Annotated in this window: 52 protein-coding genes, 3 tRNA genes, 1 other RNA gene and 1 pseudogene (2 of these 57 cut by a window edge); 36 read left to right on the top strand and 21 right to left on the bottom strand. The window is 25.4% G+C overall.

The window, feature by feature from the left end:
* Together secB and cysE are read left to right on the top strand one after the other, a co-directional pair.
* Window positions 1-435 carry the 3' portion of a protein-export chaperone SecB gene (secB, locus tag D9V68_RS00265; protein ID WP_158357215.1) on the top strand. Its footprint begins 9 nt before the window's first position, so the window shows 435 of its 444 coding nt (coding positions 10-444); its start codon lies beyond the left edge, outside the window; its stop codon occupies window positions 433-435.
* Between the two features lie 44 nt (window positions 436-479).
* A complete protein-coding gene (gene cysE, locus D9V68_RS00270; RefSeq protein WP_158357217.1) occupies window positions 480-1304 on the top strand; it encodes a serine O-acetyltransferase in 825 nt (274 codons plus the stop codon).
* A gap of 114 nt (window positions 1305-1418) precedes the next feature.
* Here cysE and rpoD read toward each other — a convergent pair whose 3' ends face one another.
* The 3 genes from rpoD to rpsU all read right to left on the bottom strand — a co-directional run bounded on the left by rpoD (window position 1419) and on the right by rpsU (window position 5406).
* Window positions 1419-3257, bottom strand: coding sequence for an RNA polymerase sigma factor RpoD (gene rpoD / locus D9V68_RS00275; RefSeq protein WP_158357219.1), 1839 nt, complete (start codon window positions 3255-3257; stop codon window positions 1419-1421).
* A 103-nt stretch (window positions 3258-3360) separates the two neighbouring features.
* On the bottom strand, window positions 3361-5118 hold the full coding sequence (gene dnaG / locus D9V68_RS00280; RefSeq protein ID WP_158357222.1) for a DNA primase: 1758 nt from the start codon (window positions 5116-5118) through the stop codon (window positions 3361-3363).
* Between the two features lie 72 nt (window positions 5119-5190).
* Window positions 5191-5406 carry a 30S ribosomal protein S21 gene (gene rpsU, locus D9V68_RS00285; RefSeq protein ID WP_158357224.1) on the bottom strand — a complete coding sequence of 72 codons (216 nt, stop codon included), beginning with the start codon at window positions 5404-5406 and terminating at the stop codon, window positions 5191-5193.
* A gap of 203 nt (window positions 5407-5609) precedes the next feature.
* On the opposite strand from rpsU, the gene tsaD reads away from it, so the two are divergent.
* Entirely contained in the window at window positions 5610-6632 is a 1023-nt protein-coding gene (gene tsaD, locus D9V68_RS00290) for a tRNA (adenosine(37)-N6)-threonylcarbamoyltransferase complex transferase subunit TsaD (RefSeq protein WP_158357226.1), read from the top strand.
* A 20-nt stretch (window positions 6633-6652) separates the two neighbouring features.
* Here tsaD and ribB read toward each other — a convergent pair whose 3' ends face one another.
* Together ribB and rfaE1 are read right to left on the bottom strand one after the other, a co-directional pair.
* Entirely contained in the window at window positions 6653-7291 is a 639-nt protein-coding gene (gene ribB, locus D9V68_RS00295; RefSeq protein WP_158358234.1) for a 3,4-dihydroxy-2-butanone-4-phosphate synthase, read from the bottom strand.
* A 222-nt stretch (window positions 7292-7513) separates the two neighbouring features.
* Entirely contained in the window at window positions 7514-8461 is a 948-nt protein-coding gene (gene rfaE1 / locus D9V68_RS00300) for a D-glycero-beta-D-manno-heptose-7-phosphate kinase (protein ID WP_158357228.1), read from the bottom strand.
* A 213-nt stretch (window positions 8462-8674) separates the two neighbouring features.
* On the opposite strand from rfaE1, the gene D9V68_RS00305 reads away from it, so the two are divergent.
* Window positions 8675-9898 (top strand): tRNA CCA-pyrophosphorylase, encoded by a 1224-nt coding sequence (locus tag D9V68_RS00305; RefSeq protein ID WP_158357230.1) that lies wholly within the window; start codon window positions 8675-8677, stop codon window positions 9896-9898.
* A gap of 8 nt (window positions 9899-9906) precedes the next feature.
* Here the strand turns inward: D9V68_RS00305 and D9V68_RS00310 are convergent, their stop codons facing one another.
* The 5 genes from D9V68_RS00310 to cysK form a co-directional block, all read right to left on the bottom strand.
* On the bottom strand, window positions 9907-10701 hold the full coding sequence (locus D9V68_RS00310) for an undecaprenyl-diphosphate phosphatase (RefSeq protein WP_158357232.1): 795 nt from the start codon (window positions 10699-10701) through the stop codon (window positions 9907-9909).
* A gap of 83 nt (window positions 10702-10784) precedes the next feature.
* Window positions 10785-11288 carry a PTS glucose transporter subunit IIA gene (gene crr, locus D9V68_RS00315; RefSeq protein ID WP_158357234.1) on the bottom strand — a complete coding sequence of 168 codons (504 nt, stop codon included), beginning with the start codon at window positions 11286-11288 and terminating at the stop codon, window positions 10785-10787.
* A 47-nt stretch (window positions 11289-11335) separates the two neighbouring features.
* Entirely contained in the window at window positions 11336-13051 is a 1716-nt protein-coding gene (gene ptsI / locus D9V68_RS00320; protein WP_158357236.1) for a phosphoenolpyruvate-protein phosphotransferase PtsI, read from the bottom strand.
* A gap of 151 nt (window positions 13052-13202) precedes the next feature.
* On the bottom strand, window positions 13203-13460 hold the full coding sequence (locus D9V68_RS00325; protein WP_158357238.1) for an HPr family phosphocarrier protein: 258 nt from the start codon (window positions 13458-13460) through the stop codon (window positions 13203-13205).
* Between the two features lie 120 nt (window positions 13461-13580).
* Window positions 13581-14549: a cysteine synthase A gene (cysK, locus tag D9V68_RS00330; protein WP_158357240.1), complete on the bottom strand. Its 969-nt coding sequence runs from the start codon at window positions 14547-14549 to the stop codon at window positions 13581-13583.
* A 173-nt stretch (window positions 14550-14722) separates the two neighbouring features.
* Here cysK and ligA point away from each other — a divergent pair, with 173 nt between their 5' ends.
* Window positions 14723-16738, top strand: coding sequence for an NAD-dependent DNA ligase LigA (gene ligA / locus D9V68_RS00335; RefSeq protein WP_158357242.1), 2016 nt, complete (start codon window positions 14723-14725; stop codon window positions 16736-16738).
* Between the two features lie 16 nt (window positions 16739-16754).
* Here the strand turns inward: ligA and D9V68_RS00340 are convergent.
* A tRNA-Lys gene (locus D9V68_RS00340) sits at window positions 16755-16827 on the bottom strand.
* Window positions 16828-16841: 14 nt separating this feature from the next.
* Window positions 16842-16917 (bottom strand) — tRNA-Val (locus D9V68_RS00345).
* A gap of 208 nt (window positions 16918-17125) precedes the next feature.
* On the opposite strand from D9V68_RS00345, the gene gltX reads away from it, so the two are divergent.
* Window positions 17126-18541 carry a glutamate--tRNA ligase gene (gene gltX / locus D9V68_RS00350; protein WP_158357244.1) on the top strand — a complete coding sequence of 472 codons (1416 nt, stop codon included), beginning with the start codon at window positions 17126-17128 and terminating at the stop codon, window positions 18539-18541.
* A gap of 134 nt (window positions 18542-18675) precedes the next feature.
* A tRNA-Ala gene (locus tag D9V68_RS00355) sits at window positions 18676-18748 on the top strand.
* Between the two features lie 130 nt (window positions 18749-18878).
* On the opposite strand, the gene fliE is transcribed toward D9V68_RS00355, so the two are convergent.
* Window positions 18879-19184 (bottom strand): flagellar hook-basal body complex protein FliE, encoded by a 306-nt coding sequence (gene fliE / locus D9V68_RS00360; RefSeq protein WP_158357246.1) that lies wholly within the window; start codon window positions 19182-19184, stop codon window positions 18879-18881.
* A 216-nt stretch (window positions 19185-19400) separates the two neighbouring features.
* Here fliE and fliF point away from each other — a divergent pair, with 216 nt between their 5' ends.
* The 11 genes from fliF (at window position 19401) to fliR (ending at window position 29454) form a co-directional block, all read left to right on the top strand.
* On the top strand, window positions 19401-21101 hold the full coding sequence (gene fliF / locus D9V68_RS00365; protein WP_158357248.1) for a flagellar basal-body MS-ring/collar protein FliF: 1701 nt from the start codon (window positions 19401-19403) through the stop codon (window positions 21099-21101).
* Entirely contained in the window at window positions 21098-22093 is a 996-nt protein-coding gene (gene fliG / locus D9V68_RS00370; protein ID WP_158357250.1) for a flagellar motor switch protein FliG, read from the top strand. The genes fliF and fliG overlap by 4 nt, the downstream gene beginning before the upstream one ends.
* A complete protein-coding gene (locus tag D9V68_RS00375; RefSeq protein ID WP_158357252.1) occupies window positions 22086-22757 on the top strand; it encodes a flagellar assembly protein FliH in 672 nt (223 codons plus the stop codon). The genes fliG and D9V68_RS00375 overlap by 8 nt, the downstream gene beginning before the upstream one ends.
* Window positions 22712-24124 carry a FliI/YscN family ATPase gene (locus D9V68_RS00380; protein ID WP_158357254.1) on the top strand — a complete coding sequence of 471 codons (1413 nt, stop codon included), beginning with the start codon at window positions 22712-22714 and terminating at the stop codon, window positions 24122-24124. The genes D9V68_RS00375 and D9V68_RS00380 overlap by 46 nt, the downstream gene beginning before the upstream one ends.
* Window positions 24125-24155: 31 nt before the next feature.
* A complete protein-coding gene (locus D9V68_RS00385) occupies window positions 24156-24626 on the top strand; it encodes a flagellar export protein FliJ (RefSeq protein WP_158357256.1) in 471 nt (156 codons plus the stop codon).
* The gene (locus D9V68_RS00390) at window positions 24607-25755 is read left to right on the top strand and encodes a flagellar hook-length control protein FliK (protein WP_158357258.1); all 1149 of its coding nucleotides are present in this window, start codon (window positions 24607-24609) and stop codon (window positions 25753-25755) included. Before D9V68_RS00385 ends, D9V68_RS00390 begins: the two co-directional genes overlap by 20 nt.
* 105 nt (window positions 25756-25860) lie before the next feature.
* Window positions 25861-26814 (top strand): FliM/FliN family flagellar motor switch protein, encoded by a 954-nt coding sequence (locus D9V68_RS00395; protein ID WP_158357260.1) that lies wholly within the window; start codon window positions 25861-25863, stop codon window positions 26812-26814.
* Window positions 26807-27187 carry a flagellar motor switch protein FliN gene (gene fliN, locus D9V68_RS00400; RefSeq protein WP_158357262.1) on the top strand — a complete coding sequence of 127 codons (381 nt, stop codon included), beginning with the start codon at window positions 26807-26809 and terminating at the stop codon, window positions 27185-27187. The genes D9V68_RS00395 and fliN overlap by 8 nt, the downstream gene beginning before the upstream one ends.
* 11 nt (window positions 27188-27198) lie before the next feature.
* Window positions 27199-28338: a flagellar type III secretion system pore protein FliP gene (gene fliP / locus D9V68_RS00405; protein ID WP_158357265.1), complete on the top strand. Its 1140-nt coding sequence runs from the start codon at window positions 27199-27201 to the stop codon at window positions 28336-28338.
* 70 nt (window positions 28339-28408) lie between these two features.
* Window positions 28409-28678, top strand: a complete 270-nt coding sequence (gene fliQ, locus D9V68_RS00410) for a flagellar biosynthesis protein FliQ (protein WP_158357267.1) — start codon at window positions 28409-28411, stop codon at window positions 28676-28678.
* Complete coding sequence (gene fliR / locus D9V68_RS00415; RefSeq protein WP_158357269.1) at window positions 28678-29454, top strand: flagellar biosynthetic protein FliR; 777 nt, start codon at window positions 28678-28680, stop codon at window positions 29452-29454. Before fliQ ends, fliR begins: the two co-directional genes overlap by 1 nt.
* 163 nt (window positions 29455-29617) lie before the next feature.
* Here the strand turns inward: fliR and rpmG are convergent, their stop codons facing one another.
* Window positions 29618-29785, bottom strand: a complete 168-nt coding sequence (gene rpmG / locus D9V68_RS00420; RefSeq protein WP_158357271.1) for a 50S ribosomal protein L33 — start codon at window positions 29783-29785, stop codon at window positions 29618-29620.
* A 10-nt stretch (window positions 29786-29795) separates the two neighbouring features.
* The gene (gene rpmB, locus D9V68_RS00425; RefSeq protein ID WP_158357273.1) at window positions 29796-30023 is read right to left on the bottom strand and encodes a 50S ribosomal protein L28; all 228 of its coding nucleotides are present in this window, start codon (window positions 30021-30023) and stop codon (window positions 29796-29798) included.
* Window positions 30024-30287: 264 nt separating this feature from the next.
* Here rpmB and D9V68_RS00430 point away from each other — a divergent pair, with 264 nt between their 5' ends.
* Window positions 30288-33188, top strand: a complete 2901-nt coding sequence (locus tag D9V68_RS00430) for a translocation/assembly module TamB (RefSeq protein ID WP_158357275.1) — start codon at window positions 30288-30290, stop codon at window positions 33186-33188.
* A 44-nt stretch (window positions 33189-33232) separates the two neighbouring features.
* Here the strand turns inward: D9V68_RS00430 and ppa are convergent, their stop codons facing one another.
* Window positions 33233-33760, bottom strand: coding sequence for an inorganic diphosphatase (gene ppa / locus D9V68_RS00435; RefSeq protein ID WP_158357277.1), 528 nt, complete (start codon window positions 33758-33760; stop codon window positions 33233-33235).
* A gap of 192 nt (window positions 33761-33952) precedes the next feature.
* Between ppa and pmbA the strand changes: the two genes are divergently transcribed.
* Window positions 33953-35299 carry a metalloprotease PmbA gene (gene pmbA, locus D9V68_RS00440; RefSeq protein ID WP_158357279.1) on the top strand — a complete coding sequence of 449 codons (1347 nt, stop codon included), beginning with the start codon at window positions 33953-33955 and terminating at the stop codon, window positions 35297-35299.
* Between the two features lie 61 nt (window positions 35300-35360).
* Here the strand turns inward: pmbA and rnpB are convergent.
* Together rnpB and rsmI are read right to left on the bottom strand one after the other, a co-directional pair.
* Window positions 35361-35733, bottom strand: an RNA gene (gene rnpB, locus D9V68_RS00445) — RNase P RNA component class A.
* Between the two features lie 20 nt (window positions 35734-35753).
* Window positions 35754-36614 carry a 16S rRNA (cytidine(1402)-2'-O)-methyltransferase gene (gene rsmI, locus D9V68_RS00450; protein ID WP_158357281.1) on the bottom strand — a complete coding sequence of 287 codons (861 nt, stop codon included), beginning with the start codon at window positions 36612-36614 and terminating at the stop codon, window positions 35754-35756.
* Between the two features lie 121 nt (window positions 36615-36735).
* On the opposite strand from rsmI, the pseudogene D9V68_RS00455 reads away from it, so the two are divergent.
* From D9V68_RS00455 to dapE, 4 genes and pseudogenes are all read left to right on the top strand, one after another.
* Window positions 36736-37958: pseudogene (locus tag D9V68_RS00455) on the top strand (beta-ketoacyl synthase N-terminal-like domain-containing protein).
* A 227-nt stretch (window positions 37959-38185) separates the two neighbouring features.
* Window positions 38186-39136, top strand: a complete 951-nt coding sequence (gene tal / locus D9V68_RS00460) for a transaldolase (protein WP_158357283.1) — start codon at window positions 38186-38188, stop codon at window positions 39134-39136.
* A gap of 58 nt (window positions 39137-39194) precedes the next feature.
* Complete coding sequence (tkt, locus tag D9V68_RS00465) at window positions 39195-41192, top strand: transketolase (RefSeq protein ID WP_158357285.1); 1998 nt, start codon at window positions 39195-39197, stop codon at window positions 41190-41192.
* 106 nt (window positions 41193-41298) lie between these two features.
* On the top strand, window positions 41299-42426 hold the full coding sequence (gene dapE, locus D9V68_RS00470; RefSeq protein WP_158357287.1) for a succinyl-diaminopimelate desuccinylase: 1128 nt from the start codon (window positions 41299-41301) through the stop codon (window positions 42424-42426).
* A 138-nt stretch (window positions 42427-42564) separates the two neighbouring features.
* Here the strand turns inward: dapE and D9V68_RS00475 are convergent, their stop codons facing one another.
* From D9V68_RS00475 to aroC, 3 genes are all read right to left on the bottom strand, one after another.
* Window positions 42565-42819 carry a hypothetical protein gene (locus tag D9V68_RS00475; protein WP_158357289.1) on the bottom strand — a complete coding sequence of 85 codons (255 nt, stop codon included), beginning with the start codon at window positions 42817-42819 and terminating at the stop codon, window positions 42565-42567.
* Window positions 42797-43681, bottom strand: coding sequence for a 4-hydroxy-tetrahydrodipicolinate synthase (gene dapA, locus D9V68_RS00480; protein ID WP_158357291.1), 885 nt, complete (start codon window positions 43679-43681; stop codon window positions 42797-42799). The genes D9V68_RS00475 and dapA overlap by 23 nt, the downstream gene beginning before the upstream one ends.
* 405 nt (window positions 43682-44086) lie before the next feature.
* Window positions 44087-45145: a chorismate synthase gene (gene aroC, locus D9V68_RS00485; protein ID WP_158357293.1), complete on the bottom strand. Its 1059-nt coding sequence runs from the start codon at window positions 45143-45145 to the stop codon at window positions 44087-44089.
* Between the two features lie 232 nt (window positions 45146-45377).
* On the opposite strand from aroC, the gene smrB reads away from it, so the two are divergent.
* The 12 genes from smrB to metG form a co-directional block, all read left to right on the top strand.
* Complete coding sequence (gene smrB, locus D9V68_RS00490) at window positions 45378-45911, top strand: endonuclease SmrB (protein ID WP_158357295.1); 534 nt, start codon at window positions 45378-45380, stop codon at window positions 45909-45911.
* Window positions 45912-46348: 437 nt separating this feature from the next.
* Complete coding sequence (hisG, locus tag D9V68_RS00495) at window positions 46349-47248, top strand: ATP phosphoribosyltransferase (RefSeq protein ID WP_158357297.1); 900 nt, start codon at window positions 46349-46351, stop codon at window positions 47246-47248.
* Window positions 47249-47256: 8 nt separating this feature from the next.
* Window positions 47257-48564 (top strand): histidinol dehydrogenase, encoded by a 1308-nt coding sequence (gene hisD / locus D9V68_RS00500; RefSeq protein WP_158357299.1) that lies wholly within the window; start codon window positions 47257-47259, stop codon window positions 48562-48564.
* Window positions 48561-49646 carry a histidinol-phosphate transaminase gene (gene hisC, locus D9V68_RS00505; protein WP_158357301.1) on the top strand — a complete coding sequence of 362 codons (1086 nt, stop codon included), beginning with the start codon at window positions 48561-48563 and terminating at the stop codon, window positions 49644-49646. Before hisD ends, hisC begins: the two co-directional genes overlap by 4 nt.
* 10 nt (window positions 49647-49656) lie before the next feature.
* Window positions 49657-50718 carry a bifunctional histidinol-phosphatase/imidazoleglycerol-phosphate dehydratase HisB gene (hisB, locus tag D9V68_RS00510; RefSeq protein WP_158357303.1) on the top strand — a complete coding sequence of 354 codons (1062 nt, stop codon included), beginning with the start codon at window positions 49657-49659 and terminating at the stop codon, window positions 50716-50718.
* Window positions 50718-51308, top strand: coding sequence for an imidazole glycerol phosphate synthase subunit HisH (hisH, locus tag D9V68_RS00515; RefSeq protein WP_158357305.1), 591 nt, complete (start codon window positions 50718-50720; stop codon window positions 51306-51308). The genes hisB and hisH overlap by 1 nt, the downstream gene beginning before the upstream one ends.
* Window positions 51309-51312: 4 nt before the next feature.
* Window positions 51313-52047 carry a 1-(5-phosphoribosyl)-5-[(5-phosphoribosylamino)methylideneamino]imidazole-4-carboxamide isomerase gene (gene hisA, locus D9V68_RS00520; protein WP_158357307.1) on the top strand — a complete coding sequence of 245 codons (735 nt, stop codon included), beginning with the start codon at window positions 51313-51315 and terminating at the stop codon, window positions 52045-52047.
* Complete coding sequence (gene hisF / locus D9V68_RS00525; RefSeq protein WP_158357309.1) at window positions 52029-52805, top strand: imidazole glycerol phosphate synthase subunit HisF; 777 nt, start codon at window positions 52029-52031, stop codon at window positions 52803-52805. The genes hisA and hisF overlap by 19 nt, the downstream gene beginning before the upstream one ends.
* Window positions 52799-53431 (top strand): bifunctional phosphoribosyl-AMP cyclohydrolase/phosphoribosyl-ATP diphosphatase HisIE, encoded by a 633-nt coding sequence (gene hisIE, locus D9V68_RS00530; RefSeq protein WP_158357311.1) that lies wholly within the window; start codon window positions 52799-52801, stop codon window positions 53429-53431. Before hisF ends, hisIE begins: the two co-directional genes overlap by 7 nt.
* Window positions 53432-53835: 404 nt before the next feature.
* Window positions 53836-55251, top strand: a complete 1416-nt coding sequence (gene gndA, locus D9V68_RS00535; protein WP_158357313.1) for an NADP-dependent phosphogluconate dehydrogenase — start codon at window positions 53836-53838, stop codon at window positions 55249-55251.
* A 216-nt stretch (window positions 55252-55467) separates the two neighbouring features.
* A complete protein-coding gene (dcd, locus tag D9V68_RS00540; protein ID WP_158357315.1) occupies window positions 55468-56049 on the top strand; it encodes a dCTP deaminase in 582 nt (193 codons plus the stop codon).
* 122 nt (window positions 56050-56171) lie between these two features.
* Window positions 56172-57671 carry the 5' portion of a methionine--tRNA ligase gene (gene metG / locus D9V68_RS00545; protein ID WP_158357317.1) on the top strand. Its footprint extends 147 nt past the window's final position, so only the first 1500 of its 1647 coding nucleotides appear in the window; its start codon is at window positions 56172-56174; its stop codon lies beyond the right edge, outside the window.

A 57671-nucleotide genomic window follows, 5' to 3' on the forward strand; every position in this document is an offset into this window, starting at 1 on the left:
GAAAAAATCAAAAAAAAATCCTTTGAAATTCAACGTATTTATATAAAAGACGCTTCTTTTGAAGCACCTAATACACCAAATATTTTTCATGTAAGTTGGAAACCGGTTGTACAATTGAATTTAAATACGACGTCTAAAAAAATAGAAGATAATATTTTTGAAATTGTTTTACAAGTGAGAGTTATTGTTAAAATTAAAGAAGATTTAGTGTTTTTGTGTGAAGTAGATCAAGCGGGTATTTTTTTTATTGCCAATTTGAACGAAAAAAAACTAAAACATTGTTTATACTCTTATTGTCCAAATATTTTATTTCCTTATGCTCGTACATGTATATCTAATTTAATATCTTATGGCAGTTTTCCACAGATGAATCTTGAACCTATCAACTTTGATGCGATTTATTACAATCATATAAAATTTGAAAAAAAAGTATAAATGATAATTATAAAACACTATAAACATTTATTGAGGAGAAAATTATGTATTTTTTAGAAATATCAAAAATATGGGAAAAAATAATTTTCGAAGTTTCTATTTTATTGAAAAAAGAACCAATTTTATCAGATTTTTATTATAATAGTATATTAAAGCATAAAAATTTAAATAGTTCTTTAAGTTATATATTAGCAAATAAATTATCTACATCTATTGTTTCTGAAAAAAAAATACAAAATATATTTGATAACATTTATTTAAATAATTCTTTTATGTTAAAGTTTATAGTACAAGATATTCAAGCTATATTACAGCGAGATCCAGCAGTTAAAGATTATTTAACACCTTTATTATATTTAAAAGGTTTTCATGCACTAGAAGCTTATAGATTAAGCCATTATCTTTGGGGGATTAAAAATACTTCATTATCTAAATATTTACAAAATAGAATATCTTCGGAATTTTCAGTTGATATTCATCCGGCTGCTTGTATTGGATCTGGTGTCATGCTAGATCATGCGACGGGCATTGTTATTGGGGAGGGTGTGATTATAGAAGATAATGTTTCAATTTTTCATTCAGTAACATTAGGAGGAACAGGAAAGAATTTTAGTAAAAATAGACATCCTACTATTCGAAAAGGAGTTATTATCGGTGCTGGGGCAAAAATTTTAGGAAATATTGAAGTAGGTTTAGAAGCAAAAATAGGTGCGGGTTCAATAGTTCTAAAAAATGTTCCTCCATATGTAACAGTTGTTGGAGTTCCGGCAAAAATTGTTAATCCATTAGATAGTCAAAAGTATTCTTCTCAAGAAGCATTAAATGATTTTTCATATATTAATAGATTTCAATATGGAGATGGTATTTAATTTAAATTTTCATCTATATAAAATAAAAACTTCTGTTTTTATTGAAGAAAGGTAATATAAATATATTACTAATATTAAGTACAGAAGTTTTATTTTATATTAAACAATGTTATTTTAATCATCTAAAAAACTACGCAATACTTCTGATCTACTTGGATGACGTAGTTTTCTAAGTGCTTTTGCTTCTATTTGACGAATTCTTTCTCGAGTTACATCAAATTGTTTTCCAACTTCTTCTAAAGTATGATCAGTATTCATATCTATTCCAAAACGCATACGTAGCACTTTGGCTTCACGAGCTGTTAAACCTGATAAAACGTCATGTGTTGCTGATCTTAAACTTTCAGATGTAGCAGAATCTAGTGGTAGTTCTAAAGTGGTATCTTCGATAAAATCACCTAAATGTGAATCATCATCATCTCCAATAGGAGTTTCCATAGATATTGGTTCTTTGGCTATTTTTAATACTTTCCTAATTTTATCTTCAGGGATAAGCATTTTTTCAGATAATTCTTCTGGAGTAGGTTCGCGACCTATTTCTTGTAACATTTGTCTAGAGATACGATTGAGTTTATTGATTGTTTCAATCATATGAACTGGTATTCGAATAGTACGAGCTTGATCGGCAATGGAACGAGTAATTGCTTGTCTAATCCACCAAGTAGCATAAGTTGAAAATTTATAACCACGACGATATTCAAATTTGTCTACTGCTTTCATTAAACCAATATTTCCCTCTTGAATCAAATCTAAAAATTGCAATCCTCTATTTGTGTATTTTTTTGCAATAGAAATAACTAATCTTAAATTAGCTTCTACCATTTCTTTTTTTGCTCTTCGAGCTTTTGCTTCTCCTATAGACATTCTTTTGTTAATATCTTTTACCTGTTCAATTGTTAAACCAGTTTCTTTTTCTATTTTAATTAATTTTTTAATACTAATAGAAACGTCTTCTTGAACCTTTTTTAAATCTTCAGACCATGGTTGATTTTTATTTTGTTCTTTTATTAACCAATTATTATTAATTTTTTTCCCTGGAAAAATTTTAATAAAATTTTTTTTTGGCATTTTACATTTTTCAACGCATAATTTCATGATAATTCTTTCTTGTCTTCGTACTCTTTCCATCATATAGCGCATATTATTAACTAAATGATCGAATTGTTTAGGAACGAGTCTGAATTGTTTAAAAACTTCTGAAAGATTATAAATTTCTAATAATGAATCTTTATGTGTTCTATTTTTAGTTTTTATTGTATTATTTGTATTGTTATACTGTATTCTTAATTCAGAAAATTTTTCATTAGCTAATTCTGGATCTATACTGTTATCATCTTCATCTTCCTGAGCATTTGGTTCTTCATCGTCTTCAGTGTTTTGTTCTTCATCTAAAAGGTCAGAACCTATATGAATTGCTGTAGGAGAAAATATTTCTTCTGCATTAGGATCTACAAAACCTGTTATTATATCAGACAATCTTATTTGACCAGTTTTAATACGATCGTATTGTTCAAGAAGATAAGTAATAGCTTCAGGATATTCAGAAACTGAACATTGAACTTGATTAATTCCTTCCTCGATACGTTTGGCTATATCAATTTCTCCTTCTCGTGTTAATAATTCTACACTTCCCATTTCCCTCATATACATGCGAACAGGATCAGTAGTACGGCCCAATTCTGATTCTACACTAGATAATACTTGTGTTGCTGCTTCGACTGCATCTTCATCTGTATCTGTGTTTATTTCATTTAAGATTAAATCATCAGCATCCGGTGCTTCTTCAACTACTGGAATTCCCATATCATTAATCATCTGAATGATATCATCGATTTGTTCAGAATCAATAATATCTTCTGGTAGATGATCATTAACTTCTGCATAGGTTAAATACCCTTGCTCCTTACCATGTGTAACAAGTAGCTTAAGTTGCGACTGTGGGTTTTGATCCATAAGATGATATCCAGATTCGGTTAATTTAATGAATATTAATTGACTATTCCGTCAATAATGAATAATAAAATTATCTTAAATTTTTAATACATATAATCAGTGTCTAATGTTTTAAAACACTTAATTTTACTTTTTTTGATAATTTTTTATTAATAAACCAAATTTCTTTTTTTTCATTCATTGTTAATCCCTTGACTCTTTCTTGTGCAATCAAGTATTCTTGTCTTTCTTCAAGAATTTTATCATATATATTTGTTAATAAATCTAAAAACATATTTTGAATTTCTTTTTTAACTATCATAAGATCCCATCTTGCTAAAATCTTTAAAATATTAATTATTTCAGTATCTCTATAGAATTCTAATAATTGACCTGTATTAATATTGGGATTATCAAGACATGTTTTTAAGATTTCCAAAAAAATAGGGAGTCCTTTTACTTTTAAATTTTTTAATTTTATCGTTGTAGGTACTATTTTTGATAGACTAGGATTTTGTACAAGTAGTCCTATAAGAGTTCGCATTGGTGTTCTTTTGATTTGAAAGTATGATTTTTGACTTTTTTTTATTTCTTGTTCGTATAAAAATTTTTCAAATTGATTATCGTCTAAAATCCCTATCATTCTAGCTAATATTTGACGTAAGTAAATTCGTATTGTATCACTAGAAATAATATTAATTAAAGGTAACGCGCGTACACTTAAATGAAATTTGTCTTCATTAGAAGATAAATCAATATTTTTTAATATATGTTGAAAAAAAAACTTTGGCATGGTAATTGCATTATCGATACGCATTTGAAATTTTTTTCTGCCTTCTTTTCTAATAATAGAATCAGGATCTTCGTTTTTAGGTAACAAAATAAATTTTAATGTTTTTTTATCTGATATATATGGTAATGCTTTTTTTAAAGTTCTCCAGGCTGCATCTTTTCCTGCATCATCACCATCATAACAATATATAACTGTGTCCGTATTTTTAAATAGAATTTGAATATGTTCACTTGTTGTTGCAGTACCCAAAGAAGAAACTACATAATTAATATTATATTGTGTGAGTGTTATAACATCAATATACCCTTCAACAACTAATAAATACATTGGTTTAGTATGATTTTTTTTAACTTGATAAAGTCCGTAAATTTGTTTTCTTTTATGAAAAATATTTGTTTCAGGTGAATTAAGATATTTTGGTAAAATATTGTTTAATGAACGACCTCCAAAACCTACAACTCTACCATGATGGTCTTGTATAGGAAATATTATACGCCCTTGAAATCGATCATATTTATATCCTTTTTTACTAATAGAAATTATGTTATTATTTAATAATTCTTTTTCAAATTCTTTGCTTATATAACAGTTTTTGTAAAAAATATTCCATTCGAGACTAGAGAATCCAATTAAAAAAGAATCAATCATCTTTTTATCGATCCCTCTTTTAGCTAAATATTGATAAGCTAAACTAGTTTTAGTTATATTTTTTTGATATAGTTTGCACATTTTTTCCATTAGTAAATATAATTTTTGTTGTTTAATATAAATATTATTTTCTAATGTTCTTTTAAAAGGTATTTTAATGCCATGAATTATTGAAAGTTCTTCAATACTTTCTAGAAAGCTTAAATGTTCGTACTGTATTAAAAAATCAATTGCATTTCCATATATATTACATCCAAAGCAATAGTAAAATTGTTTTTCATGACTGACAGTAAAAGATGGAGTTTTATCATGATGAAAAGGACAGTTTGTTCGGTAGTTTTTACCATTTTTTTGTAATGTGAGACGTGTGCTAATTAGTTCTACAATATTAGTTCGAGAGAGTAGTTCACTGATGAAATATTTAGGTATTTTCCTAGACATATATTTTTGTAATTATAATTATATTTCCGTTCTTGAAGAAGAACGGTTTTTTTTGATTGTTTGAAAATATATTTAGTACATACGAATACGTCTTGCATTTTCTCTCGTAAGTTTTTTAGCAAGACGTTTAACAGCTGAAGCTTTTGCTCGCTTGCGTTCAGTAGTGGGTTTTTCATAAAATTCTCTTCGACGAATTTCAGCCAAAATTCCAGCTTTTTCACAAGATCGTTTAAAGCGACGCAGTGCTACATCAAATGGTTCATTTTCACGTACTTTTATTACTGGCATCCAATATCGACCTCAATGGTTTATTAGAACAGATTCTAGGAGATTTTTTAATATAATAGATCCTATATCAATAAGTGTTATATTGTAAAGTATCATTTTTATATTTAATTTTATTTTAAATAAATTTTTATAATATAATTTTGAGAATACTATTAGCATAATATATTTTTATTTTTGATTTTTTAATAGTTAGGTGTGAACTTATGAAAGTTTTAGGTATCGAAACTTCTTGTGATGATACAGGTATTGCAATCTATGATAGTGAAGAGGGACTCTTGATAAATGAAATATACAATCAAAAAAAATTACATAATATGTATGGAGGTATTATTCCTGAATTAGCATCTCGAGAGCATATGAAAGCGATGATTTTTTTGTTAAAAAAAATATTTTATAAAAAAAAGATTTTTCAAGGTATTGATCTTATTTCATATACTGCTGGTCCTGGTTTAGTTGGTTCTTTATTAGTAGGCGCCACGTTTGCATGTTCTTTAGGGTTATCTTTGAATATCCCAGTTATTCCAGTTAATCATATGGAAGGGCATCTGTTATCACCAATGTTAGATTGCACGTTAATCGAATTTCCATTTATTGGATTATTAGTCTCTGGAAAACATACACAAATTATTGCTGCTTATAGATTAGGTGAATATGAAATATTAGGAAATTGTTTAGATGATGCAGCAGGTGAAGCATTTGATAAAACAGCAAAACTATTAGGATTAAAATATCCAGGTGGTCCTGAATTATCTAAACTAGCTCGAAGTGGAATTAAAAAATCTTTTTACTTTCCTCGACCTATGATACATGATCCAAGTTTGAATTTTAGTTTTTCGGGTTTAAAAACTTATGCTGCTCAAGTAATCAAAAAATCTAATCAAAGTATACAAGAAAAAGCCAATATTGCCAGGGCTTTTGAAGATGCAGTAATTGATATATTATTAATTAAAACCAAAAAGGCATTAACTAAAAAAAAATGGAAACGTTTAATTATAGCTGGTGGTGTTAGTGCAAACTATATTTTACGAAAAAAGGCCGAAAAAATGGTTAAAGAGTATTTTAATGGTCAAGTTTTTTTTTCTAGTTTAGATTTTTGTACAGATAATGCCGCAATGATTGCATATCTTGGTTTATTACGTTATAAAGAAGCTGAATATCCTCAATTAGAAATATTAGTAAAACCAAAATGGTCTATAAGTAATATGTGTTATAAAAAATTTTCTTAAAATGTTTTTCAATTATATATCTATGTATTTTTAATATACCAAATTAAGTCTTGAATAGTTACTATTGGCATTTTTTTATTTTTAGAAAATGCTATTATTTCGGGTGTACGAGCCATAGTACCATCTCTATTTGTTAATTCACAGATCACTCCGGCGGGTTTAAAACCTGCTAGAGAGATAATTTCAATAGCAGCTTCTGTGTGTCCTGCTCTAGCTAAAACTCCACCACTATTGGCTCTTAAGGGAAATACATGTCCGGGCCTATTTAAGTCACTTGGTTGAGCATTGTCAGCCATTGCTGTTTGTATAGTAGTTAATCTGTCTTGGGCTGATACACCAGTAGAAATGTTTTTTGAAGCTTCTATTGTTACTGTAAATCCGGTTCGATATGCACTAGTATTTTTTGCGACCATCATAGGTAAATTAAGTTGTTTACATTTAGATTCGGTAATACAAAGACATACAATACCACTGCCATACCGAATGCTTAAAGCCATTTGCTCTACCGTCATGTTTTCGCATGAAAATACAAGATCTCCTTCATTTTCACGTTTTTCGTCATCTAATATAATAATTCCTTGACCAGATTTTAACGCAAGTATAGCTTTTTGGATTCTTTCTTTAGCTGTTCCAAATTCAGATAGGAGTCTTCGGTTCATCATAAAAACCCTAATAAAATTAACTGATTAAAAAAATAATCTATATTAATAAAGTTTTATCTGATTTTTAAAAATTTTTATAAAAATAAGAATTATCTATATTATATATTGAATTAAATCTAAGAGCAACGTAGAAATTTGAAGTTTGAATAATATTTTTAGGTAAGTGTTATAAGTAATATTTACTCGTATTGTTTTTTTAAACAAAATAAATATTATTTTTTAGTGATAATTTAATACTCCATTTAACTCATTAATTGTAAGTGTTTCAGTGCCAATTTTTTTTATAACTATACTCGCACCAACGTTTGCATAAAAACATGCTTCTTCTAAAGAATATCCTTTTGCTAAAGAAGTTGCAATTATAGCAATTACTGTATCTCCTGCACCAGTAACATCAGATGCTATTTTTTCTATTGCGGGAAAATGTATTGGTTTTTTATGAGATTGAAATAAAGTCATTCCATGTTTAGAGCGAGTTACTAATAATGCCGATAAATTGAGTTCAGATAATAATTTCATTCCTCTTTGTAAAATTTCATTTTCTTTATAACATTTTCCAACTATTTTTTCAAATTCAGCAAGATTTGGTGTTAATAAACTAGCACCAGAATATTTTTTAAAATCTATTCCTTTCGGATCTATAAGAATCGGGATTGACATTTTTTTTGCTAAATTAATTATTTTTTTTATATGTACTAAAGTTCCTTTTGCATAATCTGATAATACTAAAATTTTAAAATATGATAATGAATTAACAATTTTTTTATACAATACGTCAATTTTTTTAGAAATATATTTTTCTTGAAAATCTACTCGCATTAATTGTTTTTCTTCTGATAAAATCCTAATTTTAGTAATTGTTTTATTTTTTTTTATAGCAATAAAATCACAATAAATCCTAATATGAGTCATCAGTTTTTTTAATATCAAACCTTCATGATCCATACCTATAAATCCAATAATTTTAGAACTACCTCCAATTTCTGCAATGTTTTTAGCTACATTAGCAGCGCCTCCTGGTTGTTTTTTAACTTGATTAATTAATAGAATTGGTGTTAATTGTTCAGATAATAAGTAATTACTTTTGCTAGACCAATAGCAATCTAATATAATATCTCCAACAACTAGTACGAATGTGTTCGTAAAATCGATTAGTTTTTTCTTCATAATATTATCTCTATAAATATAAATGATTTAATAAATAATTAAATATTTAATAAATTTCTTAGAAATATAAATTTTTATCAATTTTCAAAAGACAATATAATTTTTATATATGATCCATAAGATTATTACAAGAGTTAAATTAAAAATAATAAATAATCTATTTAAGATATTTTATCTTAAAAAAAATTTTATTTTTTAGTATGAGAAATTATTATGAAAATATATTTAGTTGGAGGTGCTGTTCGTGATTCTTTACTGAATTTACCTGTTAAAGATAAAGATTGGGTAATTGTTGGTGGTTCAAAAAAAATATTATTGGAAAAAAATTTTCAACAAGTAGGCAAGGATTTTCCAGTTTTTTTACATCCAGAAACACATGAAGAATACGCTTTAGCAAGAAAAGAAAGAAAATCTGGTACAGGTTATACAGGTTTTGAGACTGATTATAGCTCAAATGTTACTTTAGAAGAAGATTTAATAAGAAGAGACTTGACAATTAATGCTATTGCTCAAGATGAGCACGGTAATTATATTGATCCTTTTCAAGGGAAAAAAGATATTAAATGTGGTTTAATAAGACATATTTCAGAATCTTTTACAGAAGATCCATTACGTATTTTGCGTACAGCAAGATTTGCTGCTACTTTAGTTCATTTGGGATTTACAATCGCAAAAGAAACTATGTCATTAATGTGTATTTTAGTGAAAAAAAAAGAACTATTATATTTAACTTCGCATAGAATATGGAATGAAACTGAAAAGGCTTTTAAAACTTTAAATCCCCATGTATATTTTCAAGTTTTATATACTTGTAAAGCTTTGCAATTATTTTTTCCAGAAATGTATCCTTTATATGAAAAAAGAATATTTTTTAATATTGATTTTTTGAAAAAAATACTTAATAAAAATTTTATATTAATGGGATTGGCTAAAATATCACTTGTTAATAAAGATGTTGATATTCGTTTTTCATATCTTTGTCAATTTTTATCTATTAATCAAATTCATTCATATTCTTCAGAAACATTTTTTAATGAATGTTCTGCTTATATTATTAATAATTTATGTAAACGTTTTAATATTCCATCCTATATCAGAGATTTAGCTGTTTTAAATGCTGGTTTTTGTTTTTTTTTAAGTACTGTTTATTATCAATCATCTAAAAATATTATAAAATTATTTTTAAAAATTGATGCCTGGAGAAAGCCTGAACGTGTTAAAAAATTACAATTATTAAGTAATTTTAATTTTTTAAATCAATCTAAATCTAGTTATTTTTTAGAAAAGTGTTTTTCTGTTGTACAAAATATTTCAATTACATTAATTTTGAAAAAAGGGTTTAAGGGATATCAAATAAAAGATGAATTGATGCGATTAAGAATTAAAAAACTTGAATTATGGCGTCTTAAAAACATTGGATTTTTTGTTGAGATGTAAAAATATTTTTAGTGAATAAAGTAAATTAATACAACTATTATAAAGCGATATATTCCAAAAAATATTAACGATGTTTTGTTGATAATTTTTAATAATTTCTTAATGAATAGAAGAGATACTATAAAAGAAACTATAAATCCAATAAAAAATATTGGAATATTTAATATTTTTATATTATTAAAATTATTAATTAAATCAAAAAAAGATGCTCCCATTAACAATGGGATAGATATTATGAAGGAAAATTCTATTCCAGTAGATCGTTTAATTCCTAATAGTATTGCAGTTCCTATAGTTACTCCAGATCTTGAAAAACCGGGATATAAAGAAAAAGTTTGAAAAAAGCCAATTATTATTGATTGAAATAAATTGATATCATTAATATTATTTGTATTAGATATTTTTGGTTTAAATATTTCAGATATTAATAAGAAACATCCACCTAATATTGATGAATAAATAATATTATTTATATTATATAACAATTTAATTTGTTTGTAATATATTAGTCCCACAAATATTGTAGGTAAATTAGCAATGAGAACATGAATATGTTTTTTTTTATTTAAATTATTTTTTTTAAATCTAATTATTTGAAAGATTTTTTTATGAAAAAAACATAAGATTGCCAATGCGGAACCAAAGTGAATAAATATTTCTAACATTTTTGTATTGTTATTTTCTATATTTAATAAATGAGAAATTATAATCATGTGACTTGTAGAAGAAATAGGAAGAAATTCTGTTATGCCCTCTATTACTCCAATAATAATAGAGGTAATTAATGTATATAAATCAATCATTTATTTTCCTTTTAAAAATTTTAACTATTATTCAAAATACATTAAAACGGTACTAAATAATAGCACCGTTTTTATATTGAAAATCAATTATATACAGACATAATAACTGTTTTTCCAGCAACAATAGTACCAGATGATTTTTTTATTTTTTTAAAATTTTCCATGTTAGATATAACAACAGGAGTTAAAATAGATTTAGATTGGTTTGTTAAAAAATCTAAATCAAATATAATAATTTCATCTCCTATTTTTACTTTTTGATTATTTTCTGCTTTTTTTTTAAAACCTTTTCCTTTTAGTTGTACAGTATCAATTCCAAAATGTACAAATAATTCAACGTTATCTTCTGAAATAATTGAAAAAGCATGCATACTTTCAAATATTTTTCCAATAGTTCCGTTTACTGGTGCAAGTATTTGATTTCCTAAGGGTTTAATTGCTATTCCATCACCTACAATTTTATTAGAAAAAACGACATCTGGTACATCTTCAATGTCTACTATTTCACCTGATAATGGTGCAATGATTTCTATTTTTTTGGAAAAAATGGGTTTTTTATTATTAAAAAGATTAGACAAGAAACTCATTTTTTTCTCCTAATTACCTGGTTTTTTTATTTTTGTTATATTACTTTTTAAGTATTATTAAAGGTTTCTAGTAAATGAATTATTTCTTCTGAAGTTGGCATTTTTAATGCTTTTTGTGCTAGTTTTTGCGCATCATAAAAAGATGTTTTGCGAATTATTTGTTTGATTTTAGGAATGCTAATTGAACTCATACTAAATTCATCTAGTCCCATTCCTAATAGTAGAATAGTTGCACGTTCATCCCCTGCTAGCTCTCCACACATTCCAGTCCATTTTCCATCTGAATGTGCCACATCAATGACTTGTTTGATTAATTTTAAAACAGATGGGTTCATGGGATTGTAAAGATGTGAAATTAACTTATTGCCTCTATCAACAGCCAAAGTGTATTGTGTTAAATCATTAGTTCCAATACTAAAAAAATCTACTTCTTTTATTAAATGCTCTGCTATTATTGCTGATGCAGGCGTTTCTATCATAATGCCAATTTTGATATTTTTATCAAATAATATATTATTATTATTTAATTGAATTTGAATTTTTTTAATTTCTAGTTTTAAAATTCTAATTTCTTCTACAGATATTATCATCGGAAATAGAATATATATTTTTCCAAAGGCAGAAGCTCTAAGAATGGCATTTAATTGAGCGTGTAATATTTCTTTGCGATCCATTGAAATGCGTATAGCACGCCATCCAAGAAAAGGATTATCTTCTTTGGGTAAATTCATATAAGGTAAATCTTTATCTCCACCAATATCCATAGTTCTTATAATAACAGCTTTGTCCTTCATTAATTCAGCAATTTTTTTATATGCTTGAAATTGTTCATCTTCAGTTGGCAAACAATTTCTTCCCATAAATAAAAATTCTGTTCGGTAAAGACCAATACATTCAGCACCATTTTTTTTTGCAGAATAAATGTCTTGTATATTACCAATATTAGAACCAATCTTTATGTTATGTCCGTCAAGAGTGGTAGCACATAAATTTTTTAGATTTATTAATTTATTTTTTTTGATAATAAAATTCTTTTTTAATTCTTCTTTTTTATTAATCAGTTCTTTAGATGGATTGATAAAAATTTGATTATTAATAGAATCTAGAATAATATAATCATTCTTTTTTACTATATTCGTTATATTTCCGGTTCCGACAATCGCAGGAATTTCTAATGATCTTGCCATAATTGAAGTATGTGATGTTTTGCCTCCTAAATCAGTAATAAATCCTAAAATATATTTTAGATTAATTTGAGCTGTTTCTGAAGGAGTTAAATCTTTTGCAATTAAAATCACTTCATTTCTTATATTGTCTAAATCAATAATGTTGAGATTAAGTATGTTTTTTAATAAACGACTTCCAATATCTCTTACGTCTATTGCTCTATTTTTTAAATATTCATCTTTTAATTCTTCTAGAGCTTTTGCTTGTCCTTCAATTACTACCTCTGTTGCTGCTGCAGCAGATATTTTTTTTTCTTTTATTAAGGATATTATTTCTTTTTCTAACTCTTCATCCTCAAGAAGCATAATATGACCTTCAAAAATACTTTCTTTTTTTTCTCCAAATTTTTCTCGTGTCTTAATTTTGATTTCTGTCAATTGTTGTATTGATTTTTTTCTACCTTCAAAAAATCTTTGTATTTCTTTTGTAATATTTTCAGTAGTAATTATTTTCCGGTGAATAACAATTTCTTCTTCTTTTAATAAAAGAGCAGTGCCGAAAGCTATACCCGGTGATGCTAAAATGCCTGAAATCATAACATTACCTTTAATAATAAAATTTGTCTATTAAGAGATGGAAAATATGGAATATCAGGCGAATACATCTGTATCATTAAATAATCCGGAAGTTTTTTTATATAACCTCCGGTATTTTTAGAAATTTCACAAATTATTTTATAAAAATAATTTATTCTAATTCTGTCATTATTTTTGATAAATGTTCAATTGCTTTTTGCTCATCATCTCCTTCGGCTGATAGTATTACGAGACTTCCTTGCACTAAACCCAATGTTTGAATTTTAAATAAACTTTTTGCATTAACAGATTTGCCATTGTAAATAATATTAATATCTGAAATAAATTTTTTTGCTTCTTTTACGAATTGAGCTGCAGGACGAGTATGTAACCCGTGTGGAGCAGTTATTGTAATCTGGTTTTGAAACATTTTTTTTTCCTCAGTTAAAGTTGATTTAAATAATATATAAATAAATTTTTAAAAAATAAAATATCAATTTGATATGTACTTATTAAAATACAACTTCTGCAANNTTGCAGAAGTTGTATTTTAATAGTGTACTTTGTTGTTTAATAATGTGGAAAATAATTCTGTGCTTAAATAACGCTCTCCTGAAGAAGGCAAAATCACAACTATTGTTTTATTCAAAAAATTTTTATTTTTTTGTATTTTTAAAGCAGCGAATAAAGCGGCGCCGGAAGAAATTCCTGCGAGTATTCCTTCTTTTTTCATTAATTGTTGAGCCATAAATATTGCTTCTTCACTTGAAACAGTAACGACTTGATCAATTAATGTTAAATCTAAATTTTTAGGGATAAATCCAGGTCCAATACCTTGTATTTTATGTGGTCCGGGTTTGACTTCTTTCCCTGATAAAAATTGTGTAATGACAGGTGATTCAGAAGGTTCAACAGCTATGCTAATTAAATTTTTTTTTCTTTTTCTATTTTTGATGTATTTTGTAACTCCTGTGATTGTTCCACCTGTTCCTACAGAAGAAATTAAGACATCTAAATTACCATGAGTATCATTCCAAATTTCTGGACCGGTAGTTTTATAATGAATTTCAGGGTTAGCTGGATTTTCAAATTGTTTTAACATAAGATATTTTTCTATATTACATGATACAATATCGTTAGCTTTTGAAATAGCTCCCTGCATACCATATTTTCCATCTGTTAATATTAGTTTTGCACCTAAAGCAATTAGTAATTTTTGTCTTTCAATAGACATTGTATTAGGCATAGTAAGAGTTAATTGATAGTTTCTAGCAGCAGCAACATATGCTAAAGCAATTCCAGTATTGCCACTAGTCGCTTCTATTAATTCTATGTTTGTATTAAGATTTCCATTTTTTTCTGCACTCCATATCATATTAGCACCAATTCTACATTTAACACTAAAACTTGGATTTCTAGATTCTATTTTTGCTAAAATATTTCCATTTCCTATTTTGTTTAAACGAACTAATGGCGTATTACCAATACTTAAAGAATTATCTTCATATATTCGACTCATATTTTTCCTTTAATATTTAATATAGTGTGATTCTGTTTCTAGTTCTAATTATTTTTTATATTATAAGTAAAATTATATAATAAAAAATATTTTAAAATACTAATATTATTAATTTATAAAATTATGAGATAATTTAAAGCTAATTTTTATATAATCCTCTATGCAATAAGTTTATGACATTCATTAAAAATAAAATCGATCAATTAAGAAAAAATATTTTAAAATATGAATATTTTTATCATACCTTGAATAAATCAATTGTTTCTGATGCAGAATATGATTATTTACTTAATCAATTGTATAATTTAGAATTAGAAAATAAAGAATTGATTACTTCAGATTCACCTACACAAAAAATAGGAGTAAATTTACTAAATCAATTTAAAAAAATAAAACATTTTTTTCCCATGTTATCTCTGGAAAATACCTTTGATTTAAATGGATACTTAAATTTTGAAAAAAGAATTAAAAAATATTTTAATATCAATCAAGAGAAATCTCTTTGCTGCGAACTTAAAATAGATGGTGTAGCTATTAGTATAATTTATGAAGAAGGGATTCTTGTACGAGCAGGAACTCGAGGTGACGGTTATACAGGAGAAAACATTACTTCTAATATTAGAACAATAAAATCAATACCTTTAAAATTAAAAGGATCGTATATACCTAAAAGATTAGAAGTTCGAGGTGAAGTTTTTATGATGAAGTCTGATTTTTTAGAATTAAACGAAAGATCTAAAAAGGATACAAATAAACTTTTTTCTAATCCTCGAAATGCAGCTTCAGGTACACTACGTCATATTGATCCCAATATTACAGCCGAAAGAAAATTGATATTTTTATGTTATGGATGTTATTTTTTTAATGAAAAAGACAAAAAATTCACTACTCATTATAAGAGATTAATACAATGTTCAAAATGGGGACTACCAGTTAATCAAGAAATTATAACTTGCTCAAATTATCAAGAAGTATTAAATTTTTATAATAATTTTGAAAAGAAAAGACACTTTCTTGATTTTGATATAGATGGAATTGTTATTAAAGTAAATTCAATAGAATTGCAAAATCAATTGGGTTGTAATACAAAATCACCGAGATGGGCTATAGCATGGAAATTTTTATCCAGTGAGAGAATTACAAAATTAAATGATGTAAAATTTCAAGTTGGTAGAACAGGAGCTATTACACCCGTAGCCTATTTTGATCCTATTGATATATCAGGAGTTATAATAAAAAAAGCTTCATTACATAACAAAAATGAAATAGAACGATTAAATTTACATATTAACGATTCCATAATAATTTGTCGTTCTGGTGATGTTATACCAAAATTATTGAGTGTTATTAAAAGTATACGTTGTAAAAATGCAAAAAAAATTATTTTTCCCGAATTTTGTCCGGTTTGTAAAACGAAATTATTAGAAAATGAAGAAGAAAAAGTAATTCGTTGCCATGCCGGACTAACATGTAATGCGCAGAAAGAAAAATCTTTGCAGCATTTTTTTTCAAAGAAATCTTTAAACGCAATAGGTTTGGGTCCCAAAATTATTAATGAATTAATAAAAAAAAAATATGTTAAAGATCCAATAGATTTTTTTTATCTTAAATTTTTCGATCTAATGAAATTAAAAAAAATGGGTTATAAAAAAAGTATAAAACTTATTGAATCTATTGAAAAATGCAAAAAAACTACTTTTAAATGTTTTATTTATGCTTTAGGTATACCTAATGTAGGAGAGACTGTTTCTGAAAAAATTGCAAATTATTTTATAACATTAGATAAACTACTTGATGCTAATATTTCTCAATTGAATTGTATAGAGGGAATAGGAAAAGTAATTTCAAGAAATATTTCAAATTATTTTTCTACAAGTTCAAATTATAATATGGTTATTAAATTAGTAGAAAAAGCAGGAGTTGTTTGGAACAATTCTGAAGTTCTCAGATTAAATGTAAAAAAAACGCATTTTTTAAATAAAAAAGTTGTTTTAACGGGTATTTTTAATTCTTTTTCGAGAATAGAATTAAAAAATATGTTAATGAGTTTAGGTGCAAAAGTTTTAAATAATATCTCTCAAAATACAGATTTTTTGATTTATGGAAAAAAAATAGGTTCTAAATTTTTCAAGGCAAAAAAATTAGGTGTTAAGATGATTAGTGAAGAAGAATTTAACTGTTTAATATAGCTTTATTATTTTTTTTTGGGTCGTGCAGGATTTGAACCTGCGACCAATTGATTAAAAGTCAACTGCTCTACCAACTGAGCTAACGACCCCTGTAAAATACTATTGGTGGGTGATGACGGACTCGAACCGCCGACTTCCTCCGTGTAAAGGAGGAGCTCTACCAACTGAGCTAATCACCCTTTTAAAACTTATTCCTTTATTGTAAAGCTAGCAGAAATAGAGTCAATCTTTTTTTGAAAAATAGTATTTGTTTGTTATAAATTTAATCATAATGATTAAATTGTACTCTATATTTTTTACTTACGGATTAATAATTGTAATTTTATTCAAATATAAATCTATATTATTGATAACTCGTAATTGAAAAATTATTTTTTTAAGGGATATATGAAAGTAAAAACTCGTTTTGCACCTAGTCCTACTGGAAATTTGCATATTGGAAGTATTCGTACTGCCTTGTATTCTTGGTTGTTTGCTAAACATTATAATGGAGAATTTGTACTTCGTATAGAAGATACTGATCTTAAACGTTCTGCATCAATTTCAATTGATTCTATTTTAAATGGATTAAAGTGGTTAGGTCTTGATTGGGATGAGGGGCCTTATTTTCAGAGTAAACGGCTCAACAGATATAAAGAAGTTATTAATGGGATGTTAGAAACAGGAGATGCATATATATGTATATGTTCAAGTGAAAAAGTGGAGGAAACAAGAATAAAACAAATGAGTAAAGGTTGTAAACCACGTTATCTTGGGACATGCAGAAATTTAAAACTTAAAAATTTATTTAATCAAGATTATGTAGTAAGATTTAAAAATCCACTTTTTGGAAAAGTGAAATTTAAAGATAAAATTAGAGGAGAAATCACATTTAACAATGAAGAACTAGATGATCTTATTATTCAACGTTCTAATGGAATTCCTACTTACAATTTTTGCGTCGTAATAGATGACTTAGATATGAATATTACTCATGTTATTCGTGGAGAAGATCACATTAATAATACGCCTCGTCAAATTAATATTCTAAAATCTTTAGGGGCTAAAATACCTATTTATGCACATTTATCAATGATTTTAGATGAAAAAGGACAGAAAATTTCCAAAAGAAAAAATGCTATGAATATAATTCAGTATCGTGAAAATGGATTTTTACCAGAAGCATTATTAAACTATGTAATACGATTAGGATGGTCTTATGGTAATAAAGAAATTTTCGATATATCAGAAATGAAAGAATTATTTAATTTAAAGTGTGTAAGTCGTTCTTCTAGTATTATTAATGTAAAAAAGCTTTTATGGCTTAATAAATATTATATTAATCATTTGCCATTACAATATGTTTCTGATCTTTTAAAGAACTATATGAAAAAAGAAAATATTAATATTCAAAATGGTCCTAATCTAGAATCTTTAGTAAAGCTATTTAGAAATCGATATCATACGTTAAAAGAAATAACAGAATCTTGTCGATATTTTTATGAAGAATTTAATGATTTTAGTCAAAAAGCTGCTGAAAAATATTTAATTATAGAAAATCGTTCTATTTTAGAGGAATTTTATAAAAAAATAAAAAATTTATCAATTTGGAATCACTTAGATATTTCTCAAATAATTAATAATTTATCTTTAGATATGAATTTAAATACAAAAAAAATCAATATGATTTTACGTACTGCTGTCACAGGAGACATGAATTCTCCCAGTATTAGTGATATTATTTATTTAATAAATAGAGAAAAAACTTTACTAAGAATTCAAAAAGCTATTAATTATATTAAAAAAATATCTTTTAAAAATTGACACATATAATTTTTAGTAAGATCATATGTACGTTTTTCTTGGAAAAATATATTTTTAAAATCCTGTTATATATAAAATCATTTTATAAAAAATAAATTGACAGAATTAAAGTGTTTTTATATTGTAATATTTTTGGGGCTATAGCTCATATGGTAGAGCGCTTGCATGGCATGCAAGATGTGAGCGGTTCGATTCCGCTTAGCTCCATAAAAATTTTTTTAAGATATAAAAAATTTATAAAAAAAGAATATCTAGAATAGATTTTCTATTTTTCATATATTACTAAAAAATATATTGAGTATAGTACTGTACTAAATTCAGTACAGCACATTTTAAATTACATTTGTTGATTCATTATTTCTTGATAAGCTGATACAATTTTATTTCTTATCTGAATTGCCATTTGTATAGAAATAGAAGATTTTTGTAAATTTATCATTATATCATTTAGAGATTGTTCAGATTGATTTAACAAGAATTTTTCACTATCATTTTTAGCTTGATTTTGAACTGTACTTATTTTTTCTAATGCTGTTTTTATATAGTCAGTAAAATTTTTAGGTTCTTTGTTTTTTTGTATATTTATATCTAATAAATTAATTTTTGTATTAGTATTTTGATGATTAATATTATCAATAAACATAATCTTCCTCTATAAATAATTTTTATTTTTTTGAATTTTAAAATACTATCATATCTTTATAAAAGATAAATATTTTATTAAAAAAATAATTTTTTTAATATATTAATTTAATTAAAATTAATTTAACAGGAAATTTTTTTATTTCATACTATTTAGTGAATCTATCAAACTATCACTAAATTGTAGTTAGAACTAACTATTAGATAGGAAGATTTCATGAATTTCAGTACTATAGAAGACTCAGTTTTGGAAGAGAAAAAAAAATTTAATAATTTTTTATCTCGTTTTTTAAAAAATTCTCGTGTTTTAATTATTTTACTAACAGCCGCAGTTATTACTGCTGTTTCTGTTTCGATATGGATTAAATCGCCTGAGTATCAAGTTTTGTATAATCATTTATCTAATGAAGATGGCGGAGCCATTGTTAATCAATTAAACCAAATGAATATTCCCTATCAATTTAGTGATGTTTCAGGTCAAATATCAGTTCCAAAAAATAAAGTCTATGAAATTCGTTTGCGTTTAGCAGAAAACAATCTTCCTCGAGGTGAAGGAGTTGGTTTTGAATTATTAGATAAAGCAAAATTTGGAGCAAGTCAATTTAATGAACAAATTAATTATCATCGTGCTTTAGAGGGGGAACTAGCTCGAACTATACAAAGAATTAACATTGTTAAAAGTGCTAGAATACATATAGCATTTCCTAAATCATCTTTATTTTTACAAGAGAAAAAAAAACCATCAGCTTCTGTTATATTAGAACTACAACCTGGAAGAATATTAGATTCTGGACAAATTAACGCCATATTACATTTGATTGCAAGTAGTATATCTAATCTTTCGGTAAAAAATATTACTATCGTAGATCAATTAGGAAAATTATTAAATCAAACTTCTTTAGGATATGATCAAATTAATGATTCAAAATTTAAATATTCTGAAGATATTGAATCTCGTTATAGAAATAGAATAAAAAATATTTTAGAGCCATTAGTAGGTGTCGGTAACGTCTATGCTCAAGTAACAGCACAAATAGATTTTAATGCTCAAGAAAAAACACAAGAAAAATATTCACCAAATCACACTCATAGTAATCAAGCGATACGTTCTCATCAAGTAAGTATTCATGATCAAATACAAAAAGAAAGCATCAAAGAAAATATTCCAACTTCTTTATCTAATGTATCTGATCATAATATTTATTCTCAAAAAAAAATTAAAAATGATGAGTATATAAAAAATCCTAATTCTATTAAGAATAGAAATAAATTTAATAATGATGGTACTTTAAGTACGGATGTCAATCGTGATGATATTATAAATTATGAATTAAATCATAGTGTATCACGCACTAAAATGAACATAGGAGAAATTAAAAGATTATCAGCAGCAGTTATTCTTAATTTTACAAAAGATAAAAATGGAAGGTCTCTTCCTTTCAGTACAGAAAAAATAAAAAACATTGAATGTTTAATACGTGAAGCAATAGGGTACTCTAAATCTCGAGGAGATAGTGTTCACGTTGTTAATGCATCATTTTTTAAGCATGATGAAAAAATTCCAGTTAAAACTAATAATTTAAATACCTTTGAAGTATCACAGTTTTTGTTTACTTTTACACCATGGTTTTTTTCTTTTTTCTTTCTTTTTCTTTTATTAAAAAGATATATTTGTCCTTTTTCAAAACACAATACTTTTAAAAAAAAATTTATCAAAGATGAAAAAGAATATATACAAAAACACATAGAAAAACATAATTTAGAAAATAATCATAATTTAGAAAAAAATATTGCTCAAGTAAATATTCAAAATAATTTAAATAAAGATAAATTAATTAATCAAATTTGTAATATATCTAATGAGAATCCACGCACTATAGCGTTGATTATTCGTCAATGGATGAGTGATAAAATATGATTTTAAATGGTACTGAAAAAAGTGCATTATTATTAATGTCAATAGGAGCTAATCAAGCAGGAGAAATATTAAAAAAATTAACTCCTTTTGAAGTTCAAAAACTCATTACTTCTATGGTAGATCTAAAGAGAGTATCTACTGAAAAACTAAATGAAATACTTGCTGAATGTTATAATCTTGCTCTCAAAAATAATTCTGTTAATTGTCATGACAGTGATAGTTATCTTATTGATATGTTAACGAAAGCATTAGGGGAAAAAAAGGGAAATTCTTTCTTTCGAGAAGCATTAAACATTCGTAATGCTAAAACTTCTATTGAATTATTAAATTATATAAAAGCAGAAAAATTAGCTTATTTTTTAGAAAATGAACATCCTCAGATTATTGCAACAATACTTATATATTTAGATACAAACCAATCATCTCAAGTTCTTTCATTTTTCAGTGATGAAAAACGTGCTCAAATTATATTGAGAATCACAGAATTTAATGGAATTGAAGAATCTAGTTTAATAGAATTAACTAAAGTTATCGATAATTTATTAAAAAACAAAAAGTTAATTTTGTCCGAGAAAGGAGGAATAAAAACTGCAGCTAAACTTTTAAAGTTCATGAAAATTAAGTATGAAAAAGAAACTATAATAAATATTAGAAAAATTGATCAAAAAATAGCAGATAAAATCATTAAAGAAATGTTTTTATTTAAAAATATAATAGATGTAGAAGATAAGTATATTAAAGTTGTAATTCAAAACATAGAACAAGAAAAATTATATATTGCACTTCAAAAAACTGACTACTCTGTTAAAGAAAAGTTTTTTAAAAATATGTCTGAAATAGAATCTAACAAATTATCTCTAAGTTTGGAGAAAAAATCTTATATTTCTGATGTTTCTATAAAAAACGAACAAAAACTTATTTTAATTATGATTAAAAGTATTATAGAAAATGGAAATATTTTATCAAAAAATTTAAGAGAGTATTATGACTAATTCGATCTTAGAAGCACATTGGAAACCATGGCATCCAGAAAAAATTTTTTTAAAAGCAGAAAAAAGAGATTTAAGAATTTTATGTTACTTAGATAAAGTAACAGAAGCAGATTTTTTTACAAATTTAAAAAAACAAGATAAAGAGAAGAAAAGTAACAAAAATAAAGAATTTAAAATAGACTTAAGAACAACAGAAGGATATCAAGTAGGTTTAAAAAAAGGATTGTTAGAAAGTAAAGAAAAAAATGTTTTATTGGAAAAAAAAATTAGTAATTTACTTTTAAATTTCGAAAATTCATTTTCTATTTTTGAAGGTGCATTATATTCTCGAATACTAAAAATAGTACTAAAGATTTCTTCTTATGTAATTGGAAAAAAAATTGATATTGATGAATCAATTTTATTGCAGAATATAAAAAAAATCATTGATAAAGACGGTGTTTTTTTGAAAAAACCACAACTTATTGTTCACCCTAAAAATAAAACGTTAATAGAAAAATCATTAAAAAGTTTTGTAAATTCTTATAAATGGACATTATTATACGACGAAAATATAGATTTAAATGGTTGTAAAGTTAAATCAGAAAATGGTGATATGGATGCTACAGTAGATGCTAGATGGCAAGAATTATGTCGTCTTATTTATTCAAAAGAGGAATATTGATGAATTCAAGATTCACTAGATTATTACAAAAATTTTCTTCTTTTGAAAATCGCCTTGACAAGCTTCCAAATATTATTAATCATGGTCGTCTTATAAGTATTAATGGTTTGGTTTTGGAAGTCATAGGACTCAATATTCCTATTGGTTCTCAATGTTTCATTGAGAGAAGAATAGATAATAAATATATTAATATTAATGCTGAAGTAATAGGTTTTTCAGGAAGAAAAACTTTGTTATTATCTTTTGAAGATATTTATGGTGTTTTTCCAGGTGCCCGTGTTTTTGCAAAAATAGTAAGTAATAAAACTAATTCTATTGTTCAAAGAATACCATTAGGAATGAAATTATTAGGAAGAATATTAGACGGTAAAGGTCAACCATTAGATGGATTACCTAAATTAGATTCTAAATATTATACTCCTATAAAAAAAGAGAATAGTATTAATCCGTTGAATAGAAAATCAATTACTGAAGTGCTAGATACTGGAATACGCGCTATTAATGGACTGTTAACTATTGGAAGAGGTCAAAAAATAGGAATTTTTTCTAGTTCTGGTATTGGGAAAAGCATTTTACTTGGAATGATGGCAAAATATACAAAAGCTGATGTTATTATTATTGCATTAATTGGAGAACGAGGTAGAGAAGTAAAAGATTTTATAGAAAAAATATTAGGTGTTAAAGGATTATCTCGATCAGTAGTCATTGCAGCTCCTGCTGATGTGTCACCTTTGTTGAGAATACAAGCAGCATCCTATGCCACTAATGTAGCAGAATATTTTTCTAGAAAAAATAAACATGTATTATTAATTATGGATTCTTTAACTCGTTATGCTATGGCAGAACGAGAAGTTTCTTTATCTTTAGGAGAATTACCAGTTTCTAAAGGTTACCCAGCTTCTATATTTTCGAAAATTTCAAATTTAGTAGAACGTATAGGAATAACAGATAGAAATAAAGGATCTATTACTGCGTTTTATACTGTTTTAACAGAGGGTGAAGATGAACAAGATCCAGTGTCTTATCTTGCTCGTTCTGTATTAGATGGACATATTATATTATCTCGTTATTATGCCGATTTAGGTCATTATCCTGCAATTGATATCGAATCTTCTATTAGTCGTATTATGCCTGATATTGTTACTTCTAAACAATATTATCAAGCATCTTATTTAAAAAAAATGATCTCTTCTTATCATAGAAATAGAGATTTAATAAATGTAGGTGCTTATATTAGCGGAACAGATTTAATTTTAGATCAAGCTATTAAAATTTGGCCAAAAATAGAAAAATTTTTACAACAAGGAATGTCGGAAAAAAGTGATTTTACTCTTTCTTGTCAACAGTTAAATGAAATGTTTCTTTAATCTTTTTTTATATATCGGATAATTTTTGCTAATGAAATACAAAAAAAATTTATTTTCTATTTTAGAAAACATAGAACAAAAGAAAATAGAAAAGGAAATAATTAATATTAAAAATCTTTATATGCAAAAAAAACAGAATAACAAACAATTAAATTTATTATCTGATTATCAGAAAGAATATGTTAAAAAAATAGATGATTATCTGAGATTGGGTGTCTTCGTATATCACTGGAAAGATTATAATAATTTTATTCTTTTATTAGATGTAATTATCAAAGATAATATAAATATAATTAAAAAAAATCAAAGAATAATTCAAGAAAGTTTACAAAGATGGTTTAATAATGAACAAAAATTAAAAATTTGGAAACACTTGCATAAAAAAAGTAGTAAACATACATTGAAAGTAATAAAAATAAAAGAACAAGCAGTTCATGATAATTATACTCAATTAAAATTTTTTAAAAAGGATAATTATTACAATGTTAAAAGCTATTTATAGTATAGCATTAGAGAAAAATAATTTTTCTAATAAAAAAACGGATAAAAATATTGTTGATCAAAAAAATTCATCTAGATCTATTTTTGATCAATTTAAAAAATATTTAATGAGTAAAGAAATAGAATTTGATAATGTTGTTACAGAAGAAAAAAAAGATGATAATACAAGTATTGTATATGCGAATTTTGTAATCAATAATTTATTAAATATTCTCAATAAAAAAGATATCTATTTTAATACTAATCTTATTCAAGATAAGATAACAGAAAAAAAAATAGAGAAGTATAATAGCATTATATCAGATAGTAATAACTTGTTAAAGAGTATAAAAAAAAATCAAAAACAAGAAAAATATACAATATTAAAAAAAGAATCATTATCAACTGAAATACTTCAAAAAAAAAATAAAAATCATTTTTTTTTAGTGAATAAATTTATTGCTGTCAATAAAGTAAACAATGTCTTTTTAAAAAAAAATCATGATCCATTCGTTCAAAAAAAAGAAAATTTTTCTATTAATATTAAAAATAATATACCATTTTTAAAAAACGAAAGAAAAATAATTTTTCTTAAAGATACAAAAAATCATAAAAATACTTTTCACGCATCTAAAATTACAAATAAAACACACAATGCAATTAATCAAAAAGTTTCTTCAAAAGAGATTAATAAAAAAGAAGGTATGAAATTATATACAGATCCCTTGATGTTACATGATTCTAATAATTCTATTGAATGGAAAAACCTCATTAACAAAAAAATACTTTTATCTATTTTTAATAAAAAAAATCAAGTGGAAATGTATTTAAAACCAGAATATTTAGGAAACATACATATAAAAATTAAGATGAAACATAACCAGGTTCAATTAAATTTCATTTCTAATCATAATGAAGTGAGAATTTTTTTGGAAAATTATATACCTTTCTTACGTAATTCATTAAAAAAAAATGGAATTGAGTTAAAAAAATTTACTATTTGTAGTTCTTTAAAAAACAAAGAATTAAATAATTGTGAAAACTTATTATACAAAAGATTTTCAAAAATAGATGAATTTAAAAAAAATCTTAATGTACATGAACATCATTTAGAAAGAATAAAATACAAATCAATTGATGTATATGTTTAGTAAATAATATAAAATATATGTTTTAAAGTAAAAATAATAATTTTATTCGATAGAAACGAGTTTTTAAGCTTATCTTATAATCACTTTTACCTGTGAGGTATGTAAATGGGGAAAAGTAATAATGTGTACAATAAACGTCAACAAGTTTATCAAAAAGAAAAAAATTTATTTAATTTCTTACAAGAAGATGAAATTAAAATATTAGAAAAAATTAATAATTGTTTTATACATCAATTTGTAATAGATTGTTCTAATTTTATTAAAAGCAATATAAAATTAGTTTCTTGTGGCATGAAGGTAGAATCTTATAACTCTAATAAAAAAAGTATAAAAAACTTTAATTATTGTAATTTAATTGAAATACTTCCTTATAAAAAACAATCCTTTATAATTTTTTCTTGTAATTTCTTATCTGTGATAATAGATCTTTTATTTGGAGGAAAAGGTAATTTTCAAAATAAAACTCATATAAAAATAGATGTTAATTCTACCGAATTTTTTATTCATAAAAAAATAATTAATTTGATAATAAATATTTTGTCTAGCATTTATAATAAATATTTTTCTTCAGAAATAAGTTTGATTGATACAAAAATAGTTATCAATTCCAAAGAACCTAATTTTGATTCTAATGAAATATTTTTAATTACTTCTTTTAATTTACATATTAATAATGTAGAAGTTTTTTTTAGTACTTTAATTCCATTATCAATATTAAAAAAAATAAATAAAAATGCATTTGTTTCGATAAATAATGAGCAAAAATATATAAAGAAAAAAGATGAAAGTAAGATTAGTCTTAATAATATACATGATATTATATTAAATATAGAAGCTAGAATTAACAATGTTTCTATACCTTATGATAAATTTTATACTTTATCAGTAGGAGATATTTTACCAATTGAAAATCCTAATAAAGTTATTGGATATATAGAAAATAAACCTATTTTTATTGGTAAATATAAAAGATTTCATGAACAAAAAATTGTTTTTATAGAAAAATTTATTAATTCTAATTTAGATTCGAATAAAGATGAGGAATACTTTCATGAGTAATATACAAAAAAATGATAATAATGAAAAATTAATTGATTCCGAAAAGAGCATACTTGAAAAAGAAGATATTAATAATAATTTGCTGGATCAAGTAAATTCAAATAAAAATGCATCTAATAATACTAATATTTTACTTAATACATTAGTTAATTTAACTGTAGAATTAGGTAAATCAAAAATAAAAATTAAAGATTTTCTTGGTTTTTCAAAAGGAAGTATGTTAATTTTAGATAAATTAAAAAAAGAACCGTTAGATATTTTTATTAACGGTCATTTAATTGCATCTGGTGAAATTGTAGTCTTAGAAGAAAAATATGGTCTTCGTATTACTAGCATAAAAAATTCTTTAGAAAATATAAATATTTCAGTTTAAATTTAAATTTTATGAAAAATAATGCATCATTTCAATCACTATCTAATATTTTTGAGCCACTATTAAATAGTGAAAAATTTTTTCAAATAACCAGTTCATTATCTCAAATAATATTACTAATATTATTTTTTAGTTGGATCTTAAAAAAGATTTCTATTTTTAAAATGAATAACCTAATCTCTTCTATGAAAATTATAGATAAATTATCCGTTGGACCACATGAATCTGTTGTTATTATAGACGTAAAAGAAATAAGACTAGTATTAGGTGTAACAACAAAAAATATTACTTGTTTGTACACATTATCATCAATTTTAAAAGATAAACCAATAAGCAAAACAGACAATACTCTATTACAGAAAAGTTCTTTTAATTATTTTTTAAAAAATTTTTCTAAAATTTCCTGGAAAAAAACAATGTTTTATCGAATCATTCCATTTTTAGTTCTATTGTTATTTTCTCCAACAGTTCGTGCAGAAATACCTGGATTAACAAGTCACCTTTTAGATGATGGAGGTCAAACTTGGTCTGTACCAGTACAAACATTGGTTTTTTTAACATCATTAACTTTTCTTCCAGCATTTCTTCTGATGATGACTAGTTTTACAAGAATTATTATTGTTTTTGGTTTATTAAGAAATGCATTAGGTACTCCATATGCTCCACCTAACCAAATATTGTTAGGTTTAGCGATGTTTTTAACTTTTTTTATTATGTCTCCAACTTTAGATAAAGTTTATAAAGATGCGTATATACCATTTAGTGAAGAAAAAATAAGTATGGAAGATGCTATTGTAAAAGGTTCAGTACCTCTAAAACAGTTTATGTTAAATCAAACACGAATACCTGATTTAGAATTATTTTCAAAATTAGCACATATTTCTTCTTATAAAAATAAAAATGAAATACCCATGCGAATTTTATTGCCATCTTTTATTACCAGCGAATTAAAAACCGCTTTTCAAATTGGATTCACTATTTTTATACCTTTTTTAATTATTGATTTAGTAGTCGCAAGTGTACTGATGGCTCTTGGTATGATGATGGTACCACCTTCAACAATTTCCTTACCTTTTAAATTAATGTTGTTTGTACTAGTAGATGGATGGCAACTATTAATTACTTCATTAGCACAAAGTTTTAATACATAGTTTGTTCATCAATATTTTTGTATGTTATTAACAATATTAAATTAATTCTAAAAAATGGAGATGTTTATTTATGACATCTGAATATGTAATGGAATTATTTCATGATGCTATGAAAATTACATTAATGCTTTCAGCACCATTATTATTAGCAGCTTTAATTAGTGGATTAGTTATTAGTATATTACAAGCAGCTACACAAGTGAATGAACAAACTTTATCTTTTATTCCTAAAATTATTTCTATTTTAGGTGTGATGGCAATACTTGGACCTTGGATGTTAGGCGTTATGCTAGACTATATGCATAATTTATTTAACAATATACCATTGATTATCAAATAATGTTAACATTCAACAGTTTTCAACTGATAACGTTAATAAGTAGTTTTTTTTGGCCCATGGTACGAATTTTGTCTTTTATTTCTGTCGTACCTATTTTAAATCACAAACTTATCAATAAAAAGAATAAAATAGTTTTATCTTGTATAATAAGTTGGTTAGTATCACCTTTTTTACCTGAAGTTCATACTGTTTTATTTTCTTGTTTTGGGTTCTTGTCATTGATTCAACAAATATTAATCGGTATTGTTTTAGGCTTTACCGCACAATTTTTATTTGTTACAGTGAATTTAGCCGGGGAAATAATTGGCTTGCAAATGGGTTTATCATTTGCAACCTTTTTTAATAATAATAACCATCTTGGTACTTCTATAATATCTCGTTTATTAAATGTATTAACTTTATTTTTTTTTCTAGTTCTTAATATTCATCTTTATTTAATTTCTATACTCATTGATAGTTTTTATAGTATGCCTATTGATGGCTATGATTTAAATATGAATATTTTTTTTATTTTATTAAAATTTTCTGGTAATATTTTTTTAAATGGTATTTTATTGGTTTTACCAATAATGATTGTTTTATTAGCAATTAGTTTTATTATGAGTTTATTAAATCGTTTATCTCCTCAAATATCTATTTTCTCGATTGGGTTTTCATTAAATTTATTAGTAGGAATAATAGTCTTGTATTCTTTAATATCTATTATATTTCCTTTTCTTGAAAAATTATTACATGAACTCATGTTTTTTATATCTAAGATATTCATACAAATATAATGTTATATTAAATTAATGCTTTTTACTTTTATGAAAAATATTTAAAGCAATTAAATGTTTTTTTATAAACAATTAATAATTAACTTTAAATAAAGTATAATTTTTTTAAAATTATACTTTAATTTTTTTGATTTAATAGACCAGATTTTTGTAATACAAATTATTATTTTATTTTTGCTTCATTGTACAAGACATGCTTGCGAATTACAGGATCGTATTTTTTAAATTTTAATTTATCTGGTGTATTTCTTTTGTTTTTCGTCGTAGTATAATAGTGACCAGTTCCTGCCGATGAAACCATTTTTATTTTTTCACGATTTTTTTTAGCCATCAATCAACCTTTATTTTTTATATTTTATATTTTGCATGATAATTTCAATTCCTTTTTTATCAATACAACGCATGCCATGAGTTGAAACGCGTAATTTAATAAATCTTTTTTCATCAGCAATCCAAAATCGATGATATTGAATATTTGTTAAAAAATTTCTTTTAGTTGCATTCATGGCATGAGAACGATGATTACCAATCATTCTTTTTTTACCAGTAACTTGACATATACGTGACATAATTTATTCTCTTAAATTACAATTTAATATATTTTTTTAATAGATTTATGTGCAAATATTTTAACATATTATAAAAAACTATAATAGTTGTTTAATTTTTGCTAATCTTTATAAGATATATTGTAATAAAATTATATTTATAATTAAGGATACTTCAAAATGTAAAGTAATTTTTTATATAAATATATTATATTACCTTTTATTTAATTAAATATAAATTAATTTTTTTACCTGTATGAGTGAATATTAAATCAGGATACTTTTATGAGTATATATCAGAGATGCTTATCTAAATCTTTGATTTTTTTTTCTGTTTTCTTTATTATTTTTTTGTTATTTATAGAAAGTAGTATAGGATTCAAATGGGTTTTTAATTTTACTAGTTGTTTTTTTACGGGACTTAAAACGGAAGAAATATTAGGAAATTGGCGTGATTTTACGTTAAAAAATATTAAATACAATGTTTTTGGATTCTCTATTAAAGCTAATAGTATACATGTTATAATCGATATTAAATCCTTTTTTAAAAATTCTACAATTTTTAAAGAGATTAACGCAAAAAATTTAATAATTTCTCTAGAAAAAAGCATATCTGCCAATGTTGACAAAAAAAATAGATCTATTGATTTTAAAAAAAATAATATTTTTGTTAAATTTCCTATCATTTTTCAAAAAATATACGTAGATAAAATATTACTTAAAACTTCTAAAACACACATATCTTTTTTTAAGATTTCAAGTGGTTTGGAATTAATTAATAATAAGATTATTTTTTCTCCTACTGATGTTAGTACTATTCATATTACATCTCCGCATCTTATTAGTAAAAAAAATATATTTCAAAAATTAGATTTTATAAAGACTATTAATAATTCTAATAAAATATATGATGCCTTATATTTTTTTGCTAATAAACCTAAAATCTTTATTCCATTAAATATTAATTTAAAACTTTTTAAATGTAAAAGAATAAATTTTAAAAATTATAAAAAAAATAACTTATTTCAAGTCAAATTAAAAGCTAAAGTAAAAAATAATATTTTAAAAATAAAAAGATTACAAATAGATTCTACGTTTTTAAAAATAAAATCTTATGGCAAAATTATTTTTCATAATAATTCTTCAATTTCATGTCTCATTAAAAATAAAATATTCATACCAAGATTTCATAATAGAATTATAAAATTTTTATTTAAAGCTAATTTAACTAATAAATTGATATTTAAATTACAGACTAATAATTTATACAAAACTAATATTCATGGAAGAGTGCTATTAGATCATTTAGACTATCCATTTTATATAAACTTGAAGAGCAAAAATCTTCTATGGTCTATAAGAAAAGATCTTGTTTTAAAATTAAATGATTTCAATGGTATGTTAATGGGAAAAATAAATAATTATTCTTTATCTTTAAAAAATGTTTTTAGTATAGAAGGTATGCCATCAGTTTTTATCAATATTTATGGAAGAGGTAATTTGCAAAATATATATATAAAACATATTAAATGTTTCCCTATTAAACAAAAAAAAATTGATAAAGAAACTATAAATTTTAAAAAAAATGTTATATATAATAAACATATATTAGATTTAATAGGTAAAATTAACTTATCAGGTCGAGTAGAGAACAATTTATATAATTTATATATTCCTAAAATAGATTTACATAGTAATATAATGAAAAAAAAAATATCTATATTAGGTTCTTTATATTACAAAAATTTTAATTTATTAGAAATTCCTGGTATAAATTTACTTGCAGGAAATAATAAACTGTTTTTACAAGGTTCATTAGGAAAGAAATATAATGTTTATTCATCCATTTATGCTAATAAATTAGATTATTTTTTACCGGATTTAAAAGGTCGAATTAAAGCAAAAATACGTTCTTATAATAAAAATAATTTGCCCACGATTACTAGTAAAATTTTATCTGATAATTTGCAATGGAATAATATATACTCAAAAAGTATTAAAATATTTACAAATATAAATGTTCAAGATGCTGATTCTGGAAATATTTTAGTTAATGCAAAAAAAATTCATTTTTCTAATTTTCATATTAATTCTTTACATATTCAAACTAAATGGAATTGTAATAAGCAAACATTTTATTTTTTATTAAAAAGTAATAAGATATATGTAAACTTAATTCTAAATGGAGTTTTTAATGATAAAACAGGAAATTGGCATGGTTTATTAAAAAAAATAAACATTAAAACTTTTTTAGGAAGTATAAAAATAAAAAAAAGTCCAGTCATTTCTTATTCTAACTCGAATAATAATATAAGTGATTTTTATAAAAAAAACATAAAAATAAAAGATACGTTTTCATTTCTGTTAAAAAAAACCAGAACTTCTTTATACGAAACGTTTCATCAGTCTCTTATAAATTTTAAGAGCGAAGTATCTATTGATGCCAAATTAAAATGGATGTTGGGAGAAAATATTTCTAGTGGTAAATTGTTGTTAACTGGTGACAATATAATTTTAGAAAAAAAAACAACGGAAAAAAAAATTTTTGAAAACATAGATTATTTAAAATTATCTATGAACATAATAAAAAATACTTTTGAAAGTAAATGGATGATTATAAAAAATAAAAATTCATTAAAAAATACAAATGCTATTGGATACTTAAATATTATAGACATATATAATACAAAAAATATAGAAGGTAAATGTACTTTTTCTTATTTTCCTGTTTCTTTTTTAAATTTTTTCACGAACAGTTTTAAAAAAACAAAAGGTACATTTGAAAGTAATATAAATATTTTTGGTACTTTGTCTCGCCCTAAAATATCTGCTGATTTGAGTTTTCAAGACATTTTTATTAAAAGTGATAATTTATTAAAATACATAACTTTATTTTTTCCTTATTTTTTAAATAAAACAGAAAATATAAGAATAAATCAAGAAGTTATCATAAAAAAAGGAAATATATTATTTACATTAGATTTTATTTCAAAAAAATCTAGTGAGATAGAGTGGAATCTTTTATTTAATAGTAAAAAAATAGAATTAATCGTTCTTCCTAAGATAAAAATCAAATTATCTTCTCAGTTAAATCTACATTATTTATATTCAAAATATGATTTAATTGGATATATAAAATTTTCTTTATTTTATTTTAGAATTAATGAAAAAAATTTTATTTTTTGATACTTTTTAACAAGTATATTACTTGTTAAAAGTATATTCTATATCTATTTTTTAGCACGATTATATGCGCTAATGATTTCTGATTTTGCATCTTGACAATTTCCCCATCCAACAATTTCTACCCATTTATCTTTTTCTAATGTTTTATAGTTTTGAAAAAAATGAGAAATTTGTTCCTTTAATAATATTGATATATCTGATATATCATTTATATTTTTGTATTCTTTACAGATCTTATCGTTGGGTACTGCTATTATTTTAGCATCATCTCCTGATTCATCACGCATTTTTAATATTCCAATAGGTTTGCAATGAACTACACAATGAGATTGTATTGGATAATGAGAAGGTACTAATACATCTAAAGGATCACCATCTAAAGATAAAGTTTGATTTATATATCCATAGTTGCAGGGATAAAACATTGGTGTTGGTATAAAACGGTCTACAAATAGCATGCCCGATTCTTTATCTATTTCATATTTTATAGGGGATGAATTAGAGGAGATTTCTATAATAACGTATATATCGTTTGGTATATTATTACCTGCAATAATTTTATTTATATTCATATATATTCCTGAAGACACTTTGTTAAGTTAATATTTTTTATAAAGTAAGCAAATAAAAATATAATATTAAGTAGATGTTAACATTGACTAATAATTATATCTAGACTTTATATAAAGTAATTTATTTTAATTTTCAGTATTTTTTAATATAATATTTGTATATAAAAGAAAATATTTTTTGAGGGTTCATAAATGTCTTTGATAAAAGAAATAGAAATAGAAGAATCATTACTTGTGAATACAGTAAAAAAAACACTTCAATTAGCCTTCAATCAAACTACTGCTATTGAGGTTTTTATTAAAAAAACAATAGGTATTAGTGTTAATATAAGAAATGGCACTCTTGAAAATGTTGCTTTTAATAGTGATGGTGCTTTATTTATAACCGTATACAATAAGTTTTCTAAAGGAAGTGTTTCATCTAAAGATTTTAGTGTTAATGGTATTAAAAAAATGTTAGAGATGGCTATTAATATTTCAAAGTATTCTTCTTCTGATTTTTTTTCAGGATTACCAGATATCAAATTATTATGTTTTCACGCTATGAATCTTGATTTGTTTCATCCATGGGAATTTAATCTAGAAAATGCCATTAAATTTTGTGTATTATCAGAAAAAGAAAGCTTTAAATTTGATAAAAGAATTATTAATAGTGAGGGTAGTTTTTTTAATAGTCATGTTACTATAAATGTTTTTGGTAATAGCTTAGGTGTATTAGAAAAATACAAATCCACTCGTTATTCTATCTATAATTGCATGATTGCTCAAGATAAAAATTCCATGCAGAGAGATTTTGATTATTCTATTTCAAGAAAAATAAATGATTTAGAACCACCAGAAACATTAGGAAAAAAAACTGCTAAACGTGTTATATCTAGATTGGGTTCAAGAAAAATAAACACTATGAAATCCCCAGTAATGTTTTCAGCAGAAATATCACATGTTTTTTTTTCTCATCTTGTAAGTGCTATTAGCGGTGATAACGTTTATCAAAAATCTACATTTTTAATCAATAATTTAAAGACAAAAATTTTTCCCAACTGGTTGAATATTAAAGAAAATCCTCACTTAAAAAAAGGTTTAGGAAGTAAACCTTTTGATAATGAAGGAGTATCTACAAATTCTAAATATATTATTCAAAATGGAATATTACAAACTTGGTTATTAAATAGTTACAATGCTCGTAAGCTTCAATTAAAAAGTACAGGAAATTGTGGTGGAATTTATAATTGGTTAGTTTCAAATAATAATATATCTTTTGAAGAACTATTGAAAAAAATGAATAAAGGTATACTAATCACTGAGTTAATGGGACAGGGTGTAGATATTGTAAGTGGAAATTATTCGCGTGGAGCAGTTGGTTTTTGGATCGAAAATGGGAAAATTTCATATCCAGTTAATGAAATCACTATATCTGGAAATTTAAAAAATATGTGGAATGATATTCTTGGTATTAGTACTGATATTGATACACGCAATAATATTCAATGTGGTTCAATTTTATTATCTGAAATGCAAATTTCTGGAATTAGTTCTTAATTTATTTGATGAAATTTTTATAAATTTATTAAAGGTAATAAGTTTATTACCTTTATAAAAATAGTGAAGTTGACCTGTAAGCCGGGTTCTGTTTCAACAGTCATTCATCTAGATTAGTAATCACTTACTAATTCAAGCAGCCTACCCAGGTTTACATAGTACGAGCAATACATAACACCCTATATTTGGCTTTGCTCCGGGTGGAGTTTACCATGCCATAAATTGTTACCAATTATGCGGTGTGCTCTTACCACACCTTTTCACCCTGGCCATATTTTTGATTAAATTATTATTAAAAAAATAGGTGGTTTTTTTTCTGTTGCACTAGTCATAAGCTCACGCTTTCCAGATGTTATCTGGCACCCTGCTCTTTGGAGCCCGGACTTTCCTCTTTTTAATTTTTTAAATTAAACAGCGACTGTTTGGTCAACTTCGTGAGTAAATAATACATTATTTAAGTGGATTTGTCATTTTTCTTTTTTATTGCATATTTATATAAATTATTTTTACTAATATCATACACTTGTGAAGTAATTAAAACTGATGTTTTTAATGAAAGAAAATTTCTTAATGTTGAAAAAGTATCTAATATTTTTTTTGGTAGATTATTTTTTTTTAAATTTTTAAACCCTTCAATAATAATTACCATTTCTCCTTTATAACGATATTTATCTTCTTTGAGCCATTGAAGCATTAAATTTGCTTTTGCTCCATAAATCGATTCCCATTTTTTTGTAATTTCGCGAGCTATTACTATATGTCTATTTTTATCTATTTGTTCAATTATATCTTGTATACTTTCAAGTATACGATGTTTGGATTCATAAAAAATTATGGTTCGTGTTTCTTCTTTTAAAGAACTTAATAAGTCACATCTTATTTTTTTTTTGGCAGGCAAAAATCCTTCATAACAAAAATGTTTATTTATTATTCCAGAAGCACTTAATGCAGTGATAGCCGCGCAAGCTCCTGGTAAAGGAATAACCGTTATATTTAAAATATGACATTTCTTTATTAAAATACCACCCGGATCATTAATAATTGGAGTGCCTGCATTAGAAACTAAAGCAATTTTCTTTCCTTTTTTTAATTCTTCGATTATATTTTCAGTTTGTTTTTTTTCATTATCCTTATTCATTAATATTAGATTATTTTTAATATTAAAATGTTGTAGTAAAAAATTTGTATGTCTAATATTTTCCGCTGCAATTAAATGCACGTTTTTTAAAACTTCTAGTGCTCGGCAAGTAATATCTGATAAATTACCAATAGGAGTTGGTACAATATAAAGAATACCAATAAATAATTCATTCATTTTTTATCCATAAATACTTTACATGTGTGATAATAAGGTTAATGTATTCATACTTTCTTGTATTAAAATAATACATTTTATATATATTATATACGATTTTTGACAATAATAAGGATTATAAGTGAAACGAGTTGTAATTACAGGTTTTGGTATTATTTCTAGTATTGGTAATAATAAACAAGAAGTATTTCACTCTTTATATAATGGTATTTCTGGAATTGTATTTTCGAAAGAAATGAAGAAATTAGGCTTACGCAGTAATATTTGGGGGGGGATTCAATTAAAAAAAAAAATATAATAACAAAAAAGATGTCTCGATTTATGAATGATGCTTCAAGATATTCCTTTTTAGCCATGATAGAAGCTATTAAAGACGCTAATATATCTAACAAACAGTATCAAAAAAATTCTCGAGTAGGATTGATTGTTGGTTCAGGATGCAGTTCCGTCCAATCTTTTTCACAAAAAAACATTAATCATGCTAAAGATAGTACATATAATAAAAGTTTTATTAGTCCTTATACTACAATTAAAACGATGCCCTCTGCAATCTCGGCTTGTTTGTCTACATTATTTAAAATTTATGGAGCAACTTATTCTATAAGTTCAGCTTGTGCTACTTCTGCTCATTGTATTGGTAGTGCATTCGAATTAATTCAACTTGGCAAACAAGATCTTATCTTCGCGGGTGGAGGTGAAGAGATAAGTTTAGAATTGGCTAGTCAATTTGATGCAATGAAAGTACTTTCTACTAATTTTAATAATAATCCTATAAAAGCATCACGTGTCTACGATATAAATCGTGATGGTTTTGTTATTTCAGGTGGTGCAGGGATACTAGTTATAGAAGAATTAAATTATGCTCTATCTCGTTCTGCTCATATTTATGCAGAAATTATTGGATATGCTGCAACATCTGATGGTTTTAATATGGTTTCTCCCTCGGGATGTGGAGCTGTTCGATGTATGAATTTAGCTAGACAAGATAAAAATATTTCTATTGATTACGTGAATGTACATGGAACTTCCACTAAAACTGGTGATTTAATAGAATTAAGAGCTATTAAAGAAGTATTTTTAAAAGAAAAAAAACCTATGATTTCAGCAACAAAGTCTATAACAGGTCATGCATTAGGAGCTTCAGGTGCTCATGAAATTATTTATACATTATTAATGCTAAAATATAATTTTATAGCTCCTACAATTAATATTGAACATTTAGAACCTTATGCAGAAGATATGAATATTATTCAAAATACTATAAATACAAAATTTAATACGGCTATGTCTAATAGTTTTGGTTTTGGTGGTACGAATGCATCATTAATAATAACAAAATATTAAATTTTTATGAAAGATTTAAATTATACTTAATAAAATTAAATTTTATAATATAAATTATCATCTATCTTTTTTGTATGTTTAAATAGTGTAAAGAAGAAAAATCATTTTAATATTTATAATATTGAAATGATTTTTTCTTATTACGATTTATTATCGATCAGTATTATATACAATATAGCGTGTACATTTAATTTCAATTTTTATATTCAAAAATAGAGAAATATAATATGAATCAATTACAATTATTAAAAACATTTTCAACTATTGTTGCAGATACTAGTGATATAGATTCTATCTGTAAGTATAAACCAGAAGATGCAACTACTAATCCATCTTTAATACTTCAAGCAGTAAAATCCAGTAAAAATCAAAAATTTGTTGATCAAGCCATAACGTATGCAAAAAAGAAAGGAGGTTTATATAAAGATAAAATAATCAATGCAAGTGATAAAATATTAGTTGATTTAGGAATTGAAATATTAAAATATATACCAGGTTATATTTCTAGTGAAGTAGATGCTCGTTTATCTTTTAGTAAAGAAGAATGTATTTTAAAAGCAAAAAAATTAATTGATTTATATGAAGAGCAAGGAATTTCTAGAAATAGGGTTTTAATAAAATTAGCCGCTACATGGGAATGCATAAAAGCTTCAGAAGAACTGAAAAAAGATAATATTCTATGTAATTTAACTCTTTTATTCTCTTTTGCACAAGCTCGTGCTTGTGCGGAATCAAATGTATTTTTGATATCTCCTTTTGTTGGACGCATTTATGACTGGTATGTTTCTCAAAATTTATTATCTAAATCTTCTACCGAAAAAGATCCTGGTGTTTTATCTGTTTGCAAAATATACGACTACTATAAAAAATATAATTATAAAACTATAATTATGGGAGCAAGTTTCCGTAATATCCAACAAATATTACATTTATCTGGATGCGATAGATTAACTATTTCACCTGTTTTGTTAAAAGAATTAGAATCCAATACTAGTATATTTAAAAGACAACTTAATCTTCCTGATGTTTTTTCTATTCCTACTGTTGTGCTTTCTGAAGAAGAATTTCGATGGGAGCACAATCAAGATCCTATGGCAGTTCAAAAATTATCTGAAGGTATACGAGTTTTTGGTAAAGACCAATTATCTTTAGAAAAGATATTTGAGAAGAAAATATAAATTTTTTAATAAAATTCATTAAAATTCACTCTTGATATTTTAATTTGAAGGAAAATATATGTGTTCACGAAAAGAATTAGCAAATGCAATTCGCATATTAAGTATCGATGCTGTACAAAATGCACAATCAGGACATCCTGGCATGCCTATGGGAATGGCAGATATTGCTGAAGTATTATGGCGAGATTTTTTAAAACATAGTCCGAAAAATCCTATATGGAATAATCGTGATCGTTTTATACTGTCTAATGGACATGGTTCGATGTTGCTATATAGTTTGTTACATCTAACTGGATATAATTTATCGATAGAAGAACTAAAAAATTTCAGACAACTTAATTCAAAAACTCCAGGACATCCTGAAATAGGTGAAACTCCTGGTGTTGAAACGACAACTGGTCCATTGGGACAAGGATTAGCTAATGCTGTTGGAATGGCTATCGCCGAAAGAACTTTGAGTGCTTATTTTAATCGACCAGACTATAATATAGTCGATCATTACACTTGGGTTTTCGTCGGCGATGGTTGCTTAATGGAAGGAATTTCTCATGAAGTATGTTCTTTAGCGGGAACTTTAAAACTTGGTAAATTAATTGTATTTTATGATAAAAATGGAATTTCAATAGATGGAAAAGTATCTAGTTGGTTTACAGATGATACAGTAAAACGTTTTCAATCTTATAATTGGCATGTAGTAGATAATGTTGATGGTCATGATCCAAAATCAATTAAACAAGGTATTATAGAAGCGCAATTAATAGCAGAAAAACCTTCAATTATTATTTGTAATACTATTATAGGTTTCGGTTCTCCTAATAAATCTGGAACAGCAGAATCACATGGTGCTCCTCTAGGAGAAAAAGAAATTGCTTTAACAAGAAAACAATTAGATTGGAAACATCCTCCTTTTGAAATACCTAATATAATTTATAAAAAATGGAATTTCATAAACAAAGGTTGTGAACTTGAAAATGAATGGATTGAAAAGTTTTCTTTATATCAATTAAAATATCCCGATCTATCAATCGAATATTTAAGACGAGTAAATAAAGAATTACCTACTAATTGGCATCAACAAACTAATAAATATATTCATTCTTTACAAAAAAATAAACAAAACATTGCTAGTCGTAAAGCTTCACAAAATACATTAGAAGAATTTACTAAAATTTTACCTGAATTAATAGGTGGTTCAGCTGATTTGTCACCTAGCAACTTAACTATGTGGTCTTGTTGTAGTTCGATTAAAGATAATTTAGCTGGAAATTATATTCATTATGGAGTTCGTGAATTTGGAATGACAGCCATTGCAAATGGTATATTTCATCATGGAGGTTTTATTCCTTATACAGCTACATTTTTAATGTTTGTAGAATACGCACGTAATGCAGTTCGTATGGCTGCTTTAATGAACACTAAGCATATTTTTGTATATACTCACGATTCTATTGGATTAGGTGAAGATGGTCCTACACATCAACCTATCGAACAATTATCTAGTTTGAGAATAACTCCTAATATAGATGTATGGAGACCAAGTGATCAAGTAGAAACAGCAGTGGCTTGGAAAAGTGCTATTGAAAAAAAATCAGGACCAACAGCGTTAATTTTATCTCGTCAAAATTTATCTCAATTTGAACGAGATTCTAAACAATTATCTAGTATTGCTTATGGGGCATATATATTACATGATTCTAATAAACCACTTGATATTATTTTTATATCAACTGGTTCAGAATTAAATATTACTTTAATTGCTGCAAAAAAACTTATTTCTTTAGGATATTCTGTACGTGTAGTATCTATGCCTTCTACAAATGTTTTTGACAGACAAGATTCTTCCTATAAAGAGTTTATACTACCATCTTATGTTATTAAAAGAGTTGCAATTGAAGCTAGTATAGAAGATTTTTGGTATAAATATGTTGGTATTAACGGTGTAATTATTGGAATGAAAACATTTGGTGAATCTGCTTCAGCAGAAGATTTATTTGAAAAGTTCGGTTTTACTGTAGAAAACATTGTAAAAAAGTCAATAATTTTATTAAAATCTTAATTTTATTAAAAATTTTTAATAGTTATGGGGCTTGCTATAGCCCCATGTTCTGCAAAAATTATAAATAATATTTATAAAAAATAACAATTAAATTAGGTAAAAAGATATGATGTTTTCAGTGACTGAATTAGCACAACAATTAATTTCAATTCCATCTATTAGTCCAAAAGATTTAGGTTGTCAAAATATTATTATAAAACGTTTGCATGCAATGGGATTTAAAATTAAGATAATTAATATTAAGGATACAAAGAATTTTTGGGCTTTTAGAGGTGCTGGAAAAACATTAATGTTTGCAGGGCATACAGATGTGGTGTCACCAGGAAAAGAGGAAGATTGGCATACCAATCCTTTTGATCCAGTCATTAAAAATGGATTTTTATTTGGAAGAGGATCTTCGGATATGAAAGGTGCTTTAGCCGCTATGGTTATTGCAACTGAAAGATTTATAAATAAATTTCCTAATCATCAAGGACGTTTGTCTTTCCTGATTACTTCAGATGAAGAGTCTAATGCTATTAATGGTACTGTAAAAGTAGTAGAATACTTGATGAATAAAAATGAAATAATTGATTATTGTATTGTTGGAGAACCTTCTAGTACTTCTATAGTTGGTGATGTTATAAAAAATGGACGCCGTGGCTCGATCACAGTTAATTTAACAATTCATGGAGTACAAGGGCACATTGCATATCCTGATTTAGCAGATAATCCGATACATAAAGGAATGCCTATTATTACTGAAATATTATCTATAAAATTAGACGCTGGAAATATGTTTTTTTCACCTAGTAGTATTAATATTGCAAACATTCATGCTGGAGATGGAACTAGTAATATTATTCCAGGTTCTTTATTTGTTCAGTTTAATATTCGTTTTAGTACTGAAGTGTCTGAAACGGAAATTAAATCTAAAATTATAAATATATTAAATAAGCATAATATTAATTATGATATAAAATGGATTTTTTCAGGAAAACCATTTCTTACAAAACCAGGTTTATTAATAAAAACTGTAACTCAATCTATTATAAATATTAATAAAAAAAAACCTATTTTTTCTACATCTGGTGGTACTTCTGATGGTCGATTTATTTCTTTAATGGGTTCCGAAGTAGTTGAATTAGGATTAACTAACGATACAATTCACAAAGTAAATGAATGTGTAAAAATATCTGATTTATACTTATTAAGCTTAATATATAAAGATATTTTAGAAAAATTATTTACTTGAATTTTAAAACAATTAATAGTAATTATTATTTTAAATATTTTACTATAAATGGTGCAGAATATCATAATGATAATCTACACCAAATACTTTTAATAAATATAAAACTTAAAAAAAATATCTTTTTGAAAAATTATTTATTTATATAGGCGGAAATATATCATAATTTTTTTGTTCTAAATCTTTTTTTGTATAAGGAATGTTATATTCTTTGTTTTTAGTTGGAATGTTAATTCCTTTTGGAATAATTAAGGGTTTTAATTGATTTTTTCTGAAGTCAAAATCATTGTTTTTGTTAAAATCTTTTAATGTACAAGACGTTATTAAAAATATATTTAAAATTTGAGGTATTATTATAATTTTTAAAAATTTTCTATAATTTTTGCAGATTTGCATATTGAATGGCTTTTTCAAGTTGTAAACGTGTAGTATTTAAAATAGGAGTCATTGGTAAACGCAGTGTATCACTTTTTATCAATCCTATTTTTTTAGCTAGCCATTTTACTGGAATAGGATTAGGTTCTATAAATAATGCTTCATGTAACATCATTAAACGTTGATTTATAGATCTTGCATTAATAAAATCTCCTTTTAGTGCGTATGAACAGATCTGCATCATTTCTTTTGCAGCAATATTTGCTGTAACTGATATTACACCTTGACCTCCTAACTGCATAAAATCTAACGCTGTTGCATCATCTCCACTGATTAATAAAAAATTTTTTTTAACTAATTGTTTTATTTTATTGATACGTGATAAATCCCCAGTGGCTTCTTTAATACCTATGATATTATCAAATTTTGATAGTTTACCTACTGTTTCTGGAAGTAAATCACATCCTGTACGAGTTGGAACATTGTATAAAATTTGTGGTAATTCTGTATTTTCTGAAATAGCTTTAAAATGTTGGTATAATCCTTCTTGAGTGGGTTTATTGTAATATGGGGTTACAGTTAAACATCCTGCAATACCAGATTTTTCAAATCTTTTTGTTAAAGATATAGCTTCTGTCGTAGCATTAGCTCCTGTACCTGCAATAATTGGAATACGTCTATCTGCTAATTCTAAAGTGAGCATAACAATATTTATATGCTCTTCTTGACTCAGTGTTGCTGATTCCCCAGTAGTTCCAATAGAAACAATGGCTTTAGTTTTATTACATACATGGTAATTGATTAGTTTTTTTAAACTACTACGACAAATTTGACCTTTTTCATCCATGGGTGTAATTAGTGCAACAATACTTCCTGTAAACATTGGTTATTCTCCTATATAAAAAATATTTTATGGTATGTTTGATAGATATGTAAAACAAAGTATATAGAAATGATAAACATAATATTTCAAATATAGTTTGATTTTAAATATAAAAATATCATAGAATATAATCTATATTATAAAATATTAATAATGCTATCGTGAAAAATATACTTTAACAAAAATATTATTTTAGGGAATTTTTTATACAATTAACATCTTGAAATCTGGATTTATTGCGCTTTAATTTATGTTTTTTAATCCTAGAAAAAACTAGTATATATAATATTTTTTTAGAAAAATATTTTTTGAAAATTTATTATTGAAAAGAAAAAAAGTATTACATACTTATAATGTATAAGCTACTAAATAAAAACTAATTTAGTAGCATATTTTTAATGATTATCATCCGCATTGTGCACGGAATCTGAGCATGTGATCCATTAATACAATTGCCACCATTGCTTCAGTGATAGGAACAGCACGCAATCCGACACATGGATCATGTCGACCATTGACAATTATTTCAACTTTTTCATTATTTCGATTAATCGTATTTCCTGTTTTACGAATGCTCGATGTAGGTTTAAATGCCACTTTTAATAAAATTTTTTCACCGTTACTAATGCCACCTAAAATCCCCCCGGAATGATTAGTTAAAAATCCTTTTGGTGTAATCTCATCACGATGCTCACTTCCTTTTTGATTGATTACTGAAAAACCATCTCCAATTTCTATTCCTTTTACAGCATTAATACTCATGAGAGCATGTGCTAAATCGGCATCAAGACGATCAAATACTGGTTCTCCAAGTCCAACGGGAACGTTTTCGGCAATAATAGTAATTTCGGCTCCGATTGAATCACCTAATTTTTTTAAGTTTTTCATCAACAATTCAAGTTCTGAAACTTTTCCTGGATCAGAACAAAAAAAAGGATTTTTTTCTATTTCTTCCCAAGATTTAAATGAACATTTAATATTTCCCATTGCTGATAAGTATGCACGTATGGTTATACCATATTTATTTTTTAAATATTTTTTTGCAATTGCACCTGCTGCAACTCGCATAGTAGTTTCACGAGCAGAGGATCTACCTCCACCACGATAATCTCTTACTCCATATTTTTTTTCATAAGTATAATCGGCATGTCCTGGTCTGAATAGGTTTTTTATATTACTATAATCTTGAGAACGTTGATCATTATTATAAACAATTAAACCAATACTAGTACCAGTTGTAACACCTTCGAATATACCAGAAAGTATGTGAATTTTATCTAATTCACGGCGAGAAGTTGTATAGCGAGAAGTACCTGGTCTTCTGCGATTTAAATCATATTGTAAATCTTCACAAGATATTTTAAGATTTGGAGGTGTCCCATCAATTATACATCCTAATGCTTCTCCATGTGATTCACCAAAAGTAGTAACGCAGAATATTTTGCCAATTGTATTTCCAGACATGTTTTTCTTCTATTTGATATTATTAAATAATACAACTATACAGAATAAATAAAACATTAAAAACATCAATATATGATAATTTACTTATTTTTTATATATAAATAATAAATTTTTTTATTTGTTGTTTTTATAAAAACTAAATTATATAATTAAAAAAAATATGTAAATAATTATAAAAAATACATCTACTGAAACTGTACAAATTTATTAAAATCATTGGTAATAAATGCTTATGAATAAAAATAGACGATATACTTTCGATGAAAATTATTTATTTCGTCAATGGTTAAATGGTACTCGTGAGATAGTACAAGATACTATCTTTCATCCTCGAGTGCATAAAAAAAATAATGATAATATATTATTTAAACGTATTATTTTTGAACAGGATGCTCATAGTCATTATTTTTCCTATAGAAATAAAAAAATTTTCTTTAAAGATAATCCTATTTCTTATATGCGGCATAAAAATTTATATGATGTTCTGGAAAATTTAAAAAAAGGAAAATACAATCCAGACATCTTTTTAGATTTGCATGGATTAACGCAATATCAAGCTCAAAAAGCATTAGGTGAATTAATTACAGTATGTCAAAAAGAGAAGATTTTTTGTGCACATATTATGTATGGATATGGTAAACATATTTTAAAAAAACAAACACCTTTCTGGTTATCTCAACATCCAGATATCATAGCTTTCCATCAAGCCCCCAAATTTTTTGGAAGCGATGCCGCAATTATAGTGATAATTGAAATTAATTCTTAAATTAAAAAAATTATATTTTTCACTAGTAAAAATAATTTTATTTTGTATATACAAATCTTAAAACAACTTTTTTTTGAAGATACAATTCGCATTGTATTTCTTTAAAGAAATTATTAACTATTTTAAATTCTATCAATCATATTTTATCATATAAAAAATTTTTTGAATTAATCATAAAAAGCCTCTATTAGATTTTTGTAATAAAGTTTTTAAAATTTAAAATAGTTCCTTTTTAAAAATGATTTTTAAAAAACTTATAATTACCGATAATTTTTATTTATTATATTGAAATTTTACGATAACATTATTTATATAATAAACCCTTTTTAATTATATATGATTTAATTGACTTTATAAAAAAATGATTTTTCAAAAACCCTTATAATTTTGGGTTTTTTTATTTTTTAGTATAAAAAAACTTTTAAAGGATTGAAAATATGTTTGATAATAATCGTGTACGTATAGCGATGCAGAAAACTGGTCGTTTAAGTAATGATTCTATAAAGTTATTGACATCTTGTGGTATTAAAATAAATTTAAAACAGCAAAAATTGATCGCTTTTGCTGAAAATATGTCTATTGATGTTATGTTAGTTCGTGATGATGATATTCCTGGATTAGTAATGGATGGAGTAGTAGATTTAGGAATAGTTGGAGAAAATGTCCTTGAAGAAGAACTATTGAAAAGAATATCACAAAAAGCAGAACATTCTTATATTACTTTGAGACGTTTAGATTTTGGAGTATGTCGATTATCTTTAGCAATTCCTATTAGTACTCCATATTCTGGTATAGAATGTTTAAAAAATATTAGAATTGCTACTTCATATCCTCATTTATTAAAAAAATATTTAGATCAAAAAAACATTTCTTTTAAATCGTGCATGCTAAATGGATCAGTAGAAGTAGCTCCTAGAGCTGGTTTAGCAGATGCTATTTGCGATTTAGTTTCAACAGGAGCGACATTAGAAGCTAATAGTCTACGTGAAGTACAAGTAGTATATCGTTCTCATGCATGTCTTATTTGTAAAATTGGAAATATCAATTCTATAAAAAAAGAAGTTATTAATAAATTAATGACTCGTATTAAAGGTGTAATTAAAGCTCGTGAATCTAAATATATTATGTTACATGCTCCTATTAATAAATTAGAAGAAGTAATATCATTACTTCATGGAGCAGAAAGACCAACTATTTTAAAATTAGCAGGTGATGATAATCGAGTAGCAATGCATATGGTTAGTAGTGAAACACTATTCTGGGAAACCATGGAAAGATTAAAAGCTTTAGGAGCTAGTTCAATTTTAGTTTTGCCAATTGAAAAAATGATGGAGTAAAACTATCAATGAAATATTTTAATAAAATAATATATTGGAATAAATTAAATTTTGATCAACAAACAAAAATATTATTAAGACCTGTTTTAAAAAAAAATAGTATCATTAAAAAAACTGTTTCAGACATTATAGAAAATATTAAAAATTTAGGTGATCAAGCATTAAAAGAATATTCTTTTTTATTCGATAAATGTAATTTAAATGATTTTCAAATTTCTGAAAAAGATATTTTGTTATCTTCACTTCAATTAAGCAATAAATTAAAAAATGCAATTTTAGTTGCAAAAAAAAACATTACACGTTTTCATAAAGCTCAAATTTTATCTCCAATAGATATTGAAACACAAATTGGAATACGTTGTCAGCAAATTAATTTACCTTTAAATTCTATAGGTATTTATATACCTGGTGGAACAGCGCCTTTATTCTCAACTGTATTAATGTTAGCTATACCCGCTAAAATCTCTGGTTGTAAAAAAATTATTCTTTGTTCTCCACCTCCAATTAGTTCTGAAGTTCTTTATACTGCTCATATATGTGGAATCGATAAAATTTTTCAAGTAGGCGGAGCTCAAGCTATAGCCGCTCTTGCTTTTGGTACAGATACTATTCCTAAAGTAGATAAAATTTTTGGTCCTGGTAATGCTTATGTTACAGAAGCTAAATTACAAGTTAGTTCGATGTTAAATGGAACAGCAATAGACATGTTAGCAGGACCTTCAGAATTATTAATTATTGCTGATGATACTGCTAATCCAGATTTTATTGCTGCTGATTTGTTATCACAAGCTGAACATGGTTCATCTTCTCAAGTTTTTTTGTTAACACCATGTATTGAATTAGCAGAACAAGTAATTATTTCTCTTCATCGACAGTTAAAAAACCTATCTAGGTTATCAGAAATTTTAGAATCTTTAAAAAATAGTACTATTATTATTACTGAAAATCTATTCCAATGTATTGAAATATCTAATTTGTATGCGCCTGAACATTTAATCATTCAAACTAAATCACCGAGAGATATGCTTAATTATATCTCAAATGCAAGTTCTATTTTTTTAGGTTTATGGTCTCCTGAATCTGCAGGTGATTATGCATCTGGAACTAATCATGTGTTACCAACGTATGGTAAGTCTATTACGAATTCAGCTTTAGGATTAGCTGACTTTCAAAAACGTATATTAATTCAAGAATTAACATCTCAAGGATTAATAAAATTATCTAATACTCTTGAAATTCTATCTTCTGCAGAAAAACTCCAAGCACATAAAAATGCGGTAAAAATTCGAGTGGATTATTTAAAGAGGAAAATATGACAGACAACATTATTAAATTAACTAGAAATAATATACAAAAATTAACACCTTATCAGTCAGCACGACGTATTGGAGGAAAACATGGTACAATATGGTTAAATGCAAACGAATCACCTATATCTGTTTCTTTTAAATCAAAAAAACAATCATTTAATCGTTATCCAGAATGTCAACCAAATAATTTAATATCTGCTTATGCTGGTTATGTTGATTTATCTTGTCAACAAGTTTTAGTTACAAGAGGAGCAGATGAAGGAATAGAATTATTAATTAAAGCTTTTTGTGAACCAGGGAAAGATGCAATTATTTACTGTCCTCCCACTTATGATATGTATCGAATAAATGCACAAATAGCTGGTGTAAAAATAAAAGAAATTCCTACTTTGAAAAATACTTGGCAATTAGATTTATTAAATCTTGAATTAAATTTAAATGAAGTAAAGTTAATTTATGTTTGCAATCCTAACAATCCAACTAGTAGTATCATCTTGAAAAAAGATCTTTTATTGTTATTAAAAATAACTTTAGGTAAATCTTTAGTTGTAATAGATGAAGCATACATTGAATTTTCGCCTAAAGAAAGCATGACATGTTTTTTAAAGGATCACCCAAATTTAGTTATTTTACGTACACTCTCCAAAGCTTTTGCTTTAGCAGGAATAAGGTGTGGTTTTGTTTTAGCAGAAAAAAAAATTATTGAGACGTTAAATAAAGTTATTAGTCCTTATCCAATATCCACACCTGTTATTGATATAGCTTTGCAATCGTTACAAAAAGATTATATTAAATTAATGCAGAATAGAGTGCTAGATTCAAATTCTAATCGTGTTTGGTTAGTTGATCAGTTAAATCAGATTTCTTGCGTAGAAAAAGTTTTTGAAAGTAATGCCAATTATGTATTAGTAAAATTTTTTATGTATGAGAGAATTTTTCAGATTCTATGGAATAAAGGTATAATTTTAAGAAATCAAAATGAAAAAGTTAATTTAAAAAAATGTATTAGAATTTCAATAGGAACACGTTTAGAGTCCTTAGAATTAATCAAAGAACTTAAAAAGTTTTCTAAAAATAATATTTATTAAGGTGATGTAAGTGAAAGATAAAATACTATTTATCGATCGAGATGGTACGTTAATTGATGAACCAATTAGAAATTTTCAAGTAGATTCAATAGAAAAATTAAATTTTAAAAAAAATGTAATTTCTTCTTTACGTAAATTAATAAGTTTTGATTATAAATTAGTTATGGTGACCAACCAAGATGGTCTTGGTAAAAAACATTTTTCTTGGAAAGATTTTAATTCAGCACATGTTTTTATGTTAAAAGTTTTTGCTTCAGAAGAAATAATTTTTGATGATATATTAATTTGCCCTCATTCTTCACATGATAATTGTGAATGTCGTAAACCTAAAATAACAATGATACAACCATGGCTTAAAAATATAGATCTGAAACACAGTTATGTTATTGGTGATCGAGAAACAGATATGCAACTTGCAAAAAATATTCAAGTCAAGGGAATTCAATATAAAGAGAATATATGTAACTGGAGTGATATTGAAAAAAATATTATCAAAAATAATAGATATGCGGAAGTTTTTAGAGAAACAAAAGAAACAAAAATACACGTACAAGTTTGGTTAGATGTAGAAGAAACTAGTCAAATTGATACGGGTGTGAAATTTTTTGATCACATGTTAGAACAATTAGCAGTGCATAGCGGTATTTGTGTAAATATTTTTGCAAAAGGTGATCTTTATATTGATGATCATCATACAGTAGAAGATACAGGTATTGTATTAGGAAAAGCGTTACTACAAGCGTTAGGAAAAAAAAATGGTTTGTGTAGATTTGGTTTTTATTTGCCTATGGATGAAAGCAAATCTAATTGTATTATAGATATATCTAATCGTCCATATTTAAGTTTTAAAGCAAATTTTCGTCATAAAATGGTAGGTGATCTCAGTACAAATATGATTGAACATTTTTTTTATTCTCTTTGTTATTCAATGAAAATTACAGTTCACTTGTATGCTGAAGGAAAAAATGATCATCATTGTATTGAAAGTTTATTTAAAGTTTTTGGTCGTGCATTACGTCAAGCTGTCCAGATAAAAGGAAATACATTACCAACTTCAAAAGGGATTTTATAATGGATTTAGTAATATTAGATACTGGTTGTGCTAATTTAAAATCAATCAAAGTTGCAATTAAAAAACTAGGTTATAATTCTATCATAACTACTGAACCTTCTGTAATATTAAAATGCAAAAAGATGTTTTTACCTGGAGTAGGAACTGCTTCTGCGGTAATGAGTATTTTATCGGAAAGAAAATTAATTAATATCATTAAAAATTTTCAAAAACCAGTCTTAGGTATATGTCTTGGTATGCAACTTTTTTGTTCTTTTAGTGAAGAATGTTATGGTGTAAAAACTATTGGCATAATAAAATCTTCTGTACTTCGTTTAAGAACGAAGAATTTACCATTGCCACATATCGGATGGAATCAAATTAAATTTCAAACATCACATCCTTTATTTAAAAAAATTCCAAATAATTCAAGATTTTATTTTGTTCACAGTTATATAGTACCAGTTAATAAATATACATTATCAACGACTAATTATGGTGTGCATTTTAGTTCAGTAATACAAAAAAATAATTTTTTTGGGGTTCAATTTCATCCGGAGAAATCAGGTGAAATAGGTTCTCAATTATTAAAAAATTTTTTGGAGATGTAATCCTATGATTATTCCTGCATTTGATTTAATTAATGGTTTGGCTGTGCGTTTATATCAAGGTAATTATTCGCATCAAAAAAATTATAATATAAATTTACCTGATTGTTTAGAAGAATATAAGTTAAAAGGAATTAAAACAATCCATTTAGTAGATTTAGACGGAGCAAGAGATAGCAAAAATAGACAAATAGAATTATTTAAGAAGATACTTTCTTATAGTAGAATTCCTATACAAATAGGTGGAGGGATAAGAACAACAAAAGATATATGTACATTACTTAATCTTGGAGTTAAAAGAGTAGTAATTGGCTCTTCAATCATACAAAATAAAATTAAAGTAAAAAAATGGTTAAATGTTTATGGTCCAGATTCTATTGTTTTAGCATTAGATATAAAAATTACTAATAATAGTAAGAAAATATATATAAATGGTTGGCAAAAAAAAACTAATATTACTTTAGAAGAAATTATTGAATATTTTTTACCAAGTGGATTGAAACATGTATTGTGTACAGATATATCTAAAGATGGAACATTATCAGGTCCAAATATTAAATTATATAAAGAAATCTCTAATTCTTTTGAAAAAATTCAATTTCAAGCTTCTGGAGGAGTGGGAACATTACAAGATATTATTTCTTTGAAAAAAACTGGTGTTAAAAGTGTAATTATTGGTCGTAGTTTGTTAGAAAAAAAATTTAGAGTAGAAGAGGCTTTAAAATGTTGGCCAAACGCATAATAGCATGTTTAGATGTTAGTAATGGTGTTGTAGTAAAAGGGGTTCAATTTAAAAACCATCAAACTGTAGGTCAAATTATACCACTTGCTCAACGTTATACAAATGAAGGTATAGATGAATTAGTATTTTATGATATAACGGCATCTACAAAAAATAAATTAGTTGATAGAAGTTGGATAGAAAATGTTGCTGAAGTAATAAATATTCCATTTTGTGTTGCTGGAGGAATCAAAAGTATAGAAGATGCACAGAATATTTTATCTAGTGGTGCAGATAAAATATCAATCAATTCTTCAGCATTAATAGATCCTAATTTAATAAGTAGAATTTCAGAACGTTTTGGTGTGCAGTGTACAGTAGTTGGAATTGATTCCTGGTTTGATAAAATTAAAAAATGTTATATGGTACAACAATATACAGGAGATTTTAGCAAAACTTATCAAACTGGTTGGAAAACATCTGATTGGGTAAAAAAAGTTCAAGAAAAAGGTGCTGGAGAAATTGTTTTAAATATGATGAATCAAGATGGATTACAAAAAGGATATGATCTTGAACAACTTTCCGAAATCAGAGAAATATGCAAAGTACCTTTAATTGCATCAGGAGGAGCAGGGAATATAGAACATTTTTATGAAGCATTAAATTATTGCAATGTAGATGGAGTATTAGCTGCATCTGTTTTTCATAAAAATATTATAAATATAAAAACATTAAAAAATTTTTTAATTCAACAAGGGATGGAGATTAGAGTGTGCTAACCACAAAAGAGAAATTATTAAATCTTAATTGGATAAAAACTAATGGAATGATTCCCACAATAATACAAGATTACTTGTCTAGTGAAATTTTAATGCATGGATATATGAATCAAGAAGCCTTTTTAAAAACTCAAAAAGATGGTTTAGTAACGTTTTATTCTCGTAGTAAAAATCGTTTATGGACTAAAGGAGAAAAATCTGGAAATTATTTAAAAGTAATTGAAATAACTACAGATTGTGATTATGATACATTATTAATTTTAGTTCAATCTACAGGGAATACATGTCATTTAGGCAATAAAACTTGCTTTTTTTTAACACAATCTAGTGTAAGTTTTTTGTTTGAATTAGAAAAACTTATAGAAGAAAGAAAAAATAATATTACAAATAATTCATATACATCTGATCTATATCGATCCGGAACAAGCCGAATAGCTCAGAAAGTAGGCGAAGAAGCTATAGAAACAATATTAGCGTCTATGAAAAAAGATAAAACTGAATTAATCAACGAATCTTCAGATTTAATCTATCATTTAATTGTATTATTACATGATCAAGGTTTAAATTTACGTTTAGTACTTAACAATTTAAAAAAAAGAAAAAAAGAAAAAAAGAACCACGAATAGATTTTAGTAATAATTGACTTGGTTTTATTGATAAAAAATTCTTTCTAACTAATTATAAAAATTAAAATTTATTAATAAAATCGATTTAGATTATTTCAATTTCACAAGAAATTTCAATGATATAAACATATATATATTATATGTAATGATCTCCATTATTAAAAAATTTATTAGATAATAAGAGTAAATTTTTTTTATTTAAAAATCAAATACAAAAAAAATGTTTTTAATAAGTTTATCTTTATTCTAATTTAATAGAAATACTTTCTTAATAGTCTACTTTTAATGAATGATATATAAAATATAGTTATAATATTATTGATTGAATAAGAAAGTATATAAAATATAGTGATTATTAATAATAATTATTTACTATTTTTCAGTATTTTTAGTTGGAGCAAAAGATGTTAAAACAACAAATTGGTGTTGTAGGAATGGCAGTAATGGGAAGAAATTTAGCACTAAATATTGAAAGTAAAAATTATACTGTATCCATATTCAATAGAACAAATTCTACAACAATAGAAGTTGTTAATCAAAATAAAAGTAAAAATATTTTTCCATATTTTTCTATTAAAGATTTTGTTAATTCACTTTCTAAACCTCGATGTGTTTTATTAATGGTTCAATCTGGTAAAGCAACTGATGAAACTATTCAATCTATTATGCCTTATTTAGAAAAAAAAGATATATTAATTGATGCAGGTAATACTTTTTATAAAGATACTATGAGAAGAAACGATGAATTATCTAAACATGGTATCAATTTTATTGGTATGGGAGTTTCTGGAGGTGAATTAGGAGCACTTAATGGTCCATCAATTATGCCTGGAGGTCAGAAAGAAGCATATAAACTCGTATTTCCTATGCTGAAAAAAATATCCGCAAAGTTTGAAGGTGAACCATGTGTAAGTTATATTGGTCCAAATGGTTCTGGTCATTATGTTAAAATGGTACATAATGGTATTGAGTATGGTGATATGCAATTGATTGCAGAATCATATTTTTTATTGAAATATTTATTACACATGAATAATGAAGAATTAGCGAGCACTTTTTATGAATGGAATAAAGGTGAATTAAATAGTTATTTAATTGATATAACAAAAGATATTTTTCTTAAAAAAGACAGTAAAAATCAATATTTAATAGATTCTATTTTAGATAAAGCAGAAGATAAAGGTACTGGTAAATGGATTAGTCAAAATGCTTTAGAACTTCGAGAACCTTTATCTTTAATTACTGAATCTGTTTTTTCACGTTATCTTTCTTCTCTTAAAGAACAACGTGTGATTGCATCAAAGATATTAAAAGGACCTAGCATAAAAAATTCCATTCTAGATAAAAATAGTTTTATTGAAGAGATTAGACGTGCTTTATATTTAGGAAAAATAATTTCTTATGCTCAAGGTTTTTCTCAGTTGAAAAAAGCTTCAGAAAAATATAATTGGAATTTAAAATATAGTGAAATCGCTAAAATTTTTAGATCTGGATGTATTATCCGAGCAAGTTTTTTACAAAAAATAACAGAAGAATACTCTCAAAATAGCAATGTGATTAACTTGTTATTAACACCTTATTTTTCAAAAATAGCTAATGAGTATCAAAAATCATTGCGTAAAATTGTTATATATGCAATAAAATACGGTATTTCTATTCCTGCATTTTCTGCAGCAATATCTTATTATGATAGTTATAGAGCAATGTATTTACCAGCTAATCTTATTCAAGCTCAAAGAGATTGTTTTGGTGCACATACTTATCAAAGAAACGATAAACCTGGTTACTTTCATACAAATTGGTCCGTTTTAAAAAAATAATATTCATTATAAAAAATTAAAATAATTTATTTATGTATATAAATATCATATTAATTGCATAATCGTCATTGCTTTATGATTAAAAATTAAAATAGCAGATGATGTTAAAAAATATCTCTGCTATTAGATTCTATATTATATATACTATTTATAGTATTTTTTATATTTTTATAATATATTTTAAGATTAAAAAATATATTGATTATAGGGATAAATATGCGTTTATGCGATAAAGATATTGAAGAATGGTTAAAAAGAAAAGAATTAATTATAACCCCTTATCCTAAAAAAGAATTGATTCATGGTGTTACTGTTGATATACATCTTGGTAATAAATTTCGTTTTTTTTATGATCATGCTCGATCTTGTATTGATTTAAGCAATTCAAAAATAAATACTGCCTTAGCATTAAAAGAAGTTATGAGTAATGAAATAATTTTTTCTCAAGAAAAACCATTTTTCTTGCACCCAGGTTCTTTGGTATTATCTTCTACATTTGAAAATGTCACTATTCCCAATAATTTAGTTGGTTGGTTAGATGGACGTTCTTCTTTAGCTCGTTTAGGATTAATGATTCATGCTACCGCTCATCGTATTGATCCTGGATGGAAAGGGAATATTGTTTTGGAAATTTTTAATGCTGGAAAGTTAACTCTAGTATTACGTCCTAAAATAAAAATTGCTGCACTTAGTTTTGAAGTTCTTTCTCAATCAGTTTTACATCCTTATAATTCTCGATATAAAGCTAAATATAAAAGTCAAAATGGAGTAGTACCCAGTCGCATCGATAAGGAATAAAATTTTTTTTCTTATATTTTAGTTTTCGTGTAATTAGTAGAACTATTTATTTTAATTAAGCACATCGTTCTATTCATTATATTTTACATATCACGTTCTTTATTTAAAAGAAATATAATATTATGTCTAGTAGTTCACATAGAAAAATTTTGGTCACCTGTGCTTTACCTTATGCAAATGGTTCTATTCATATAGGTCATATGCTAGAACATATTCAAGCAGATATTTGGGTTCGTTATCTTAGAATGCGTGGTCATGAAGTATGGTTTATTTCTTCTGATGATGCACATGGTACTGCTATTATGTTAAAATCTGAAGATTTAGGAATCTCTTCAAATCAATTGATTAAAAATGTTCAAAAAGAACATAAAATAGATTTTTTAAACTTTAGAATTTCGCATGATAATTATCACTCAACACATAGTTTAGAAAATTTATTTTTATTGAGAAAGATGTTTAGATCTTTAGATCAAAAAGGTCTGATTAAAGAAAAAACAATCTTTCAATTTTATGATAATACAAAAAAAATTTTTCTCCCAGATAGATTTATAAAAGGCATTTGCCCAATTTGTAAATCGGAAAATCAATATGGTGATAATTGCGAAATATGCAGTGCAACTTATGAACCTATAGATTTAATTAATCCTACATCTGTTCTTTCAGGGAGTAAACCTATTTTAAAAAACACAAAACATTTATATTTTAACTTGCCTTTTTTTAGTAAATTTTTAAAAAAATGGATACATTCTGGTATTTTAGAAGATTCAGTTATAAAAAAAACAGAAGAATGGTTTAAAAAAGGTTTGAAGTCATGGGGGATTTCTCGTGATGCACCATATTTTGGATTTAAAATTCCTCAATATCCTGAAAAATATTTCTATGTTTGGCTTGATGCTCCAATTGGTTACATTAGTGGATTTAAAAATCTTTGTTGTAAAAATAAAGAATTAAATTTTGATGAATTTTGGAATTTACAATCTAATTGCGAATTATATCATTTTATTGGTAAAGACATTATTTATTTTCATACTTTATTTTGGCCTGCAATATTAGAAGCTTGTTCTTTTAGAAAACCTAACGGTATATTTGTTCACGGTCATCTTACTATGAATGGATTAAAGCTATCGAAATCACGTGGTGCTTTAATTACAGCAAGTGATTGGATTAAGTGTTTTAATTCAGATAGTTTGCGCTATTATTACGCTAGTAAATTATCCAGTAAAATTCATGACATTGAAATTGATCTGAAAGAATTTATTTGTAAGATAAATAGTGATATTGTAAACAAATTAGTTAATTTAGCGTCTAGAAACGCTGGTTTTATTCATAAATATTTTAATGGATATTTATCCGATAAATTAGATGATAGTAAATTATATCAATATTTTATTAATTCGAGTAGTGATGTTGAAAAATTTTTAGAAAAGCGAGAATTTAGTTGTGCTGTAAAAGAATCTATGAGATTAGTAAACGTTGCTAATCAGTATATTAATGAAAAAAAACCATGGAAAATTATTATAACAAGAAAAAGTCTTGATACAATACAAAAAATTTGCACAATGGGAATTAATTTATTTAGAATTATAATGATTTTTTTAAAGCCAATATTACCTGATTTGGCA

Origin of the sequence: Buchnera aphidicola (Hyperomyzus lactucae) (genome assembly GCF_005081705.1) — a bacterium.
Classification (GTDB): Bacteria; Pseudomonadota; Gammaproteobacteria; order Enterobacterales; family Enterobacteriaceae; genus Buchnera; species Buchnera aphidicola_Y.

Bases quoted from the DNA above. Each gene is read 5' to 3' on its own strand.
- dcd (WP_158357315.1), top strand. From the start codon at position 55,468: ATGCGTTTATGCGATAAAGATATTGAAGAATGGTTAAAAAGAAAAGAA.
- D9V68_RS00395 (WP_158357260.1), top strand. From the start codon at position 25,861: ATGGGGAAAAGTAATAATGTGTACAATAAACGTCAACAAGTTTATCAA.
- cysE (WP_158357217.1), top strand. From the start codon at position 480: ATGTATTTTTTAGAAATATCAAAAATATGGGAAAAAATAATTTTCGAA.
- fliF (WP_158357248.1), top strand. From the start codon at position 19,401: ATGAATTTCAGTACTATAGAAGACTCAGTTTTGGAAGAGAAAAAAAAA.
- D9V68_RS00310 (WP_158357232.1), bottom strand. From the start codon at position 10,701: ATGATTGATTTATATACATTAATTACCTCTATTATTATTGGAGTAATA.
- crr (WP_158357234.1), bottom strand. From the start codon at position 11,288: ATGAGTTTCTTGTCTAATCTTTTTAATAATAAAAAACCCATTTTTTCC.
- hisA (WP_158357307.1), top strand. From the start codon at position 51,313: ATGATTATTCCTGCATTTGATTTAATTAATGGTTTGGCTGTGCGTTTA.
- hisC (WP_158357301.1), top strand. From the start codon at position 48,561: ATGACAGACAACATTATTAAATTAACTAGAAATAATATACAAAAATTA.
- hisF (WP_158357309.1), top strand. From the start codon at position 52,029: ATGTTGGCCAAACGCATAATAGCATGTTTAGATGTTAGTAATGGTGTT.
- D9V68_RS00475 (WP_158357289.1), bottom strand. From the start codon at position 42,819: ATGCAAATCTGCAAAAATTATAGAAAATTTTTAAAAATTATAATAATA.
- D9V68_RS00305 (WP_158357230.1), top strand. From the start codon at position 8,675: ATGAAAATATATTTAGTTGGAGGTGCTGTTCGTGATTCTTTACTGAAT.
- fliR (WP_158357269.1), top strand. From the start codon at position 28,678: ATGTTAACATTCAACAGTTTTCAACTGATAACGTTAATAAGTAGTTTT.
- fliQ (WP_158357267.1), top strand. From the start codon at position 28,409: ATGACATCTGAATATGTAATGGAATTATTTCATGATGCTATGAAAATT.
- fliG (WP_158357250.1), top strand. From the start codon at position 21,098: ATGATTTTAAATGGTACTGAAAAAAGTGCATTATTATTAATGTCAATA.
- aroC (WP_158357293.1), bottom strand. From the start codon at position 45,145: ATGTCTGGAAATACAATTGGCAAAATATTCTGCGTTACTACTTTTGGT.
- fliE (WP_158357246.1), bottom strand. From the start codon at position 19,184: ATGTTTATTGATAATATTAATCATCAAAATACTAATACAAAAATTAAT.
- rfaE1 (WP_158357228.1), bottom strand. From the start codon at position 8,461: ATGAAGAAAAAACTAATCGATTTTACGAACACATTCGTACTAGTTGTT.
- rpmB (WP_158357273.1), bottom strand. From the start codon at position 30,023: ATGTCACGTATATGTCAAGTTACTGGTAAAAAAAGAATGATTGGTAAT.
- ligA (WP_158357242.1), top strand. From the start codon at position 14,723: ATGACATTCATTAAAAATAAAATCGATCAATTAAGAAAAAATATTTTA.
- rpsU (WP_158357224.1), bottom strand. From the start codon at position 5,406: ATGCCAGTAATAAAAGTACGTGAAAATGAACCATTTGATGTAGCACTG.
- dnaG (WP_158357222.1), bottom strand. From the start codon at position 5,118: ATGTCTAGGAAAATACCTAAATATTTCATCAGTGAACTACTCTCTCGA.
- ptsI (WP_158357236.1), bottom strand. From the start codon at position 13,051: ATGATTTCAGGCATTTTAGCATCACCGGGTATAGCTTTCGGCACTGCT.
- D9V68_RS00380 (WP_158357254.1), top strand. From the start codon at position 22,712: ATGGCAAGAATTATGTCGTCTTATTTATTCAAAAGAGGAATATTGATG.
- D9V68_RS00390 (WP_158357258.1), top strand. From the start codon at position 24,607: ATGTTAAAAGCTATTTATAGTATAGCATTAGAGAAAAATAATTTTTCT.
- dapA (WP_158357291.1), bottom strand. From the start codon at position 43,681: ATGTTTACAGGAAGTATTGTTGCACTAATTACACCCATGGATGAAAAA.
- fliP (WP_158357265.1), top strand. From the start codon at position 27,199: ATGAAAAATAATGCATCATTTCAATCACTATCTAATATTTTTGAGCCA.
- tkt (WP_158357285.1), top strand. From the start codon at position 39,195: ATGTGTTCACGAAAAGAATTAGCAAATGCAATTCGCATATTAAGTATC.
- gltX (WP_158357244.1), top strand. From the start codon at position 17,126: ATGAAAGTAAAAACTCGTTTTGCACCTAGTCCTACTGGAAATTTGCAT.
- fliN (WP_158357262.1), top strand. From the start codon at position 26,807: ATGAGTAATATACAAAAAAATGATAATAATGAAAAATTAATTGATTCC.
- rsmI (WP_158357281.1), bottom strand. From the start codon at position 36,614: ATGAATGAATTATTTATTGGTATTCTTTATATTGTACCAACTCCTATT.
- smrB (WP_158357295.1), top strand. From the start codon at position 45,378: ATGAATAAAAATAGACGATATACTTTCGATGAAAATTATTTATTTCGT.
- ribB (WP_158358234.1), bottom strand. From the start codon at position 7,291: ATGAACCGAAGACTCCTATCTGAATTTGGAACAGCTAAAGAAAGAATC.
- ppa (WP_158357277.1), bottom strand. From the start codon at position 33,760: ATGAATATAAATAAAATTATTGCAGGTAATAATATACCAAACGATATA.
- dapE (WP_158357287.1), top strand. From the start codon at position 41,299: ATGATGTTTTCAGTGACTGAATTAGCACAACAATTAATTTCAATTCCA.
- cysK (WP_158357240.1), bottom strand. From the start codon at position 14,549: ATGAGTCGAATATATGAAGATAATTCTTTAAGTATTGGTAATACGCCA.
- pmbA (WP_158357279.1), top strand. From the start codon at position 33,953: ATGTCTTTGATAAAAGAAATAGAAATAGAAGAATCATTACTTGTGAAT.
- D9V68_RS00325 (WP_158357238.1), bottom strand. From the start codon at position 13,460: ATGTTTCAAAACCAGATTACAATAACTGCTCCACACGGGTTACATACT.
- hisG (WP_158357297.1), top strand. From the start codon at position 46,349: ATGTTTGATAATAATCGTGTACGTATAGCGATGCAGAAAACTGGTCGT.
- rpmG (WP_158357271.1), bottom strand. From the start codon at position 29,785: ATGGCTAAAAAAAATCGTGAAAAAATAAAAATGGTTTCATCGGCAGGA.
- hisD (WP_158357299.1), top strand. From the start codon at position 47,257: ATGAAATATTTTAATAAAATAATATATTGGAATAAATTAAATTTTGAT.
- hisH (WP_158357305.1), top strand. From the start codon at position 50,718: ATGGATTTAGTAATATTAGATACTGGTTGTGCTAATTTAAAATCAATC.
- tal (WP_158357283.1), top strand. From the start codon at position 38,186: ATGAATCAATTACAATTATTAAAAACATTTTCAACTATTGTTGCAGAT.
- D9V68_RS00385 (WP_158357256.1), top strand. From the start codon at position 24,156: ATGAAATACAAAAAAAATTTATTTTCTATTTTAGAAAACATAGAACAA.
- gndA (WP_158357313.1), top strand. From the start codon at position 53,836: ATGTTAAAACAACAAATTGGTGTTGTAGGAATGGCAGTAATGGGAAGA.
- D9V68_RS00430 (WP_158357275.1), top strand. From the start codon at position 30,288: ATGAGTATATATCAGAGATGCTTATCTAAATCTTTGATTTTTTTTTCT.
- tsaD (WP_158357226.1), top strand. From the start codon at position 5,610: ATGAAAGTTTTAGGTATCGAAACTTCTTGTGATGATACAGGTATTGCA.
- D9V68_RS00375 (WP_158357252.1), top strand. From the start codon at position 22,086: ATGACTAATTCGATCTTAGAAGCACATTGGAAACCATGGCATCCAGAA.
- rpoD (WP_158357219.1), bottom strand. From the start codon at position 3,257: ATGGATCAAAACCCACAGTCGCAACTTAAGCTACTTGTTACACATGGT.